General features: G+C 69.4%; 46 protein-coding genes (2 of these 46 cut by a window edge). 18 read left to right on the top strand and 28 right to left on the bottom strand.

Annotated elements, in window-relative coordinates; all coding sequences use genetic code 11:
• Positions 1 to 167, top strand: partial view of a serine/threonine-protein kinase gene (locus ACWIGI_RS12050; RefSeq protein WP_454202391.1) — the 3' end only. The gene continues 988 nt to the left of window position 1, outside the view; 167 of the gene's 1,155 nt are visible here — the last part of the coding sequence; its start codon lies beyond the left edge, outside the window; it ends in the stop codon at positions 165 to 167.
• Between the two features lie 6 nt (positions 168 to 173).
• Here ACWIGI_RS12050 and ACWIGI_RS12045 read toward each other — a convergent pair whose 3' ends face one another.
• From ACWIGI_RS12045 to ACWIGI_RS12035, 3 genes are all read right to left on the bottom strand, one after another.
• Positions 174 to 821: a response regulator gene (locus ACWIGI_RS12045; protein ID WP_454202390.1), complete on the bottom strand. Its 648-nt coding sequence runs from the start codon at positions 819 to 821 to the stop codon at positions 174 to 176.
• A 51-nt stretch (positions 822 to 872) separates the two neighbouring features.
• Positions 873 to 2,165 carry an ATP-binding protein gene (locus ACWIGI_RS12040; RefSeq protein ID WP_454202566.1) on the bottom strand — a complete coding sequence of 431 codons (1,293 nt, stop codon included), beginning with the start codon at positions 2,163 to 2,165 and terminating at the stop codon, positions 873 to 875.
• A 141-nt stretch (positions 2,166 to 2,306) separates the two neighbouring features.
• On the bottom strand, positions 2,307 to 3,059 hold the full coding sequence (locus ACWIGI_RS12035; protein ID WP_454202389.1) for a DJ-1/PfpI family protein: 753 nt from the start codon (positions 3,057 to 3,059) through the stop codon (positions 2,307 to 2,309).
• Positions 3,060 to 3,237: 178 nt separating this feature from the next.
• Here ACWIGI_RS12035 and ACWIGI_RS12030 point away from each other — a divergent pair, with 178 nt between their 5' ends.
• From ACWIGI_RS12030 to ACWIGI_RS12005, 6 genes are all read left to right on the top strand, one after another.
• Positions 3,238 to 4,242 carry a GlxA family transcriptional regulator gene (locus tag ACWIGI_RS12030; RefSeq protein WP_454202388.1) on the top strand — a complete coding sequence of 335 codons (1,005 nt, stop codon included), beginning with the start codon at positions 3,238 to 3,240 and terminating at the stop codon, positions 4,240 to 4,242.
• Positions 4,243 to 4,607: 365 nt separating this feature from the next.
• Positions 4,608 to 5,249 carry an MspA family porin gene (locus tag ACWIGI_RS12025; RefSeq protein WP_454202387.1) on the top strand — a complete coding sequence of 214 codons (642 nt, stop codon included), beginning with the start codon at positions 4,608 to 4,610 and terminating at the stop codon, positions 5,247 to 5,249.
• Between the two features lie 56 nt (positions 5,250 to 5,305).
• Entirely contained in the window at positions 5,306 to 9,232 is a 3,927-nt protein-coding gene (locus tag ACWIGI_RS12020) for a WD40 repeat domain-containing protein (RefSeq protein ID WP_454202386.1), read from the top strand.
• A 110-nt stretch (positions 9,233 to 9,342) separates the two neighbouring features.
• Positions 9,343 to 13,434 (top strand): nSTAND1 domain-containing NTPase, encoded by a 4,092-nt coding sequence (locus ACWIGI_RS12015; RefSeq protein WP_454202385.1) that lies wholly within the window; start codon positions 9,343 to 9,345, stop codon positions 13,432 to 13,434.
• 129 nt (positions 13,435 to 13,563) lie between these two features.
• Positions 13,564 to 15,408 carry a PspC domain-containing protein gene (locus tag ACWIGI_RS12010; RefSeq protein WP_454202384.1) on the top strand — a complete coding sequence of 615 codons (1,845 nt, stop codon included), beginning with the start codon at positions 13,564 to 13,566 and terminating at the stop codon, positions 15,406 to 15,408.
• Positions 15,401 to 15,604 (top strand): hypothetical protein, encoded by a 204-nt coding sequence (locus ACWIGI_RS12005; RefSeq protein WP_454202383.1) that lies wholly within the window; start codon positions 15,401 to 15,403, stop codon positions 15,602 to 15,604. The genes ACWIGI_RS12010 and ACWIGI_RS12005 overlap by 8 nt, the downstream gene beginning before the upstream one ends.
• A 66-nt stretch (positions 15,605 to 15,670) precedes the next feature.
• On the opposite strand, the gene guaA is transcribed toward ACWIGI_RS12005, so the two are convergent.
• The gene (gene guaA, locus ACWIGI_RS12000) at positions 15,671 to 17,230 is read right to left on the bottom strand and encodes a glutamine-hydrolyzing GMP synthase (RefSeq protein WP_454202382.1); all 1,560 of its coding nucleotides are present in this window, start codon (positions 17,228 to 17,230) and stop codon (positions 15,671 to 15,673) included.
• Between the two features lie 168 nt (positions 17,231 to 17,398).
• Here guaA and ACWIGI_RS11995 point away from each other — a divergent pair, with 168 nt between their 5' ends.
• Positions 17,399 to 18,238: an alpha/beta fold hydrolase gene (locus ACWIGI_RS11995; RefSeq protein WP_454202381.1), complete on the top strand. Its 840-nt coding sequence runs from the start codon at positions 17,399 to 17,401 to the stop codon at positions 18,236 to 18,238.
• Between the two features lie 166 nt (positions 18,239 to 18,404).
• Here ACWIGI_RS11995 and ACWIGI_RS11990 read toward each other — a convergent pair whose 3' ends face one another.
• Positions 18,405 to 19,538 carry a GuaB3 family IMP dehydrogenase-related protein gene (locus ACWIGI_RS11990; protein ID WP_454202380.1) on the bottom strand — a complete coding sequence of 378 codons (1,134 nt, stop codon included), beginning with the start codon at positions 19,536 to 19,538 and terminating at the stop codon, positions 18,405 to 18,407.
• Positions 19,539 to 19,773: 235 nt separating this feature from the next.
• Entirely contained in the window at positions 19,774 to 21,318 is a 1,545-nt protein-coding gene (guaB, locus tag ACWIGI_RS11985) for an IMP dehydrogenase (protein ID WP_454202379.1), read from the bottom strand.
• A gap of 385 nt (positions 21,319 to 21,703) precedes the next feature.
• On the opposite strand from guaB, the gene ACWIGI_RS11980 reads away from it, so the two are divergent.
• Positions 21,704 to 22,117 carry a DUF5319 domain-containing protein gene (locus ACWIGI_RS11980; RefSeq protein ID WP_029923780.1) on the top strand — a complete coding sequence of 138 codons (414 nt, stop codon included), beginning with the start codon at positions 21,704 to 21,706 and terminating at the stop codon, positions 22,115 to 22,117.
• 177 nt (positions 22,118 to 22,294) lie between these two features.
• Here ACWIGI_RS11980 and ACWIGI_RS11975 read toward each other — a convergent pair whose 3' ends face one another.
• The 3 genes from ACWIGI_RS11975 to ACWIGI_RS11965 form a co-directional block, all read right to left on the bottom strand.
• Positions 22,295 to 23,434 carry an anti-sigma-D factor RsdA gene (locus tag ACWIGI_RS11975; protein WP_454202378.1) on the bottom strand — a complete coding sequence of 380 codons (1,140 nt, stop codon included), beginning with the start codon at positions 23,432 to 23,434 and terminating at the stop codon, positions 22,295 to 22,297.
• Positions 23,427 to 24,008: a sigma-70 family RNA polymerase sigma factor gene (locus ACWIGI_RS11970; protein ID WP_354990162.1), complete on the bottom strand. Its 582-nt coding sequence runs from the start codon at positions 24,006 to 24,008 to the stop codon at positions 23,427 to 23,429. The genes ACWIGI_RS11975 and ACWIGI_RS11970 overlap by 8 nt, the downstream gene beginning before the upstream one ends.
• A gap of 156 nt (positions 24,009 to 24,164) precedes the next feature.
• Complete coding sequence (locus ACWIGI_RS11965; protein WP_454202377.1) at positions 24,165 to 25,112, bottom strand: hypothetical protein; 948 nt, start codon at positions 25,110 to 25,112, stop codon at positions 24,165 to 24,167.
• A gap of 609 nt (positions 25,113 to 25,721) precedes the next feature.
• Here ACWIGI_RS11965 and ACWIGI_RS11960 point away from each other — a divergent pair.
• The 3 genes from ACWIGI_RS11960 (at position 25,722) to ACWIGI_RS11950 (ending at position 27,349) form a co-directional block, all read left to right on the top strand.
• The gene (locus ACWIGI_RS11960; RefSeq protein ID WP_153805677.1) at positions 25,722 to 26,015 is read left to right on the top strand and encodes a WhiB family transcriptional regulator; all 294 of its coding nucleotides are present in this window, start codon (positions 25,722 to 25,724) and stop codon (positions 26,013 to 26,015) included.
• A gap of 457 nt (positions 26,016 to 26,472) precedes the next feature.
• Positions 26,473 to 27,036 (top strand): sigma-70 family RNA polymerase sigma factor, encoded by a 564-nt coding sequence (locus tag ACWIGI_RS11955; RefSeq protein ID WP_454202565.1) that lies wholly within the window; start codon positions 26,473 to 26,475, stop codon positions 27,034 to 27,036.
• A gap of 1 nt (position 27,037) precedes the next feature.
• The gene (locus tag ACWIGI_RS11950) at positions 27,038 to 27,349 is read left to right on the top strand and encodes an RskA family anti-sigma factor (protein ID WP_454202376.1); all 312 of its coding nucleotides are present in this window, start codon (positions 27,038 to 27,040) and stop codon (positions 27,347 to 27,349) included.
• Between the two features lie 368 nt (positions 27,350 to 27,717).
• On the opposite strand, the gene groL is transcribed toward ACWIGI_RS11950, so the two are convergent.
• Positions 27,718 to 29,325, bottom strand: coding sequence for a chaperonin GroEL (gene groL, locus ACWIGI_RS11945; protein WP_454202375.1), 1,608 nt, complete (start codon positions 29,323 to 29,325; stop codon positions 27,718 to 27,720).
• 208 nt (positions 29,326 to 29,533) lie between these two features.
• Complete coding sequence (gene groES / locus ACWIGI_RS11940; RefSeq protein WP_354990166.1) at positions 29,534 to 29,836, bottom strand: co-chaperone GroES; 303 nt, start codon at positions 29,834 to 29,836, stop codon at positions 29,534 to 29,536.
• Between the two features lie 616 nt (positions 29,837 to 30,452).
• Here groES and ACWIGI_RS11935 point away from each other — a divergent pair.
• Positions 30,453 to 31,919, top strand: coding sequence for an Hsp70 family protein (locus tag ACWIGI_RS11935; protein ID WP_454202374.1), 1,467 nt, complete (start codon positions 30,453 to 30,455; stop codon positions 31,917 to 31,919).
• Between the two features lie 539 nt (positions 31,920 to 32,458).
• Complete coding sequence (locus tag ACWIGI_RS11930; RefSeq protein WP_454202373.1) at positions 32,459 to 32,629, top strand: hypothetical protein; 171 nt, start codon at positions 32,459 to 32,461, stop codon at positions 32,627 to 32,629.
• Positions 32,630 to 32,653: 24 nt separating this feature from the next.
• On the opposite strand, the gene tsaD is transcribed toward ACWIGI_RS11930, so the two are convergent.
• The 6 genes from tsaD to ACWIGI_RS11900 all read right to left on the bottom strand — a co-directional run bounded on the left by tsaD (position 32,654) and on the right by ACWIGI_RS11900 (position 38,537).
• Positions 32,654 to 33,685 (bottom strand): tRNA (adenosine(37)-N6)-threonylcarbamoyltransferase complex transferase subunit TsaD, encoded by a 1,032-nt coding sequence (tsaD, locus tag ACWIGI_RS11925; RefSeq protein ID WP_454202372.1) that lies wholly within the window; start codon positions 33,683 to 33,685, stop codon positions 32,654 to 32,656.
• The gene (gene rimI, locus ACWIGI_RS11920) at positions 33,682 to 34,230 is read right to left on the bottom strand and encodes a ribosomal protein S18-alanine N-acetyltransferase (protein WP_454202371.1); all 549 of its coding nucleotides are present in this window, start codon (positions 34,228 to 34,230) and stop codon (positions 33,682 to 33,684) included. The genes tsaD and rimI overlap by 4 nt, the downstream gene beginning before the upstream one ends.
• On the bottom strand, positions 34,227 to 34,919 hold the full coding sequence (gene tsaB, locus ACWIGI_RS11915) for a tRNA (adenosine(37)-N6)-threonylcarbamoyltransferase complex dimerization subunit type 1 TsaB (RefSeq protein ID WP_454202370.1): 693 nt from the start codon (positions 34,917 to 34,919) through the stop codon (positions 34,227 to 34,229). The genes rimI and tsaB overlap by 4 nt, the downstream gene beginning before the upstream one ends.
• Before the next feature lie 449 nt (positions 34,920 to 35,368).
• A complete protein-coding gene (gene tsaE, locus ACWIGI_RS11910; protein WP_454202369.1) occupies positions 35,369 to 35,824 on the bottom strand; it encodes a tRNA (adenosine(37)-N6)-threonylcarbamoyltransferase complex ATPase subunit type 1 TsaE in 456 nt (151 codons plus the stop codon).
• Positions 35,821 to 36,957 carry an alanine racemase gene (gene alr, locus ACWIGI_RS11905; protein ID WP_454202368.1) on the bottom strand — a complete coding sequence of 379 codons (1,137 nt, stop codon included), beginning with the start codon at positions 36,955 to 36,957 and terminating at the stop codon, positions 35,821 to 35,823. Before alr ends, tsaE begins: the two co-directional genes overlap by 4 nt.
• Positions 36,958 to 37,091: 134 nt before the next feature.
• Positions 37,092 to 38,537, bottom strand: coding sequence for an NAD(P)H-hydrate dehydratase (locus ACWIGI_RS11900; RefSeq protein ID WP_454202367.1), 1,446 nt, complete (start codon positions 38,535 to 38,537; stop codon positions 37,092 to 37,094).
• A gap of 426 nt (positions 38,538 to 38,963) precedes the next feature.
• Here ACWIGI_RS11900 and ACWIGI_RS11895 point away from each other — a divergent pair, with 426 nt between their 5' ends.
• Positions 38,964 to 39,389, top strand: a complete 426-nt coding sequence (locus ACWIGI_RS11895) for a cupredoxin domain-containing protein (RefSeq protein ID WP_454202366.1) — start codon at positions 38,964 to 38,966, stop codon at positions 39,387 to 39,389.
• Positions 39,390 to 39,469: 80 nt separating this feature from the next.
• On the opposite strand, the gene glmS is transcribed toward ACWIGI_RS11895, so the two are convergent.
• A complete protein-coding gene (glmS, locus tag ACWIGI_RS11890) occupies positions 39,470 to 41,338 on the bottom strand; it encodes a glutamine--fructose-6-phosphate transaminase (isomerizing) (protein WP_454202365.1) in 1,869 nt (622 codons plus the stop codon).
• A gap of 101 nt (positions 41,339 to 41,439) precedes the next feature.
• Between glmS and ACWIGI_RS11885 the strand changes: the two genes are divergently transcribed.
• Positions 41,440 to 42,306 carry a dienelactone hydrolase family protein gene (locus ACWIGI_RS11885; RefSeq protein WP_454202364.1) on the top strand — a complete coding sequence of 289 codons (867 nt, stop codon included), beginning with the start codon at positions 41,440 to 41,442 and terminating at the stop codon, positions 42,304 to 42,306.
• Between the two features lie 419 nt (positions 42,307 to 42,725).
• Here ACWIGI_RS11885 and ACWIGI_RS11880 read toward each other — a convergent pair whose 3' ends face one another.
• The 4 genes from ACWIGI_RS11880 to ACWIGI_RS11865 form a co-directional block, all read right to left on the bottom strand.
• A complete protein-coding gene (locus ACWIGI_RS11880) occupies positions 42,726 to 44,762 on the bottom strand; it encodes a hypothetical protein (protein ID WP_454202363.1) in 2,037 nt (678 codons plus the stop codon).
• Positions 44,759 to 45,079: a hypothetical protein gene (locus ACWIGI_RS11875; RefSeq protein ID WP_454202362.1), complete on the bottom strand. Its 321-nt coding sequence runs from the start codon at positions 45,077 to 45,079 to the stop codon at positions 44,759 to 44,761. The genes ACWIGI_RS11880 and ACWIGI_RS11875 overlap by 4 nt, the downstream gene beginning before the upstream one ends.
• A 209-nt stretch (positions 45,080 to 45,288) precedes the next feature.
• Positions 45,289 to 45,600, bottom strand: coding sequence for a DUF6802 family protein (locus ACWIGI_RS11870; protein ID WP_454202361.1), 312 nt, complete (start codon positions 45,598 to 45,600; stop codon positions 45,289 to 45,291).
• Between the two features lie 101 nt (positions 45,601 to 45,701).
• Entirely contained in the window at positions 45,702 to 45,902 is a 201-nt protein-coding gene (locus tag ACWIGI_RS11865) for a PspC domain-containing protein (protein ID WP_454202360.1), read from the bottom strand.
• 116 nt (positions 45,903 to 46,018) lie between these two features.
• Between ACWIGI_RS11865 and ACWIGI_RS11860 the strand changes: the two genes are divergently transcribed.
• Complete coding sequence (locus ACWIGI_RS11860) at positions 46,019 to 47,662, top strand: ABC-F family ATP-binding cassette domain-containing protein (protein WP_454202359.1); 1,644 nt, start codon at positions 46,019 to 46,021, stop codon at positions 47,660 to 47,662.
• 206 nt (positions 47,663 to 47,868) lie between these two features.
• Here ACWIGI_RS11860 and glmM read toward each other — a convergent pair whose 3' ends face one another.
• From glmM to ACWIGI_RS11835, 5 genes are all read right to left on the bottom strand, one after another.
• A complete protein-coding gene (gene glmM, locus ACWIGI_RS11855) occupies positions 47,869 to 49,236 on the bottom strand; it encodes a phosphoglucosamine mutase (RefSeq protein ID WP_454202358.1) in 1,368 nt (455 codons plus the stop codon).
• A gap of 271 nt (positions 49,237 to 49,507) precedes the next feature.
• The gene (gene rpsI / locus ACWIGI_RS11850) at positions 49,508 to 50,020 is read right to left on the bottom strand and encodes a 30S ribosomal protein S9 (protein WP_454202357.1); all 513 of its coding nucleotides are present in this window, start codon (positions 50,018 to 50,020) and stop codon (positions 49,508 to 49,510) included.
• Positions 50,017 to 50,460, bottom strand: coding sequence for a 50S ribosomal protein L13 (gene rplM, locus ACWIGI_RS11845; protein WP_354990186.1), 444 nt, complete (start codon positions 50,458 to 50,460; stop codon positions 50,017 to 50,019). Before rplM ends, rpsI begins: the two co-directional genes overlap by 4 nt.
• Positions 50,461 to 50,773: 313 nt before the next feature.
• Positions 50,774 to 52,978 carry a hypothetical protein gene (locus ACWIGI_RS11840; RefSeq protein ID WP_454202356.1) on the bottom strand — a complete coding sequence of 735 codons (2,205 nt, stop codon included), beginning with the start codon at positions 52,976 to 52,978 and terminating at the stop codon, positions 50,774 to 50,776.
• 55 nt (positions 52,979 to 53,033) lie between these two features.
• Positions 53,034 to 55,634 carry an FHA domain-containing protein gene (locus ACWIGI_RS11835; RefSeq protein ID WP_454202355.1) on the bottom strand — a complete coding sequence of 867 codons (2,601 nt, stop codon included), beginning with the start codon at positions 55,632 to 55,634 and terminating at the stop codon, positions 53,034 to 53,036.
• 256 nt (positions 55,635 to 55,890) lie between these two features.
• Between ACWIGI_RS11835 and ACWIGI_RS11830 the strand changes: the two genes are divergently transcribed.
• The gene (locus tag ACWIGI_RS11830; protein ID WP_454202564.1) at positions 55,891 to 57,330 is read left to right on the top strand and encodes a metallopeptidase; all 1,440 of its coding nucleotides are present in this window, start codon (positions 55,891 to 55,893) and stop codon (positions 57,328 to 57,330) included.
• Positions 57,331 to 57,336: 6 nt separating this feature from the next.
• Here ACWIGI_RS11830 and ACWIGI_RS11825 read toward each other — a convergent pair whose 3' ends face one another.
• Positions 57,337 to 57,671, bottom strand: the 3' end of a protein-coding gene (locus ACWIGI_RS11825) for an FHA domain-containing protein (protein WP_454202354.1). 1,093 nt of this gene lie beyond the right edge of the window; 335 of the gene's 1,428 nt are visible here — the last part of the coding sequence; its start codon lies beyond the right edge, outside the window; its stop codon occupies positions 57,337 to 57,339.

Below are 57,671 nucleotides of genomic sequence, written 5' to 3'. Positions count from 1 at the left end.
TGCCGCGCCCGCAACGCCAGCAGGCGGCGGCGCCCGCCGCCGCTCCGCAGCAGCAGTCGACGGGGTTCGACCTGGCCAAGTTCGGCCCGAACGCGGGCCCGCTCGCGGTGGCGGTCGGCCTGCTGATCGGCCTGCTGATCATCATCGTGATCCTGGTGGCGCTGTAGTAGCGATCAATCGATGCGGCGGCGGTGTGCCCAGCGGGTCAGGGCATTCCGGTTGGACTGCTGGGTCTTTCGCAGCACGTTCGAGGCGTGGGTCTCCACCGTCTTCACCGAGATGAACAACGACTCGGCGATCTCGCGGTAGGTGTAGCCGCGCGCGAGCAGGCGCAGCACCTCGAGCTCGCGCGGGGTCAGCGAATCGAGCTCGGGATCCAGCGGGGGTTCGGGCACCGGGGACTTACCGGTGAACGAATCCAGGACGAACCCGGCCAGGCGCGGGCTGAACACCGCGTCCCCGCCCGCCACCCTTCGAATGCCGTCGGCCAACTCCGGCCCCGAAATCGTCTTGGTGACATAGCCGCGCGCGCCCGCGCGGATCACCGCGATCACATCCTCGGCCGCGTCGGAAACACTGAGCGCCAAGCACACCGGGCCCGCCTCGACCCCCTGCAGCACCGCGACGCCACCGCCGTCGGGCATGTGCACGTCGAGCAGCACCACATCGGGCGTGGTCGCCTTGATCCCGGTGATGGCCTCGGCCACCCCGCCGGCCTCGCCGACGACCTCCATATCGGATTCCCGGCTCAGCTCGGCCCGCACCCCGGACCGGAACACGGCGTGATCATCGACCAAGAAAACCCGGACACTCACCGACATCTCCTCTGTAATTTCTGCCTCCGCTGCGCCGCGGTTACATCCTTCACCAGATCATGCACTTCCAGCGGATCCATCATCATTTTCTCCGGCCGGACTCTCGGCCGGTTGCACCACCACGATCCGATCGTCCGCACCGTCCTTGCGCGGCATGATGATTCGCACCTCGGTCCCGCGCCCCGGCGCGGACACGATCTCCACATGCCCACCGCGCCTTTCGATCCGGGCGCGAATGGAGCGGGTCAGCCCGTGCCGATCGGACTCGACCGCGTCCACGTCGAACCCCCTACCGCGATCGCGCACGAACACGCTCACCTGGTGTGGTTCGGCCTCGGCGAACAGATCGATGGACGGCACCTCGGCGTGCTTGGCGGCATTCACCAGCGCTTCGCGCGCGGCGCCGAGCACGGCGGTGAAATTCTCCTTGGGCAGGCCGACACCGCTGTCGTCCACGTCCATGGACACATCGCCGACGGTCACCGGCGTGACCTTCACCCCGTGCTGATCCTCCACCTCGCCCGCGATGGTGCGCAGCGCCGCGGCCAGACTCGACTGCGCCGGGCCGGTGTCGTCGAACAGCCACTTGCGCAGTTCGCGTTCCTGACTGCGCGCCAGCCGCACCACCTCCTGCGGATCCCCGGCCTGCCGCTGGATCAGGGCCAGGGTCTGCAGTACCGAATCGTGCAGGTGCGAGGCGATCTCCTCGCGCTCCTCGTTGCGAATGCGCGCCGCGCGTTCATCATTGAGCGCCCGCACCATGCGCAGCCACAGCGGCACCGTGAGCAGTCCGGCCCCGATCAGGGTGACCGCCACCGCCAGCAACGCCGACCCCAGCGAACTCAGATCGATGCGGGCCAGCACCACCACGCCGAGCCCGACCACGATGAGCGTCGCACCGCCCACGATGCGCGCCCAGGTCACCACCGTCGGCGACGCGGGCAGGCCGATGACCGACCGCGGCCCCTCGGCGTCGAATTCGCGCCACACCAGCGCCGCGCCGATGGCCACCGCCAGAATCGGGCCGATCACCTGGGCGGCGGTGCCGTTGAGCACCCAGGCCATGGCCACCGCGAGCGAGAGGCCCAGCAGCGCGAGCCCGACGGCCTGCCGCCGCTCCGCGGGCGAGGGCGGCGTCTCGTCCTCGCCGCCCGGGGTGAAGATCCACAGCAGCCCGTAGACGACCACCCCGGCCCCGGCCAGCGCGGACAGCAGCACGAACGCCATCCGCACCTTGAACACGTCGACCCCGAGATGGTCGGCGAGCCCGCCCGCCACCCCGCCGATGACCCGCCCCCCGGACCGCCGCAGCAGCCGCGGCGCGTACACCCCCGGACGCGGCGGCTCCATCACCCCGCGGGCAGGGTCGAACAGAGGTGCGGACGGATACATGCTTCGATCCTGGCACGGCGCGCCGACGCCCGGCATCGGGAAACACCCCGATTCCATCCCTGAGGATGATCATCCGCGGGTCGGAGCGAGGTCACGGGCCTATACCCCCGCGGTGGCGCGCCCCCGCATCCCCTTGCCCGCGCGCACGCGCCGAAGAGTGTTGCGCCAGGCCACCTTCGTCGCGGCGACCGCCTCCGAGCCGATGTCCCGGGGCGCGAGCATGCGCTGGCCGACCGTGGCGACCCGCGCCTTGGTCTTGCCGGAAGCCTTGTCGAAGTGCCCGGAGTCGAAGGGCGGCTGCGGGTCGTACTCGATGGCGAGCTGAATCGCCTCGGCGGTCTCGCGGCCGTCGATCTCCGCGGCCAGCCACAGCGCGAAATCGATGCCCGCCGACACACCCGCGGCGGTGACGACCTTGCCCTCCCGCACGATCCGATCGCTGCCGCGCGGGGTGACGCCCAGGGTGCGCAGCATCGGCAGCACCGACCAGTGGCTGGTCGCGGACAGGCCGTCCAGCACCCCGGCGGCGGCCAGGATCACCGAGCCGCTGCACACCGAGGTGGTCCAGGTGCTGGTGGCGTGGACCTGCCGGAGCCAGGCCAGCAGCTTCTCGTCGGCGGCGGTGTTCATGGTGGCCGCGGCCGAGCCGCCGATCAGCACCACGTCGGGCGCGGGCGTCTCCTCGAACGAGTGCGTCGCGCCCAGCACCAGCACGCCGCTGTCGGTGACGATCGGACCGGGTTCGTGCCAGACGAACCGAATCTCGGTGTCGCTCAACGCACGCAGGATTTCGTACGGCCCGACCACATCCAGGGCGGTCATCCCCGGGTAGAGCACGATGGCGATCTGCACGGTGCTTCCTCACTCTCTCTCGCCGACGTCTCCATCGTGTGCCGACCGGGGAGTTGGCGTCCAGGACACGACCATTGCGAATCCGGCCATCGGCGCACCGGGAGCGGCTCGTCAATATGGCCGGATCTGCAATGTTCATGTCATTGACGCCACCGCGCGGCACAGGAACGATGAACCCGTGCCCGCCGAACCACGACTCGTCCAGTTGGCGGTGTTCGACGGCTTCCAGCTGCTCGACCTCGCCGGACCCGCCGACGTCTTCCACGCCGCCGCCCTGCTCGGCGGCGGCGAACCGCGCTACCGCGTCGAAGTGGTGTCCGCCGCGCCCGGTCCGGTGCGCGCGTTCAACGGCATCGACGTGCAGGCCGTCCGCGCGATCGGCGACGGCCCCGAACCGGTGGACACCCTGCTCGTCGCGGGCGGCCTGACCTTCGGCGAGGCCGGCCGGAACCAGGACCTGATCGAAGGCATCCGACAGGCCGCGCCCCGGGCCCGCCGAATCGGAGCCATCTGCACCGGCGCGTTCCTGCTCGCCGAAGCGGGCCTGCTGCGTGGGCGGACGGTGACCACCCACTGGTCGAGCAGCATCGGCCTGATCGAGCGCTACCCCGAGATCCGGGTCGACCCGGACCGGATCTATGTACGCGACGGCAAGATCTGGACCTCCGCCGGGGTGACCGCGGGCATCGACCTGGCCATCGCTCTGGTAGCCGAGGACTACGGCCCCGATCTCGCCCGCGAGGTCTCGCGCTGGCTGGTGGTCTATCTGCACCGCCCGGGCGGGCAGAGTCAGTTCAGCGCGCCGGTCGCCGCAGGACCGCCGCGCCTGCAACCGCTGCGCGCGCTGCAGGGCTGGATCGAGGAGAACCTGGCCGCGGATCTGTCCCTGGAAGCCCTTGCCCGACAGACCGATATGAGCACCCGTAACTTCTCCCGGGTCTTCGCCGCCGAGTTCGGCACCACACCCGCCCGCTACGTGGAGACGGCCCGGGTGACCGCGGCCCGGCGACTGCTGGAAACCAGCGACCAACCCCTCGACCGGGTCGCGCTCGCGGTCGGGCTGCGCCGGCCCGAGACCCTCTACCGCAGCTTCCAGCGCGTGCTCGGGGTGGCGCCGGGCGAGTACCGCGAACGCTTCGCCCGCCCGCGCCCGGCGACGGTCCCGGCGCTCGGCCCCGTCTGATCGCGGCTGCCGCACAGCGGGATTCGAGCCGCCGTACCGCGGGCCCGATCGCCGTCCGAGGGACCACATTCTGTCCGGTCCGGACAGCCGAACCACCCCGGTTATCCGGTCCCGTGCCCGGACCGGATAACCGACCCAACCCCTCCTGAACTGCGGTTTCCACTCTCCCGCAACGCTATCCGGCTCGTCCGGACACCTCCCCGCTCCCTACCTTGAGAACAGGACGAACGAGCTCGACGGGATCCACTCCCGGAGAGCCGAAGTCCCGCACCGGGTCCGGTCCGAAGGGGGGTCCGGACCCGGTGCGCAGCACCACACCGCGACCGTCAACTCGACGGCGCGACAGGTTCGGGGAGGAACCAGACATGATCATCAAAACCACTGCCGCCGCCGTCGCCGCGATCGGACTCGCCCTCGGGGGGCCGGAAGCCGCCATCGCCAACGCCGGCGCGATGGCCTCACACGAGAAGGTGCTCGAATCGCCCGGCGGGATGGTCACCACCGTCGGCCACATGAACACCGCCTTCCGGCCGGTGGCGCCGATGAACGGGATGCCGACCGATCGGGAGGTGTACCTGGACAACACCGCCTACGGCAGCATCGCGGGCGGCACCGGCAAGATCAGCACGGGATTCTTCGTCGGCTGCGCGGTCGACCTGGATGTGCAGTTCACGATCGGCGCGGACGTCGGCATCGATGTGACAGCTTCGGCGGGAGTGAGCGTCGGCTCGCTCGGGGTCACCCCTTCGGCCGGGGTCGACATCACCCCGAGCATCGGCGGGCAGTTCGGCTTCGACCTCGGCATCACCGCGGGCAAGATCCAGAAGATCGACACCGGCACGAAGGACCTGTTCGGTACCACCGGCTACATCGTCAACCGGGACTACCGGCTGGCGGTCACCGGCTGCGGCGGGCAGCTGACGATCAAGCCGTTCACCGTCATCGAGGCGAAATCACCCGCCACCGACGCGGCCGACTGGGTTATCGGCGATCCGATCATCCTGTGAGGCGGGTAAATTGGCGGCATGCTCGGGGGAACGCATCGACTACCGGATCGTCAGTGGTGACGGGGGAACCGGTCATCGAGGAACAGATCCGTTCCCCGCGAGCGCTTTTCGCTCGCCGATTCACCGAACTGTATGAAGCTGCGGGCAATCCGACGCTGCGCCGGGTCGCCGCCGCCGCGGAGACCCGGATGCGCGCCGCCGCGGGCGCCCGCCCCGGCGGCGCGGCCGCCCAGCGCATCAGCGATTGGAAAGCGGGCCGCAACGTCCCGGCCCGCTTCGAATCGCTGCTCCCGGTGGTGCTCACCCTCACCGATCTGGCCCGCAAGGCCGGCGTTCCACTCACCCGCGAACTCGCCGAACCCCGGGAATGGCAACGACTCTGGCAGTCCGCCACCACCTGGAACCCGGAAGCCGACACCGAGGCCGCGTGCCCGTACCCGGGCCTGACGTCCTACGGGCGCGACAACAGCGCCCTGTTCTTCGGCCGCACCCGCGCCACCGCCGAACTCGCGGACCTGGTGCGGACGGCCACCGGCCTCGTGGCCGTCGTCGGCGCCTCGGGTGCGGGCAAGTCCTCACTGCTGGCAGCCGGGCTCGCCCCGGCTCTAGGCGACTGGGCGACAACCATTTTCACCCCGGGCGGGCACCCGATGGAGCAGTTGGCGGATATCGCGCTGACGCCGCGCACCACCGGCCCGCGCCGGCTGCTGATCGTCGACCAGTTCGAGGAACTATTCACCACCTGCGCCGACGAGCACGAGCGCGAGGAGTTCCTGGCGCTCCTGCACGAGTGCTCCACCCGCACCGACGATCCCGTCGCCGTGGTGGTCGCCCTGCGCGCCGACTTCTACGCGCACTGCCTCAACCACCTGATCCTGCAGGACGCCCTGGAACACCGCAGCTACCTGCTGGGCCCCATGCGCCTGGACGAACTCTCCCAGGCGATCTCGGGCCCCGCCCGCGCGGTCGGCCTCGAACTCGAACCCGGCCTCGAAGAGCTGGTCATCACCGAACTCTGCGGCGCGGGCGACCATCACGGCCGCCGCACCTACGACCCCGGCGCCCTGCCGCTGCTGTCCCACGTCATGGCCGCGACGTGGCAGCATCGAGAAGGCAGGCGCCTCACCAGCTCCGGCTATCGCACCGCGGGCGGGGTGGTCGGCTCGGTCACCGAGACCGCCGAACAGGCCTGGAACGAGCTCTCCGACACCCAGCGGAACGCGGCACACGACATCCTGCTCGGCCTGGTCGCGGTAGGTCAGGACGCCCGCGACACCCGCCGCCCCGCCCAGCGCACCGACCTCCTACGCCGTGTAGCCGATACCGAAGCAGCAACCGCCGCACTGGAACTCCTGTCCCGCACCCGCCTGATCACCCTCGACGCCGAGGCCGTGACCCTGACCCACGAGATAGTCCTGACCGCCTGGCCCCGCCTGCGCGAATGGATCAACGAGGACCGCGTCGGCTACCTGGTTCGCCAGCGCCTGGAGACCGACGCCGCCGAATGGGCGGCGCAGGAACGAGATCCGTCGCTGCTGTATCGGGGGACGCGGCTGCAGAACGCGGTGGACAATGTGGATCCGCCCCCGGTCGGCCCACTGGCCCACGAGTTCCTCACCGCGGCGACAGCGGCCCGCACTCGCACCCGCCGCCGTTCCACCCGTACCAAGGTTGTCCTGGCACTCCTCGGCGTAGCGCTGCTGATCCTGGGGTTCGCGGCCTATACCCAGAACCGTCTGGTGGACCAGCAGCACAAGGACAAGAACTTCGCCGACGTCCTGGCCGAAGCCGACCGCTTACGCGCGGCCGACCCATCGATCGCCGCGCAGCTGGACCTCATCGCCTGGCGGCTCCGCCCGGGCGACGAGCGCGTTCGTTCCCGTCTGCTGCAAACCCAGAGTGCACCGCTGGCGACCGGAATAACCGCGCACAGAGAGGGTGTGAACGAGCTGGTACACCGCGCCGCCGATCGCGTGCTCGCCTCCCTGTCCTACGACGGCAGCCTCCGATTGTGGGACACCACCGATGGGCAGCACCCTCACGCACTGGGACAGCAGTTGGACGGCATCGGCAACGTGGCGTTCAGCTCGGATGGCAAGCTGATGGCCACCACCGGCTCGGCCGGGGCAACCACTACGGCGGTGACGCTGTGGGACGTCACAGTGCCCGCCACCCCCAGACCTGTCGGAGCGTTGCCGTCTGGTGCGGACGACATGGCGTTCGCGCGTGTCGCCTTCACACCGGACAGCCGCACTCTGGTGACCATGAGCCGGACGCATCTGACGCTGTGGAATATCGGCGACCCCGCTGCTCCCGTCATCGGTCCGACGCAAAGGCTGCACAACGAAGGATCTGTAAACGGAATCGGCGAACTCCGCATCGCACCGAACGGACGCACGCTGGCCATCACTCGATTCGAGGCAGGTCTCGACACCGTCCAGCTCTGGGATCTCGGCGGTTACACGAGCCTGACTCCGCGCACTCCGGCTGTCGGCGGACCACTGCGTTCGGTGCGTGCCCTCACCTTCAACTCCGACGGTACGATTCTCGCCTTCAGCAGCGGTGACGGGGCAATGCAGCCGATCGGCGGAGATACCGTACAGGTCCATCTGTGGGATGTCACCGACCCCGCACGAGCCCGCGAACTCACCAGTTTCGACTCCGGCGTGAGCGGTGTCAGCGCACTGGCTTTCGCACCCGGCGGTCAGGTGCTCGCGGTGAGCGGAACCCAGGGGGCGGGTCTGTGGAATGTGGCCGAGCCCGCCTATCCAGCCCGCCTCACGAGTCTGTTGTCCCAAAACCCCGTTCTCTGCCGATTCAGCAGCAGAACCTTGCCGTGCCAGGACGGTCCGATCGCGCTCGAATTCACACCCGACGGGCAAACGCTGCTGGCCGGTAGCAGTTCCGGCATCATCCGTGCCTGGTCCCTGCCACCCGCGATTCTGACCGGCCAGGCCGGGTGGGTGCGTCCACCGGTGTTCGACGCAACCCACGAGCGCCTGATCACCGGCTCGAGCGATGGCCGAATCGTGCTATGGGATATCGCGAATCCGCAGGCGCCGCGTCAGCTCGGCGAGTATCGCGCCGAACCCGGGTTCACCGCCACATACGTCTCCCCTGACGGCGCTACCTTGCTCATCACCGAAACCATGGGCAGTGCGCGCACGATGCTCGATGTCAGCGACCCCACACGGATCCGGCAGCTACCCGCATGGCAGCTTCCGGAAGTACGCAACATGGATATCTCGTTCAGCCGGGACTGGTCGAGGCTCGCAACCTTCGGCAAAGACAACATGATTCGGCTGTGGGATGTCACGAACCGCTCGGCACCGAAAACGATCGGCGTGCCCATTCCGTTGTCTTCCACCACCGCGCGAATGAGCTTCGGTCCCGACAACCGCACCCTGCTGGTCCGCGAATCGCCCAGGGAAGGTGGCGATATCGTCACGCTCTGGGATATCACCGACCCCGGAGCACCACACCGGATCGGTGAAATCATGCGGCAATCAGACTCCGGCATACTGCCCATTACGCTGACATCCGACCAATCCATCATGGTCGTCGCCGATGACAACGCAATGCAGAGCTGGGACATCTCCGATCCCTCCGAACCGGTCCGGCTCGGCGAACCATTCGGCAATCACACCCTCTCGGTTCGATCAGCTGCCTTCGATTCGGAGGCCCGCGCACTCCTTATCAGCACCGACGACGGCACGGTCGAGATATGGGACTTCGCCTCCCCCGCGCACCCGACACGCGCGGCCGTCCTCTCCGAAATCGGCCGACTCCATTGGAACGCCACCTTGCACCCGAACGGCACACTCATAGCCGCGGGCGGCGAAAACGGTGCCGTTCGCTTGTGGGACCTGAACGAACAGCACGCCATCGACCGCATCTGCTCGGTCACCGGCGGCATGTGGACACCCGAACTATGGAGTCGTCATCTGCCCAACGACCTCGCCTACAGCCCACCCTGCGAGTGATGACAGTCGCGCACAGGTCAGGATCCGCACGCGCGACACTCCTATGACGCTGCCCGGCAGCTAGATTGACTTCGTACCCGGAGGGGGTCGATCGAAGAGGGGGGCGGCACGTGGTGCTGAATGCTGCGACCACCGGGACGGAAACCCGTTCGCCGAGAGCAATTTTCGTGCAGCGGTTCAATGATCTGTATGCGGCGGCGGGCAATCCGACGCTGCGGCGGCTGGCCGCCAACGTCGAGACGCGCATGCGGGCCGCGCAGGGCAACCGGCCGATCGGGGCGGCGTCGGCGCAGCGGATCAGCGCGTGGAAGAAGGGCGAGAATGTCCCCGCCCGGTTCGAATCGCTGCTCCCGGTGGTGCTCACCCTCACCGAACTGGCACGCAAGGCCGGAAAGCCGCTACCGCGGGAGCTGGCGGACCCCCAACAGTGGCGTCAGGTCTGGGAGGCCGCCACCACTTGGACGCCCGAGGATGAGGGCGAATCTCCCTGCCCCTACCGGGGTTTGAAGGCCTTCGGCCGAGACGACCACGCGCTGTTCTTCGGCCGCACCCGCTCCACCACCGAACTCACCTCCCTGGTCCGCACGGCCACGGGCATAGTCGCCGTGGTCGGCGCCTCCGGAGCGGGAAAGTCCTCGCTGCTCGCCGCCGGCCTCGTGCCCGCCCTATCCGATTGGTGCACAACCACCCTCACTCCCGGGCCCCACCCGGTGTCCGCGCTGGCGACCGCCCTCGAACCGTTCCCGGCGCCGGACACCTCACCGGACCCGGCCGACCGCCCCGGCGCTCCCGAGGAACCAGCCGAGCCGGGCACACCACAGCCGAAGACCGCCGACGCGCTCGTACCGGTGAAAACCACTGCCCCGACCGCCGGCGGAGACCTAGCGCGCAGACTGCTGATAGTCGACCAGTTCGAAGAGCTCTTCACCACCTGCGCAAGCGAATCCGAGCGCGAGGAGTTCCTCGGGTCCCTGCACGAACTGGCCACGCGCACCGAGAACCCGTGCACTGTCGTAATCGCCCTGCGCGCGGACTTCTTCGCCCACTGCCTCAACTACCGCGTCCTGCAGGAATCCCTCGAACAGCGCAGCTACCTCCTCGGACCGATGCGCCTGGACGAACTCTCCCAGGCGATCTCCGGCCCCGCAGGCGCAGCCGGCCTGGAACTGGAACCCGGCCTCGAAGAACTGGTCATCACCGAACTTTGCGGCGTCGGCGACCACCACGACCGCCGCGACTACGACCCCGGCACCCTCCCCCTGCTCTCCCACGTCATGGCCGCGACCTGGCAATACCGCGAGGCACGCAAGTTGACCGTCGCGGGTTACCGCAAAGCGGGCGGCGTTGTCGGCTCGGTAGCCGCCACCGCCGACCAGGTCTGGCAGGAACTGGCCGAGTCCCAGCGATCCGCCGCGAAAGACATTCTGCTCGACCTGATCTCGGTCAGCCAGGACGGCCGCGATACCCGCCGGCCGGCGGAACGCTCCAAACTGCTGAGCCGCGCAGCGGATCCCGAAGAATCCGCTGCCGCCCTGGAACTCCTGTCCCGCTCCCGTCTGATCACCCTCGACGCCAACGCGGTGACCCTGACCCACGAGATCATCCTCACCGCCTGGCCCCGCCTGCGCGGCTGGATAGACGAAGACCGCGTGGGCTACCTGGTCCGACAACGTGTGGCGGCCGACGCCGCGGATTGGGCTGCCCAGGAACGTGATTCATCACTTCTGTATCGAGGCGTCCGCCTCCACAACGCCATCGACAACGCAGATCCACGAAGCTCCGGCCCCCTGACGACCGAATTCCTCGCCTACTCGACAGCCGCCCGAACCCGGACCCGCCGCCGTGCCTCCCGCACCAAAGCGATCCTCGCAACGCTCGGCGTCGCCCTACTGGTCCTGAGTTTCGCGGCCTACACCCAGTACCAGCTGGTCAGCAGACAGAACGCGGACAAGGATTTCGCCGACATACTCAACCAGGCCGACCTGGTACGGGGAGCGGATCCCGCGCTAGCGGCGCAGTTGGACCTGATCGCACACCGCACACGGCCCACGGAACAATCCGCGCGTTCACGACTACTGGAGACCCAGAACTCGCCTCTGGCAACGGTCACAACCGCGCATACCGAGGCTGTCCGGCAGATCGAGCACCGCTCCGATCGCGGAGTACTCGCGAGCCTGACCTATGGGGGCGAAGTGAAACTGTGGGACACGTCCGACCCACAAAACCCGAATCCCCTTGGCGACAAACTCGACGGCGTATTCGGCACCATGGCATTCAGCCCCGACGGCAAGCTGCTCGCGACCACCAGTGACGAGGAGGCTGCCAGAGCCACCGTCACCCTCTGGGACGTCTCCACCCCGGAGACCCCTCGCTCACTCAGTACCTTCTCGGGAATCGAGCCTGATCAAGGCACCGCGCACGTCGCCTTCACCCCCGATGGCCGCACCCTCGCGACCCGAACCGGGAAATGGCTGACATTGTGGAGCATCGCACGCCCCACAGCCCCATCAGCGGGGCCGTCGCAGCGGCTGGCGGAGCCCGGCGATCCGGCGTCGGCCACGTCGATCCGCATCAGTCCGAACGGACGGCTGTTGGCACTGGCCACCGGGGCATTCGAGAAGGAATCATCCATACAACTGTGGGACATCGCGGACACCGCCCGCCTCACCCTGCTGGCTCCGTCCGTGGGTGGTCCCGTCGATCCGGCCCCTCACTTCGAATTCAGCTCCGACAGTGGACTGCTGGCGGTTTCCGGTCGAGCCACGGTCGGCCCTGCAGCGAAAGAACCCACCGTTGATCTTTGGGACGTGACAGTGCCCGCACGCCCGCGACAGCACACAAGTCTGAAGCCGGACCTGGGCAGAATATTCGCACTGAGATTCGCGCCCGAAGGCCGGGTACTGGCGCTGGGTTCCGCCGAAGGAGCAATGCTCTGGAGCCTGACCGATCCGGAACATCCTACTCCGCTCACCAACACGATCTCCACCAGTCCTTCGGCATGCCATCGCGAGCGAGTGTGCGAAACAGGCACTACCGCACTTGATTTCGGTGTCTCCGGCCGAACCCTGGTCGCCGGCGGATCGAACGGCGATCTCCGCGTCTGGTCCTTGCCACCGGCCATCCTCGCCGGCCCGACAGGGTCGCTCTCCCTTCCGTCCTACAACGCAGCCGGTGGCCGGATGGCCATCGCCTCCAGCGACAGCGGCATATACCTCTGGGACCTCCGCGATCCCGGATCCCCCGCAATGATCAGCCATTACCGTATGTCCCCAGCCAATCGGAGTATCGCGCTCTCTCCCGACGGCAATGCGCTCCTGGTCCGAACCCTCTCGATAGGCCACAACCAGAGCCTGTTCTATCCGGTGGGCGCCACTCGCCCACTCCTGTTCGATGTCAGCGATACCAAGAACATTCGTCAGATCGCAGAGTGGCAACTGCCCAGCGCCCTGCCGCTCTCGCCACTGTCCGATCTGACCATCAGCGGGAATTGGCGACGCGTTGCCACACACACCGCAGATCGAAAAGTGCAGCTGTGGGATCTCACCGACCGCACCCGGCCCGCTCCAATCGGAGCCCCACTGCCGATTTCATCCAACAACGTCGGCCTATCCTTCGACACCGAAGGCAACCGGCTGTTAGCCAACGAACTGACAGCTGATGGCGAGTTCGTCGTAACCCTCTGGAACTTGACCGACCCGTCGCATCCCCAGCGAGTCGAATTGGCCCGCATAGTCGACGGTAGAAGCTACTGGGTTGTCGGCACACCGGACGATTCCACCCTGATTCTCGTCTCCGGCGGGTCGATTCAGAGCTTGGATATCAGCGATCCGACACGGCCCGTCCAGCTCAGCGAACCGCTCACCGTGCATCCACGAGCGATCGGATCCATCAACTTCACTCCGGACGCGAAGAACATGATCACCAACAGCGGCGACATCGTCCAGATCTGGGATTTCACGGACCCCGCGCACCCCGAACCACAGGAGAAGCTGACCGGCCCCGGCGCCTACTGGGGGGTGACCTTACATCCGGACGGTCATCGCCTGATCCTGACCGGGCAAGACGGCTTTGTCCGACTGTGGGACTTGGATATCCGGCGCAGCGTAGATCGCATCTGCGAGGTATCCGGCGGGATCTGGACCGAGGAGCTGTGGCGCCGCTACCTCCCCTCCCGCTTGCCCTACGAACCACCCTGCCCCTGACACGCCCGGCCGGCACCCCATCCTCACCACCCGATCTCCCGCCCACATCCGCCCCCACCCCCATTTCAGGTGCTCTTTCAGGGTCATCCCCGATGCGCCCGCCCCGCCCGCGCACCCACCATGGACCCCATGACGAGAACGAGCGACTGGTCCGAAAGCGCCGGGCGTACCGGCCTGGGGGACCAGCTTCACGACATGTGGCGGACCCGGCCGGTGCGGCTGCCGCAGCAGGGACACGTCGCGGGCGTCGCCGCCGGATTCGGGGTGCGATACAACATCGACCCGGTCGTGGTGCGGGTCGCGTTCGTGGTGTCGGCACTGTTCGGCGGAGCCGGCATCGTGCTGTACCTGCTGGCGTGGCTGCTGCTGAGCCAGCGGGGTGACCGCAACTCGGCGGCCGAGTCGCTCTTCGGGAAGGGGCAGAGCTCGCAGGGCTCGTCCAAGACCGTCGTGCTCATGGTGGCCCTGGGCATCGCCATCACCACCGTCGGACCGGTCGGGGTCGGACTCGGCGGCTCGGGCGCCATCAGCTTCGTGCTCATGCTCGCCGGGTGGTGGCTGCTGCATCAGCGGCAACCGGAACCGCCGACGGGGCTGCTGGAGTACCCCGGATCGGAACTGCTCGGCGGCTACCCGGGCACCAATTCCCCGTACTGGACCGGATATCCGGGCACCAACGGCCCGTTCGACACCTACGGTCCGTATACCAAACTGCCCGACAGCTACGAAGCGGACCCGAATCGCGTACAGCCCCTGGCGAATCCGGCAGCAGCGCCCGCCGCGCAGCAGACCGGCGCGGGCGCGAACCCGGCCGTCGCGCCCGAGGCCCGGAACTCGGAGACCGGCGCGGCTCCGGTCACCGGCTTCCCGCCCGCCGACGCCGGAGCCGAGCAGCCCACCGAAGTGCTGCGCAAGCCGGATGTCTCCGCGAGCCCGGAGTCCGCGCCCCACCGCGACACCGAGGTTCTCGCCGCGCACCCCGCTACCGCACAGGATGTTCCGGCCCCGGACGTCGATCCGGAGATCACCGCGGAGACCGTCGTCCTGCTCAAGCCCGGCACAGAGGACCCGAAACAGCTTGCGAATAAGGATGATTCGGAGAAGCCCGCGGTGAACAACGAGAGCGACGGCACAACCGACACCGGCGACAACGCGGATCCTTCGGACAACGGAACCGACACGACTCCCGACACTCCCCAACCCCCCGCCCTCCGGAAAACCCCGGCCCTGCACCCCATCCCGCCGGCCAACGACCGCCCCTACGCCCCGGCCGGACCGGCCCCCATCTCCCCCGACTTCGGCCCGACTCCGCCCGGCTGGGACCCGCTCGGCGTCGCCCCGCTGGCCTGGGACCTACCCGAACCCGCTCCCGCACACCGGCATCCGGTGCAGGCCCCGCCGCGCGCCCCGCGCTCGCGCCTCACCCCGGTGATCATCGGCCTCAGCCTGCTCGCCGCCGCGGCCGCGGGATCGGCGGCCGCCGCGGGCGTCGACTGGATGACCCCGGGCCGGGTCGGCGCGGCCGCGCTGGCGGTGCTGTCGCTCGGCCTCATCGTCGGCGCGTTCCTGCGCCGCGGCTTCGGCCTCATGGTGCTGCTCGCCCCGCTGGCCGGCTTCGTCATCCTGGCCTCGCTCATCGGCCCGATCCAGTTCGACCAGGGCGCGATGGGCGACCGTAGCTGGGCCGCCACCAGCGCCGTCGATCTCCAGCCGGAGTATCACGTCTCGATGGGCTCGGCGACCTTGGACCTGACCGGCCTGGCCCTCACCGAGGACCGCGCCACCACCGTCTCGGTGCGCATGGGCGACGCCCGCGTGCTGATCCCCGAGAACCTGCGCGTGCACACCACGTGCAACGTGCGCATGGGTGACACCGAGGGCTGCGTGGGCGGCATCTCCGGCCCGGCGACCGGACCGACATTGAACCTGACCATCGACGTACAGATGGGATCCGCGGAGGTGAAGCGTGGCTGACATCAAGAACCGACGCCCGTCGTTCTCACTGCTGGTGGCCGGTGTCCTCGGCCTGGCGGTCAGTATCTGGGCCTTCATCGGCCCCCACTCCTGGCCCATCTCGGGCGGACTGTCCCTCGGCTGGATCGTGGTGATCGTCGCCATCGTGGCCGGCGTGGTCCTGGTCCTGTCCCCGAAGAAGCGCGGCGACGAATAGACCCCGAAACTCGAAGGCCCGCGATCCGATCGGATCGCGGGCCTTCGGGGGTTCAACGCACCCTCGTCACTCCCACTCGATGGTGCCCGGCGGCTTGCTCGTCACGTCGAGCACGACGCGGTTCACATCCGGCACCTCGTTGGTGATGCGGGTCGAGATCCGCTCGAGCGCCTCGTACGGCAGGCGGGTCCAGTCCGCGGTCATGGCGTCCTCGGACGAGACCGGGCGCAGCACGATCGGGTGACCGTAGGTCCGCCCGTCGCCCTGCACGCCGACACTGCGCACATCGGCCAGCAGCACGACCGGGCACTGCCAGATCTGCTTGTCCAGACCGGCGGCGGTCAGCTCCTCGCGCGCGATCGCGTCGGCCTGACGCAGCAGCTCCAGCCGCTCGAACGTCACCTCGCCGATGATGCGAATCGCCAGACCCGGACCCGGGAAGGGCTGGCGGGCAACGATTTCCTCGGGCAGCCCGAGCTCGCGGCCGACCGCGCGCACCTCGTCCTTGAACAGCAGGCGCAGCGGCTCGACGAGCGAGAACTCCAGATCGTCGGGCAGCCCGCCGACATTGTGGTGGCTCTTGATGTTCGCGGTGCCGGTGCCGCCGCCGGACTCGACCACGTCCGGGTACAGCGTGCCCTGCACCAGGTACTCGACCTTGGTCTCGCCCTGCTCGCCGACGACCTCGCCGACCGCGTCCTCGAACGACCGGATGAACTCCCGGCCGATGATCTTGCGCTTCTCCTCGGGGTCGGTGACGCCCTTGAGCTCGCTCTGGAACTTCTCCACCGCGTCCACGGTCACCAGGCGCGCGCCGGTCGCGGCGACGAAATCGCGCTGCACCTGCTCCCGCTCCCCCGCGCGCAGCAGCCCGTGATCGACGAACACACAGGTCAGCCGATCGCCGATGGCACGCTGCACCAGCGCGGCCGCGACCGCGGAGTCCACGCCGCCGGACAGACCGCAGATGGCGTGCCCGTCCCCGACCTGCTCACGCACCTGCGCGATGAGCGCCTCGGCGATGTTCGACGCCGTCCACGCCGCCGGAATCCCGGCGATCTCGTGCAGGAACCGGCTCAGCACCTGCTGCCCGTGCGGCGAATGCAGCACCTCGGGGTGGTACTGCACACCCGCGAGCCTGCGCTCCAGATTCTCGAACGCCGCGACCGGCGCACCCGCGGAAGTACCGGTGACCTCGAACCCGGCCGGGGCATCGGTGACCGCGTCACCGTGGCTCATCCACACCGGCTGGCGCGCGGGCAGTCCGCCGTGCAGCACACCGCCGTCGATGCTCAGCTCGGTGCGGCCGTATTCGCGAGTGCCGGTGTGCGCCACGGTGCCGCCCAGCGCCTGCGCCATGGCCTGGAAGCCGTAGCAGATACCGAACACCGGAACGTCGAGGTCGAACAGCCGCGGATCGAGCTGCGGCGCGCCCTCGGCGTACACGCTCGACGGTCCGCCGGAGAGAATCACCGCCAGCGGCTTGCGCTCCGCGATCTCCTCGACGGTGGCCGTATGCGGGACCACCTCGGAGTAGACGCTGGCCTCGCGCACCCGGCGCGCGATCAGCTGCGCGTACTGCGCGCCGAAGTCGACAACAAGGACTGGTCGCTGCGTTTCTGCCACTTGAGCAGTCTACGGAGAGACATACACCACAGCGGTTCCGCCTCCCCTTGAACCAAGTGTCGCGTTCGCGTCAATCGTCTGTGTCCTACCTGGCACACCCGATTTGGCGGATGCTGCCGTGCGAGAAAGCATCGCCACTTGTCGGCGGTGCTGGCTATCCTCTACCTCGTGCCATTCGCCCGTGCGATCGATGCAGAGATCCACTACGAGGACAGCGGGGGCGGGGGTCCGGTACTGCTGCTGGGGCACGAATTCCTCATGGACCGAACGATGTTCGCGTCGCAGATCGCGGCGCTGACGCCGGAGTTCCGGCTGGTGTCCTGGGATGCCCGCGGCCACGGTCGAACTCGTGACGAAGGCCTGCCCTTCACCTACTGGACCTGCGCCCGCGACGCGCTCACCGTGCTGGATCACCTCGGCGTGGAAAGAGCCGTGGTGGGCGGTATTTCCCAGGGCGGCATCATCGCGCTGCGCACCGCGCTCCTCGCCCCCGAACGCGTGACGGCCCTGGTACTGCTGACCACCGAGGCGCACGAACCGCTGCCCGCCGAACTCGCCAATGCCCGTAGGTTCCTGGATAAATGGTACGACGAGGGGCCCCGCCCGGCTCTGGCCGAACACCTCGCCCGCTGGCTCATCGGCGACGACGACTGGTACCGCGCCGTCTGGGTCAAACGCTGGCTCACCCGCGACCCCAACGCCACCGAGGTCGCCGCGAGCGCCATGCTCGGCCGCGACGCCGTCCTGGACCGACTAGCCGAGATCGCCTGTCCCACACTGATCGTGCACCCCACGCACAGCGGCGTCCCGCTCGCCCACGCCCGCGAACTCGCCGCCCGCCTGCCCGACGCGCGCTACCTCGAGATCGAGGGCGCCCGCCAGACGGTCAACATGACCCATCCCGTGGCGGTCAACAACGCCATTCGCCAATTCCTGCGCGAGCCCGCGGTTTCCCGCGTCACGAGCCGACCCAGAACGGGTGAGATCCCCCTGCGCCGCGAACCCTGAACGGCGCCCGGGGCTTTCCGAACCGGTCCGGGCACCGCGATCCACCGGCGGACACGAGCGTCCCGGCGCCATCGGGTGTACCCCCATCACGAAACCCGTTGCCGCCATTGACGACATCGCCCCCGCTCCGCGGATCCGGAACGGGGGCGACGCGAGCGCGCGGAACCTACGCGCGAATGTTCAGTCCGACCTTCTGGAATTCCTTCAGATCGCTGTACCCGGTCTTGGCCATCGCACGACGCAGGCCGCCAACGAGATTCAGCGAACCGTACGGATCGTTGGAGGGCCCGTTGAGCACCTGCTCGAGCGGCACCTGCTCCTCGTCGATGGCGTACGGCAGCACCGCACCGCGCGGCACCGACGGATGCGCGGCCGCCGACGGCCAGTACAGGCCCTTACCCGGGGTCTCCTTCGCGACCGACAGCGGCACGCCCAGCATGACCGCGTCCGCGCCACACGCGATGGCCTTGGCGATATGCCCGGAGGTCAGCGTCTCGCCGTCGGCGATGACGTGCACGTACCGGCCACCGGTCTCGTCCAGGTAGTCCCGGCGCGCGGCAGCGGCGTCCGCGATGGCGGTCGCCATCGGAACCCGAATGCCCAGCACCTCATTGGTGGTCGTGGCGCCCTGCTGCGAGCCATAGCCCACGATCACGCCGGCCGCGCCGGTGCGCATCAGGTGCAGCGCGGTGCGGTGATCGCTCACGCCGCCCGCCACCACCGGCACATCCAGCTCGGAGATGAAGGTCTTGAGGTTCAGCGGCTCACCGTCGCCGACGTGCTCGGCGGAGATGATCGTGCCGTGCACGACCAGCAGATCGAGCCCGGCCTTCACCAGGCCCGGGGTCAGCGCCCGCGCGTTCTGCGGGCTGACCCGCACCGCGACCGTGACGCCGGCCGCGCGCACCTCGGCCACCGCGGTGGCCAGCAGCTCGGGCTGCATCGGCGCGGCGTGCAGTTCCTGCAGCAGCGCGATGGCGGCCTCGACGCCTTCCTTCTCCGCGACGTCGGACAGCTGCTGGATCTTGGCCTCGACATCGGCGTGGCGCGCCCACAGGCCCTCGCCGTTGATGACGCCGAGCCCACCGGCCTTACCCAGCTCGATAGCGAACTTCGGCGACACCAGCGCATCGGTGGGATGCGCCAGGAACGGGATCTCGAAGCGATAGGCATCGAGCTGCCACGCCACCGAGACCTGCTTGGACGAGCGGGTCCGGCGCGAGGGCACGATGTCCACATCATCCAGCTCGTAAGTGCGACGGGCAGTTCGCCCCATGCCGATCTCAACGAGGTCGCGCACGCCTGTGTGTCCTTTCTGTGGTGATTGCCTGCGCCGGACAGCGGTGCTCGCGACCTGGTGGTCGCGACCTACTCGCCCTCGGCTCGATCACTTCACGGTCCAGAACAAGACGGGCGGACCTTCGAGGTGGGGCAATCGGTTTCGGGTTGTGAAGTTGTCCGGTGACCGGCGCCCCAGCGCGCGGCCCGCCCGGTCCGGAGACCGAACGGGCCGCGCGACAACGGATGCGCCTGTCTCAGCCGCGAGTGGTGTAGTTCGGGGCCTCGACGGTCATCGTGATGTCGTGCGGGTGCGACTCCTTCAGACCCGCCGCCGTGATCTGCACGAACTGCGCGGACTGCAGACCCTCGATGTTCTGCGCGCCGGTGTAGCCCATGGCCGCGCGCACACCGCCCACCAGCTGGTGGATCACCTGGTCCAGCGGACCGCGGAACGGCACCCGGCCCTCGATGCCCTCGGGCACCAGCTTCTTCTCCGAGAGGACGTCGTCCTGGAAGTAGCGGTCCTTGGAGTAGGACTTGGCCTCGCCGCGCGACTGCATCGCACCCAGCGAACCCATGCCGCGGTAGCTCTTGAACTGCTTGCCGCCCACCAGGATCAGCTCACCCGGCGATTCGGCGGTGCCCGCCAGCAGCGAACCCAGCATCACGGTCGAGGCGCCCGCGGCGATCGCCTTGGCGATATCGCCGGAGTACTGCACGCCGCCGTCGGCGATGACCGGAACGCCCAGCGGCGCGCACGCCGCGTTGGCCTCGAGAATCGCGGTGATCTGCGGCGCGCCGACACCGGCGACGACGCGGGTGGTGCAGATGGAGCCGGGCCCGACGCCCACCTTCACCGCGTCCACGCCCGCCTCGACCAGCGCCAGGGCGCCCGCGCGGGTGGCGACGTTGCCGCCGATGATCTGCACCCGGTCGCCGACCTCGGCCTTGACCTTGGACACCATCTGCAGCACGCCGGCCTGGTGACCGTGCGCGGTGTCGACCACGAGCACGTCGACGCCGACGTCGGCCAGGGTCATGGCACGCGACCAGGCGTCCTCGCCCACACCGACCGCCGCGCCGACCAGCAGGCGGCCGTCGCGGTCCTTGGTGGCGTTCGGGTACTGCTCGGTCTTGACGAAGTCCTTGACGGTGATCAGACCGCGCAGCTTGCCGTTGCCGTCGACGATCGGCAGCTTCTCGATCTTGTGGCGCCGCAGCAGCCCCAGCGCTGCCTGGGCGGTGACGCCCTCCTGCGCGGTGATCAGCGGCGCCTTGGTCATGATGTCGGCGACCCGGCTGTTCTGATCGACCTCGAAGCGCATATCGCGATTGGTGATGATGCCCACCAGCTGGCCCGCCTCGTCCACCACCGGCAAACCGGAGATGCGGTAGCGCGCGCACATGGCGTCGACCTCGGCGAGGGTGTCGGTCGGGCGACAGGTCACCGGATCGGTCACCATGCCCGCCTCGGACCGCTTCACCGTCTCGGCCTGCGCGGCCTGATCGGCCACCGACAGATTGCGGTGCAGGACGCCCATGCCGCCCGCACGCGCCATGGCGATGGCCATGCGCGCCTCGGTGACGGTGTCCATGGCCGAACTCACCAGCGGCGTGCGCAGCGTGATCTCACGAGTCAGACGGCTGGACGTGTCGACCGAGCTGGGAATCAGATCCGAGGCGGCGGGCAACAGCAATACGTCGTCGAAGGTGAGGCCGAGCATGGCGATCTTGTTCGGATCGTCTCCACCCGTATGGGGGCGGCCGGCGTTTCGTTCGCCCGTTACGGGACTGCTCATCGGATCGACCCCTCCTGGAGCTCGGCACAGTCCCCCGAACCGAGATCGGCGCGGGCGACCGGATGAATGACAATGCCGGCGTTTGCTACCCGGCCTTTGGTCAACCATGGTATCCGCCCGCCGAATCGCGTTTGATTCGCCTCCGCTCCGCTTCGGCGGGTTCGGGTCCCCGTTTCCCGCTTCCGGCCTCCCGCTCTGCCCCGCTCCACGCCCCCGCACGGGCCGCTCCGGAACCGCGCGGACGCCGAACCGATCGCTCGAGGTGGCGCAGAACACTCGCATCGGACACGACTCTCCGCGCGACAGTGTCGAGTGACACAGCGAAGTAGGGGCAAATACCCAACAGCGCTGGCGCAGACCCCCTCTGTCTGCGTACCGTGGGACTGTGCGTGACCATCTACCACCTGGCTTGCCGCCGGATCCATTCGCCGGAGACCCCTCCGACCCGTCGGCCGCGCTCGATGCCATCGAGCCGGGGGAACCGCTGGATCCTCACGAGCGCCTAGCGGTCGAAGAGGATCTCGCCGACCTCGCGGTATATGAGGCACTACTGGCCCACCGCGGCATCCGCGGCTTGGTCGTCAGTTGCGAGGACTGCCGGCAGGATCATTACCACGACTGGGACATGTTGCGCGCCAACCTCCTCCAGCTACTGGTGGACGGCACTGTGCGCCCGCACGAACCCGCCTACGATCCCACTCCCGAGGCGTACGTCACCTGGGACTACTGCCGTGGCTATGCCGATGCCTCGATGAACGAGGCATTGCACGGCGACGGTTTCGACGGGTTCGACGTCTAGAACACCGACAGCGGGCCCGCGATCATCGATCGCGGGCCCGCTTCGTCGTGCCCGCACCCGCGGGACCCGACCCCGAAAAGACCTGTGCCCGGCCGGGAATCCCCGTACCGGGCACATGAAAAAAGCCGACCGAGGCCGGCTCTCTCATGATCACGTCACACCGTGCGGCCGATCATGTCACCGCACACCCGGCACCGAAGGCACATTGGGCAGGCCCCCACCGGCGCTCGGCAGCGTCTGCGGCGGCACCACCGGCGCCGGCACCGAAGGCTGCTCGGCCGAGGGCGCCGTCACCGGCCCGCCGGGCGGCAGGGTGCCGCCCGGTTCCGGCAGCGACGCCGGACTCGTGGTCCCGCCGGTGCCCGGAACAGTCGACGGCGGAGGCGAATCCACCGACGGCTGCGTGGGCACCGTGCTCGGACCGGGGGTCTCGGGCAGCGGGGTCACCGGGCCACCCGTGGGCGGAACGGTACCCGGCAAGGTATCGATGCCGCGCGGGTCATCCGTCGTGGTGTCGCCGCCACCGGGGGTATTCGGCAGGGTCGTGCCCAGCACCGTGTTGTCCGGGGTCGTGCTGACCGCCGGATTGGTGGTCGGCTTGACCGCGGTGGTGGTCGGCACCGGCGCGAGCGAGCTGGCGATCGTCGGCGCGATCTCCTGCAGCTGCGTGTACAGCTGCTGCCAGCGATCGAGCAGATCGTCCTTCTTACCCGAGTCGTTGACCTGGCCCGCGTTCGCCGACGCGCGCTCCATCACGGCCTTGGCTTCCTCGGGGCGATTCTGGCTGATGAGCAGCTGCGCCTCGGCCAGATCACTGTCCGCCCGCGCCACCACGGTGGTCTGGGCCTGCTCGCTGAACACGACCTCCTTGACCCGCCACAGCGGATCACCGGGCTCGGCGCTGTACGAGAAGGCGGTCAGACCGCCGAACACCAGCGCCAGCGCCGCCGCGGCGCCCAGCAGGGGACGCACGAGCCTTAGTCGCCCGCGTCCCGCCTGTGCGCCGATACGCGCGTCACGCGCGCCTATCTCCTGATTAACCGCCGCGACAATGGTGTCGAGATCCGGACCGGCCGGCATCGGCTCCTCGAGGATCTCCGCGCGCCAGTCCGCGAGCAACGCCGCGAGCTGGTACTCCTCCGAGGTTCCCGTCTGTACGGGACCGTCGCCGGAGATGGCATCGATCAGCGCGTCATCGCGGCGTACAGCCGCGATGTCCACCGGACCGGAATCACCGGACGTCTCGGCGTAGGGACCGCTGTTCTGCGATCCAAGCCGCTTGCCGTCGCCCCGACCGCGCTCGCCATCCCTAGCCATACATTTCACCTGCCCTCGCCACTTGAGTCTTGAGTTTCGCGAGTGCCCTGTGCTGGGCGACTCGTATAGCACCCGCCGTACTGCCCACGGCGACTGCTGTTTCTTCGGCTGACAAACCCATGACCAGGCGGAGGATCAGAATTTCTCGATGCTTCTCCGGAAGCGTCGCCAGCAGACTGTTCATCTGCCGGCTGGTTTCGGATTCGAGAGCTCGCTGCTCCGGCCCCTGGTCGGTGGATATGACATCCGGTACTTCGGCCATGGCGTCCGCCTTGTTACGGGCGGCGTTGCGATGAGCGTCAGCGACTTTGTGGGAAGCGATGCCATAGACGAAAGCCATGAACGGTCTGCCCTGATCCTGATAACGCGGCAGGGCTGTCATGACGGCCAGACAAACCTCCTGCGCGACGTCGTCCGCGGAGAGTTGACCTCGTTCGGCCGACCCGATGCGCGCACGGCAATACCGCACCACGAGGGGGCGGATGCTCTCCAGTACCTGGGCTAGAGCAGACCGGTCGCCCTGCGCTGCGGCAGCGACGACTGCTGGGTCCAACTCCTCACCCGCGTTGTTCATCGTCAGAGCTGTTCCTGGCGTTACGAGTGGCACCGTGGATGGCGCAGCGGTGCTTCCGCGGAGGGGCGGAACGGTCCAACAATAGCGGCAACCGCATCCGTGCCAGCTGTTACGGGGTCAGTCTCCGGGGCTTCTCAGGGTGGTCCCGGACCTCGTTCAGGGGCGATCGAGAAGGTCGGTGGCCGAACGCAATCGCCCTCCGCGAGCGGCCAGCAAACCGGCGCATTCGGCGGCTTCCGCGGCGCCGCCCGCCGCGGGGTCCACGCCCGAACGCAGCATGGCGCAGGCCCACCGCAGCGGCAGCAGCTCGAATTCGCGCGTCGCCGTGGCTACTTCGGCCGCCAGCCGCCTCGACCGTTCGAGGTCCCCGGACGCGGCGGAGGCGGCGGCGACCAATAGCCGGGACTTGACTCGGTGCCGCACGGAGGGGCCGGCCTCGGCCAGTTCGAGCGCGGCTTCGGCGTGTGCGAGCGCGGGATCGCCGGAACTGTCCGCGGCACCCGTCGGGCCTGGAACGAAACCGCTCGGTCCGGGCGTGGCGATCAGCCCGGAGCCGGGAGCGCACAGCGCCGTCTCGGCAGCCACCCAGTGCAGTCGGATGCGCTGACGCCAGTACGGATCGGCCGCACCGGCCGCACCGCCGAGGAAGTGGTGGCAACGATTCAGCAGCCGGGCCGCGAGCGCGGGCCGGGCGGTGCCGAGGGCATCGGCGGCGAGTCCGGTCAACGCATCGCAAATCGCCTGTGCGCGGGCCGAATCCGAATTCTCGGCAATCCGGACACTCCCGGCAGCGGGGGCGGCCGGCAGCACCAGGGCCGCGGCCCGCCCGTCCGCGACGGCGGCCCGGGCGTGCCAGCCGAGCTGGCGCAGCAGTGAGCCCTCGGTGCTGTGTACGAGCGAGCGCAGCACCGGATCCGCGGTGCCGCGCACGGCGCGGCGCAGCTCGGTTCTGGCCGCGGCGTAGTGCCCGACCCCACCGAGCGCGACCGCGCGCAGCCAACTTTCGGTGGCATCGCCGGCGGACGGCAATCCGGCAGCAGCGCGACCCGGGTCGGCGCCGAACGCGACAGCGGCCGGGAGCGAGTTCATTTCGAGCACAGGCACTGCCGCACTGTAACCAGTGCCGTCGGCCGGGCATGCCCCGACATAGCACAGAAGTCCAGCTACCTCGCAGCATTCGAAGGCGTCTTTGTGTTTCCACTCCGTAAATCTGCGCTCGCTATCGCCTAGCACGCACACAAGAAATTCGTACGCCGTTTCGCGCTATTAACCTGACGGCCTCGAGGTGGCCATCTCTACCGCACTCACGGCGAGCGGTGCAATGGCTGAGATCACGCTGATCACCACTCCCGCATAGCAGGCAATGATCCCATTCGCGCCCGAAAACCGGTCTCCACCAGTGCTTTCAACAAGTCGGATGGGCTATCAGAGAGCCCACACCCTGCTGGCCAACCGATCAGTATCACCACAGTCGGCCCTACTTGTAAATAGCAAAGATGTTAATTCTCTAATGCGCAGGTATTTGGATCAGCGTGGAACTGTCTATTGACTGGAATTCATTGTCCGACCTAACGTACGACATCGCCGCCGTCGGCGCCGTGTGAAATTGCGGCACCGGCGGAGCGTGATCGCCGGGAGCCGGCGATGCGGCTCACCGTTTGCCACCAGCACTGCTCGACAATGCCGACGAGCTCGCACCAAGAGGAGTTCACCATGCCGATGCCGACCCACCTCCCTGGTCCGAACGCCGATGTCTGGGATTGGCAGATGCGCGGGTCCTGCCGCGGACAGGACTCTTCGGTGTTCTTCCATCCGGATGGCGAGCGCGGCCGGGCACGTGCCCAGCGCGAGATGCGCGCCAAGGAAGTCTGCCGCGCCTGCCCCGTCCTGCTGCAGTGCCGTTCGCACGCCCTGAAGGTCAGCGAGCCCTATGGAATCTGGGGCGGGATGTCCGAGACCGAGCGCGAGATGCACGCGCGCCGCAACCGCCGCCGGGCGGTCGCCTGACACTCCGGGAAGATCGCCCGGGAGCACGCGTGTGACTCCTGTGTATCAGCGATACGAGCGGGGCGAGTGGCTGCGTTGTTGCTGACCACAGCCGGTGTGAGTTCAGAAAGTTTCCCATCCGCGCGGCACGGCGCGCCGAATGTCTAGCAAACAACCGGCCACTGCGGAGCGCAAAATCGGTTGCCGACGGCAGAGCTACGGCGTTTCTCCGGAGCTCCGGCGTGTCACGGCGTGTCTTCTTTTCTGACCGGTTTGGACAAGTCGGGACAAAACGGAAAACCGCTGTACGACAATCGTTTTGCCGATACCCCCACGCGAAAGGAGGTCATAGCGGCACGCTACCCTCGTGGCCGATGACACAGAACGGAGCGTTGTGACAGCGCGGCCGCCGGCCGCAGAGGGCGACTCGTTCCAGAGTTCGGGGAACGAGAAGGTGGAGACACCGACGGACTCTGCGATGACGGCGCGCGCAGCCGAAAGCCTCGAACTAGCCGCACTTCTCCAGCGCTGCGGGCAGTCCGACGAGCCGGCATTCGCCGAGCTCTACGACCGCACGAGCGCGCGAGTCTTCGGGCTGGTTCTACGGGTGCTACACGATCCGGGCTATGCGGAGGAGACCACCCAGGAGGTCTACCTCCAGATATGGCGCACCGCAGCCAATTTCGATCCGGCGAAGGGGTCCGCTGTCACCTGGCTCATGACCCTCGCCCACCGGCGCGCGGTCGATCGGGTACGTGCCGAACAAGCCCACGCCCTGCGCGAAGTCGCCTATGGCACCAGCACTCTCGGTAACGAGTTCGACGAAGTCACCGAAGAGGTCGGCCGGCGGCTCGAACAGCAGGCGGTCCTGCAGGGTCTGGCGACCCTCACCGAGACGCAGCGTGAGGCGATCTCACTCGCCTACTTCGGCGGACGCACATATGCGGAGGTAGCGGCATACCTCGGAGTAGGGTTACCTACCGTTAAGTCCCGTATACGGGACGGACTGACACGACTCAAGAAAAGTTTGGGAGTGACGTGAGATGAACGAAAGCCAGATCGATCTCGCGCACACTGTCGCGCTGGGATCGATCGGCGACGAAGATCAGCGCGCGGTGCGGGAACTATTGGATACCGACGATCCGGTACTGCGCGCGAGCTTCACCCAGGAAGTGCAGCACACCCGAGACGCCCTCGCCGCGTACGCGAGCACGGTGGCCACACCACCGCCGCCCGCCCTGCGCGACCGCGTTCTCGCCGCAGTAGCAGCAGACCAGGCGCCGGCCACAGAGTTCCATCACGACCGCTCCACGCTCCATTCCGGAAACGGGCGCAGCCCAGCCGTTCACGACTGAGCCGCTTTCGCGTATCCGCCGAACAGGGCATCCGCCCAGTCCCTTCTGTGTGACCGGGCTCCGGCCCCGTGCACTGGACGCGGGCGCCGCTCCCACCCACAGGGATCACTCGCGCGCACAACGGTTTCCAAGGCCCTTCGCTCCCCCTCGGCGTCAAGTGGCCCTGACCGCAATCCGCGACAGCCCGCACCCCGGGCCGAGTACGTCGGCGGCCCGACCACTCCCGCGGCGGGCCCGGCGGAGCCCGACGCCCGCTCCGGACAGATCGACCGTTAACCCGCCCCCGAACACGACGAAGCCCCCGGACAGATCTCCTGTCCGGGGGCTTCGTCGTTCAGCGACTCACCAGCGCCGAGCGGTCCTCACACTCAGTGCGAGTGGCCGTGGTGCGCGTCGGCCGGCTCCTCGGCCGGCTTCTCCACGATGGCGCTCTCGGTGGTGAGCACCATGCGCGCCACCGAGATGGCGTTCTCGACCGCGGAACGGGTCACCTTGACCGGGTCGATGACGCCGTCGGCGACCAGATCGCCGTAGGCCAGGGTGGCGGCGTTGAAGCCGTCCTTGCCCTCGGTGACCTTGGCGACCACGACCGCGCCGTCGACGCCCGCGTTGGTGGCGATCCAGTACAGCGGGGCCAGCAGCGCCTGGCGCACGACCTCGACGCCGACCGCCTCGTCACCCGAGAGCGAGTCCTTCAGCGCGCCCAGGGTCGCGGCGGCCTGCACCAGCGCGGTGCCGCCGCCGGGGACGATGCCCTCGGCGACCGCGGCCTTGGCGGAAGCGACCGCGTCCTCGACGCGGTACTTGCGCTCCTTGAGCTCGGTCTCGGTGGCAGCGCCGACCTTGATGACGGCGACGCCGCCGGCCAGCTTGGCCAGGCGCTCCTCGAGCTTCTCGCGGTCCCAGTCGGAGTCGGTGTTCTCGATCTCCTTGCGCAGCTGGGAAACCCGCGCGTTGATCTCCTCCTGGGTGCCGGCGCCCTCGACGATGGTGGTCTCGTCCTTGGTGACCACCACGCGACGGGCCTTGCCCAGCACGTCCAGGCCGGCCTCGCGCAGCGTGATGCCCAGGTCCGGGTTGATCACGGTGCCGCCGGTGACGATCGCCAGGTCGTCCAGGAACGCCTTGCGGCGGTCACCGAAGAACGGGGCCTTCACGGCAACGGCCTTGAGGGTCTTGCGGATCGCGTTGACCACCAGGGTGGACAGCGCCTCGCCCTCGATGTCCTCGGCGATGAGAACGACCGGCTTGCCGGACTCCGCGATCTTCTCCAGCAGCGGGAGCAGGTCGGGCAGCGAGCTGATCTTCTCGCGGTTCAGCAGGATCCAGGCGTCCTCGAGAACGGCCTGCTGCGTCTCCGGGTCGGTGACGAAGTACGGGGACTGGTAGCCCTTGTCGAACTGCACGCCCTCGGTGATGGCCAGCTCGGTCTGGGTCGAGGAGGACTCCTCGATGGTGACCACGCCGTCCTTGCCGACGGTGGTGAGCGCCTTGCCGACCAGCTCGCCGATCTCCTCGTCGCGCGAGGACACGGTGGCGACCTGGGCGATGGCCTTCTCGCCGTCGACCGGGGTGGCCGCGGCCTGCAGGGCGGCGGTGATCGCGTCGGCGGCCTTGCCCATGCCCTTGCCCAGGGTCATCGGGTTGGCGCCCGCGGCGATGTTCTTCAGGCCGCCCTTGATGAGCGCCTGCGCCAGGACGGTGGCGGTGGTGGTGCCGTCGCCCGCGACGTCGTTGGTCTTGGTGGCGACGCTCTTGACCAGCTGCGCGCCCAGGTTCTCGAACGGATCCTCGAGATCGATGTCGCGGGCGATGGTCACGCCGTCATTGGTGACGGTCGGGCCGCCGAAAGCCTTGGCCAGCACGACGTGCCGGCCGCGCGGGCCCAGGGTGACCTTCACGGCGTCGGCGAGCTTGTCGACGCCGCGCTCCATCGCGCGACGAGCCTTCTCGTCGAATTCGATCTGCTTTGGCATGTGTACCTGCTCCTGAAGTGAGTTGGGGTAGAACGCGAACCGCCCCGGGGCCGGAGCTGTGGACAGCGACGGCACCGGGGCGGAAATCTCGGTGGCCCGAACGGGGCGGTGGTGCCCCGTTCACCCTTTTCGGGTGTTTCGAATCGGCGCGCCCACCCACCCAATTTGGGGGGCGGGGCCGAATTCGCGGGTCCGAGTTCGGTCGTTCCTACTTGGTGACGACGGCCAGCAGGTCGCGCGCCGACAGGATCAGGTATTCGCCGCCGCCGTACTTGATCTCGGTGCCGCCGTACTTGCTGTAGATGACGACGTCGCCTTCCTTGACGTCCAGCGGGATGCGCTTCTCGCCTTCGTCGTCCCAGCGGCCGGGACCCACGGCGATGACGGTGCCCTCCTGGGGCTTCTCCTTCGCCGTGTCGGGGATGACCAGGCCGGAGGCGGTCGTCGTCTCGGCCTCGTTGGCCTGGACGAGGATCTTGTCCTCGAGCGGCTTGATGTTCACGCTCGCCACGTTGAGCCCTCCACTTTTCAGGGGTCTTCGCGCCCGGGGCGGTTCCCCGGACTCACGGTTTCGGTCTTTGGGTCTGACCCTGCGCACAAGCCCCGTCGTCGCGGGAGCCGGGACCACTGCCCAGTAGTCAGAAACTGGCGTCCGGGAGCACTGACCGGGAGCCAACTAGCACTCTATACACGTGAGTGCCAGCGCTCAAGGCAGGGTTATCCGCAGCTGAGACGGATAACCCCGACTCGCCGGAGCGAACGGCCGGAAAATCTGAGGGCTTCCAAAGAAAAACGAAAATCTGTAACGTTCGGATAACGGATTGTGACACCATTGACGACGGCCGCGCGGCAGGGCTGTCGACCCTCGATCACCCCCGTCACGCCGCCGCCGAACAGTTACACAGTTGCTTCATCCCACAGTTGCTGAACCCCACTGCGCGGGAGTTTCCGCACAGCGCTGAGACGAGAGCCTTACCGCAAGTGATCGCTGGCTGGTCCCGAAGCCCCATCGGACGGGGGCCCGGCCGGATCCGTAGCTCGGGATCACCCGTCATCCACGGGGCGGTCCCAGAGTCCGTTCGAGATGGTCGTCTACACCCGGACCATCCGCTCGAAGGGAGGTGAACATGCGAACATCCCTCGGCATCTCCGCGGGGAGCGAAGTGGTGTGCTCGGCCACGGTCACCACCGCACCCAACGGCGCCCAGAACTTCGACTACCGAATGGTCACCGCCGACACGGCACATTCGGACCTGGGTGACCTGGTCGCCTCCTCCATCGAGCTGATGACCACCCAGATTCCGCGCGAGACAGTGCATCCGGTCGGCGCGCATCCCGGACCGCTGTCGGCACAGCAGGATTCGGAGTCCGGCGCACCCGGCGACATCGCGGTGGCGTATCGAGACCGGGAACAGGCCCAGATCATCCGGTCAGCTATCGGCCGGCAACGTCGCGAGGTGCGACTGATCCCGGAAACCACGGCGGCCCTGGCCTTCCTGCGCCACACCGGTTTGCTGGACAGATACGAAACCGTCGCGGTGCTCGACATGGGCGCCTCCGGGTCCACCGTCACCGTGGCCGACCACGCCGACGACACCGTGCTCCGGTCCGAGCGCACCGCCGCCGTCAGCGGCAACGCGGTCGACGAACTGATCCTGCAGCACCTGATGGATTGCCACCTGGCGCGCCGCGGCACGCGGCCCAATCGCGGCATGCTGCTCAACCGCAGTCGCGCGGCCAAGGAGCACCTGTCCATCGCGCCCGCGGTCACCATCGACCACGTGGCCGGGCAGCCGCTCAAGCTCACCCGGGTGGATTTCGACGAGCTGGTCGCCGACCTACTACGCGAGCTCTCGGGCTTCGCCCGCGGGGTTTTTGCCCGCGCCCCGAAATTCCCGGAGGCGGTCGCGGTCATCGGCGGCGGCGCGAACACCCCCGCCGTGGTGGCCAATCTCGAACGGCAGCTCGATGTTCCGGTGTTCACCGTGCCCGAGCCGGAATCGGCCATCGCCAAAGGCGCGGCGCTCACCGCGGATTCGGCCACACCCACCGCCTTTCCGGTCATCAGCCGCGGCGCCGACGCGCCGATCGGCACCTTCACCAAGCTCGCGGGCACGCTCGCCGGCGCCATCGTGGTGGTCGGGCTGATCATCGGATACGGCGTGAAGGAGCTGGTCCCCGAACCGCAGGGCACCAACTACTCCCCCACCACCGGTGTGCAGCAGCCGGTTTCGTCCACCGTGCCGAGCACCGGCGCGGGCGTCGGCCCCGGCCTCAGCACCACCACGGTCCCGAACCGCGAGACCGCCCGCCGCACCACCCCGCCGCCGGTCACCACCACCGGCCCCGCGGGCGCCACCACCGCCGGCCCGAGCACCACGGTCACCACCATCCAGCAGCCGCCCCTGCGCCCGGATCCCGGTCTGCCGCAGATCCCGTTCCCCTCCGACCTGCCGCGCCTCCTCGGCCCCCTCCTGGGCACCACCCCGCCCAGCGAGTCCGCCGACCCGAGCGCCCCCGCCACCACGACCCCGCGCCGCGACTCCGGTTCCGGCGCCGGTTCGACCACGACGTCGGTCCGTCCCACCAACTGACCGATCTCCCCGCGCCCCCACCCCCGGTCGCGGCTCACCGTCGAAAGTCCTTCGGCCCCACGCGAGTGCCGCCGACTCTCCCGACGCCCCCTCCGGTCGAGCACCCTCGAACCCGCCCGCGCAGGCCGTCTCGCGTCCCCCACCACGCTCTTCATATCCAGCCCATCCCCCGCCACTCCCCACCCGTTACCCCCACACGCCGACCTCCCGCGCGCCAATCCCCGACTCGCCGAACCGAAGTCGCACACCCCGGACCAGGCCCTCTCACCCAGGTCCGTGTCGCCCCCGCCCGATACGGCACGCGGACAACACGATCCGCCGCGCTACCGCGGCACCCCGGCCGGCGATTCCCTACCGAACGAGCTCCCGACTCGGGCCACGTCTTCAGCTCAGCGACCGCACCCAACACGGCGACCTGCTGATCCACCACCCCCGAACCGGCCCACGGTTTCCGGGGCGGGGGAAGTTCCGGCTGGGGGCGCGCCGCATACGTCGTTAGCGTCGCGAGCGGGAATCTTCCCGAGGAGTGAGGTGGCTCTATGCGGATCAGGGACGTCGCGGCCGGGTGCGTGGCGGCGGTGGGATTGGCGTTGTCGGTGTTGTCGACCGCGCCGGCGGTCGAGGGGGCCGGGGAGCACGACGGCGGGATCGTCTGCGCTGTGCTGTCGGTCGCGCACATCGCGACGCCCGCGTGTGCGGACCGGGGGTAGCGGCGGACGGGCGCGGGTCCGGCGTCAGAGCTGGCTGGTGGAGACCGGCAGGCCCGGATCGGTGGCCACGGTCAGCTCGGAGGGCTGGGCGCCGCCCGCGATCACGTGCGCGCCGAGGGTGGCGATCATGACGCCGTTGTCGGTGCACAGGCGCGGCTTCGGGACGCGCAGCGTGAGACCGGCGGCGGCGCACCGTTCCTGGGCCATCGAGCGGATGCGGGAGTTCGCGGTCGCGCCGCCGCCGAGCACGATCGTGTCGACGCCGACGTCCTCGGCCGCGCGCACGGCCTTCATCGTCAGCACGTCCGCCACCGCCTCCTGGAAGGACGCGGCGATATCCGGGATCGGCACCTCGCGGCCCTCGCGCTGCGCGGCCTCGACGTAGCGCGCCACCGCGGTCTTGAGCCCGGAGAACGAGAAGTCGTACCGCGCGTCGCGCGGACCCGTCATGCCGCGCGGGAACGCGATGGCCGCCGGATCACCCTCGGCGGCAATGGCGTCGAGCACGGGTCCGCCCGGATAGCCGAGTCCGAGCAGCCGGGCCACCTTGTCGAACGCCTCACCGGCGGCGTCGTCGATGGTGCTGCCGAGTTCGACGATCGGCTGCCCGAGGTCGGTGACCTGCAGCAGGTGGGTGTGGCCGCCGGACACCAGCAGCGCGACCGCGGGCGGCATGGGCCCGTGTTCGAGGGTGTCCACCGCGACGTGCCCGCCGAGGTGGTTGAGCGCGTAGAACGGGATATCCCAGGCCGCCGCATAGGCTTTCGCCGCCGCGACCCCGACCAGCAGGGCGCCGGCGAGTCCGGGCCCGATGGTGACGGCCAGCGCGTCGGGCCGTTCGATATCGGCCGCCGCGAGCGCCCGGCGCATGGCCGGGACGATGGATTCCAGGTGGGCGCGGGAGGCGATCTCGGGCACCACGCCGCCGAAGCGCGCGTGCTGATCCACGCTGGAGGCGACCTCGTCGGCGAGCAGTTCGCAGGATCCGTCCGGCAGGTGCCGGACGATGCCGACCCCGGTCTCGTCGCAGGAGCTCTCGATACCCATGACGATCATGACGTGACCTCGGTGTCGTGCGGGAGCGCCTCGGCCGCGCCGGTCTTCTCCGCCGCGAAAGCCGCGGCGCCCTGCGGGAATCCGGCCAGGGCCGGGCGGCGCATGGTGTACGCGTCCGCGCCGCTGGGCTGGTAGTAGTTCTTGCGCAGGCCGATGATGTGGAAGCCGTGCTTCTCGTACAGCGCGATGGCGGGCGCGTTGTCGGTGCGCACCTCCAGGAACACCGGCCCGCCGCGCCGGCCGGCCTCGGCGAGCAGCGCGTGGAGCAGCTGGGTGCCGATGCCGCCGCGATGCACGCGCGGATCCACACCGATGGTGTGGATTTCGGCCTCGGGATGTTCGGGGGTGCCGAGCAGGGCGATGCCGGCGTACCCGACCATGCGGTTGTCGGCATCGCGGGCGGTGATGTAGCGGTTGTGCGGTCCGGCCAGTTCCGACAGGAACGACACCTCGTGCCAGGGATCGTCCTCGGGAAAGAGCACGGTCTCGAGCTGGGCGCAGCGCGCGGCGTCGCTCGGCCGCATCGGTCCGATGCGGATGGTCATCGGCCCACCTGCGCGTAGCTCTTCTCGACCGCGTCGGGCCGGCGCAGGTACAGCGGCACGAGCGGTTCGGGCGTGACGCCGGCGAGCAGATCGGCGGCGGCGCAGCGCACCAGCCCGGCCGGGGACGGGGTCTCCACCGGCAGCACCGGGAGATCGAAGTAGTCCACGTGCGAGGCCGACCCCGCGATGACGGTCGCGGTGCCCGGATCCAGGTCGGCGGGCTTGCTCACCTCCGGCCCTTCGATGCGGCCGGTGGTGTCGTAGCGCGCCCAGTACACCTCGCGGCGGCGGGCGTCGGTGACGACCAGCAGTTCGACGGGTTCCGTGCGATCGCGCAGATAGCTTTCGGTGTCGGCGGCGATGGCGTCGAGGCTGCACACCCCGAACACCGGCACGCCCAGCGCGTCACCGAACGCGGCCGCGGTGGCCATGCCGACCCGCAGCCCGGTGAACGGCCCCGGGCCCACGCCCGCGACGACCGCCGCGATATCGGCTCTGGGCCGCCCGGATTCGGCCAGGCAGGCCAGGATCTGCGGGGTCAGCACCTCGTTGTGCGCGCGTGCGTCCACGGTCACCCTGGAGGCGATCGTGGTGATTCGAGGTGCGGAAGCCTCGCCGTCCGCCGGTTCCAGTTCCACCAGTCCCGCCGTAACGGCAGGAGTCGAGGTGTCGACAGCCAATACAAGCATGATTGCCCCCACGATACTGGGTTGTCTGCCTCCGCTCCGCTCCGGCGGGTTCGCGGCCCCTGAAGTCTCGTTCTTCCCTCCCTCCGCACAGCGCCCTCTTGCCCTCCGCTGCGCTCCGGGCGGTCCGCGGCCCCCGAAGTCTCGTTCTTCCCTCCCTCCGCTCCTCCGCTTCGCTCCCCCGCTCCACTCAGTCCAGAACGAGACGGGCCGCGAACTGCCAGGTGGGACTACCCGACACGGAATGCGGGGGCTCGCTTCGCTTCGACGCGGATACCTGGATCGAGCGGGCGTCTTTCAGGAGCGAGTCCGTGCGGCGCTGTCAGGTTGGGGCGGAACTGCCGGCCTCGTAAAGGGGTCTGCTCTCAGCATGGGGTCTGCTTTCAGCGCGAATGGTTCTGTGAGAGGAGCGTCGGTGCGGCGTGACCCTGATCGCAGACGAGGGTCGGGGGTCAGTTCGATGACACCCATTCCCAGTCGGCGGTGCGGGTGTCGGAGTCGGGTTCGCGGCGGAGCAGGACGCGGAGGTGGCGGTCGGCCAGGTGCTCGACCACGCCGAGGCCCCACTCGACCACCACGACGGCGTCGTTGAGGTCGGTGTCGAGGTCGAGGGCGTCGAGCTCGTCGAGGTCGCCGCCGAGGCGGTAGGCGTCCACGTGGACCAGGGCTATCGAGCCGGGGTCGGCGGCGGCGCGGTGCTGGCGGGCGATGATGAAAGTCGGTGAGCTGACCCGGCCTTGGACGCCGAGGCCGGCGGCGATGCCGCGGGTGAGGGCGGTTTTGCCCGCGCCGAGCGGGCCGTCGAGGATCACCAGGTCACCGGCTTGCAGCTGGGTGGCGAGCTCGCGGCCGAGGGCTTCGGTGTCCTCCACGGTGGGGAGTTCGCGGTGGCCGCCGCGCGCGCTCACCGGTCACCGCCGAGGTGCCGGCGCACGACGCGTCCGCGCGGGGCGCACACCACCTCGTAGTGAATGGTGCCGAGGATGTCGGCCCACTCCTGCGCGTGCGGCTCCCCGGCGTCGCCGCCGAACAGCACCGCGGTGTCCCCCTCGCGGACCCCGGAGGCGTTGTCGCCCAGGTCCACCAGCAGCTGATCCATGCAGACGCGCCCGACATTGGGCCGCCGCGCGCCGCCGACCCACACCTCGAATTTGCCGCCGAGGGTGCGGGGCACGCCGTCGGCGTATCCGGCGGGAATGAGCGCGACGGTCGTCTCGCGTTCGGCGATCCACTCGTGCCCGTAGGACACGCCTTCCCCGGCGGCGACGTGCTTGACGAGGGCGACGCGGGCTCGGAAGGTCATGGCCGGGCGCAGCCCGAAGTCCGAGATCTCCGGAATGGGCGAGAGTCCGTACACCGCGATGCCGGGCCGAACCATGTCGAACGCCAGGTCCGGGCGGGTCAGGGTCGCGGCGGAATTGGCCAGGTGCACCAGTTCCGGTTCCAGGCCGTGTTCCTTGGCGATGGCGATGTAGTCGAGGAATCGATCCCGCTGCATGTCGATGGTCGGGTGATGCGGCTGATCGGCGTGCGCGAGATGGGAGAACACGGCGCGGAACCGCACAGTGCCCGCGGCGACCAGTTCCCGCAGCAGCTCGAGCACCGCCACGTATTCGGTGGGCGAGACGCCGTTGCGGTTCAGTCCGGTGTCGACCTTGAGCGAGACGATCGCGGTCCTGCCGACCTCGCGCGCGGCGGCGGCGACGGCCCGCAGGTGCGCGACCGACGGCGTCGCGATCTCGATGTCGGCGGCGACCGCGCTCACGAAATCGGCGTCGGAGTTGTTGAGCCAGCACAGAATCGGCGCGGTGATCCCGGCCGCCCGCAGTTGCAGCGCCTCCCCCACGGTGGTCACCCCGAGCTCGCGCGCCCCGGCCGCCAGCGCGGCCCGCGCCACCTCCGCCGCCCCGTGGTTGTATCCGTCCGCCTTCACCACGACCATGACGGCCGCGTCCCCCGCGTGCTCGGCCAGAATTCGCACATTGTGGGCAATGGCGCTCAGATCGACGAGGGTCTCCACCTGCGGGTCGGGCTTGTTCACACCCGAGATCCTGCCATCCCGGCCCCCGCGACACCGATCACACCCGGCCGGGGAGGCGGGCCGATCTCGCGCGCGGCCTGCCGGCCGAGCGGAACTCCGCGCCCGGCGCGCGGTGCGATTCGCCGCGGCCCGGCTCAGGCGGCGAGTTCGCGCAGGGTGGCGATGGCCGCGCGAATGTGCGCGAGCAGCGGGGAAGCCGAGACCGGCGCACCCGCGCCGGATGTGTCGTGCGCGGCGAGGTTGGCGGCCAGCGCGTGGACGCGGGCGCCCGCCGCGGCGGCCCAGGCGGGTTCGCGCCCGGCGGCCAGCAGGGCGGCGATGACCCCGGACAGGACATCGCCCGACCCGGCGGTCGCGGCCCAGGACCCGCCCGCCTCGTTGACCAGCACCGGCTGTCCGGGCGCGGCGACGAGCGTGGCCCGGCCTTTGAGAAGGACTGTGACCCGCCAGGATTCGGCGAGCTCACGGACCGCCGCCACCCGGTCGGGCCCGGGTTCGGCGCCGGTCAGGCGGGCGAACTCCCCGGCATGCGGGGTCAGCACCGTCGGCGCGGTGCGGCCGGCGAGCAGGGCGGGGTTCGCGGCCAGCAGGGTGAGACCGTCGGCGTCCACCACCACCGGAAGGTCGGTGGCCAGGATCTCGGCGAGCCGTTCCCCGGCCGCGGCGTCGGTGCCCGCGCCGGGGCCGAACACCCAGGACTGGACCCGGCCGGTCGCTGAAACGGAGGGCGCGGCAATGACTTCCGGGAGGTGCGCCAGCACGGACTCGGCCCCGGTTCCCGCGTAGCGGACCATGCCCGAGGTCGCGGCGACCGCGCCGCCGGTGCACAGTACGGCCGCGCCCGGATAGGTGGCGCTGCCCGCGCAGACGCCCGTCACGCCCTGGGTGTACTTGTCGTCCGCCGCTCCGGGGACCGGCCAGTGCGCGCCGATCGACACCGGTTCGAGCGCCGCGAGATTCGGCTCGGGCAGCCGTAATCCGATGGGCACCAGATCGATTCGGCCGCAGTACGGGGCCGCCAGCGCGTGCACCGGCTTGTACGCACCGAACGCGACGGTCACCGCGGCCCGCACGGCGGGACCGTCGACGGCACCCGTGTCCGGGTCGACACCACTCGGCAGATCTGTGGCGATGATCGGAACATCCACTTCGGCAACAAGTTTCGCGGCGTCCGGCCGCAGCGAGCCACGCCCGGAGATTCCCACGATCCCGTCCACGACCAGGTCGGGGGCGCCCAGATCCGCGCGTATTCGCCCGCCCGCGCGCCGTAACGCGGCCAATCCCGCCGCATGCGCACGCTCGGGCGCGAGCAGCACGGCAGCCACCGCGACCCCGCGCCGCCGCAGGAACGATCCCGCCCAGAGCGCGTCGCCGCCGTTGTCCCCGGAGCCGACCAGCAGCGTCACCGATCGCCCCGCCACGCCCCCGGTGAGCTCGCGCAGTTCCCGCACGACGACCTCCGCCAACCCGAAAGCCGCACGGCGCATGGGCATTCCGTCCGGGACCCGGCCGAACAGCTCGGCTTCCGCCGCACGGATCTCCGCGGCGGTGAAGTATCCGCGCCGGTCGCTCGAGGTCATGCGTCGCCTCCCGCGAGAGCAGGTTCGCGGGGCTCGCGCCCCGCCTGTGCAGAACGTGAGCAGACTACGCCCCGACGGTGCGGTAAGTCGGTTCACACCCCGCCGAGGGTCGGGCGCTTCGGGATCTGCCCGGGGCAGGGCTCCCGACGAGCAGGCTCCCGGCCGCGCAGGGTCGAGCACAATCCCGAACCGCGTCGACCGGGACGTTCGCGGGTCGGTACCTGCTCGCCCAGGCCGCCCGGACCGAACCCGATCCGCCGGGGGTGTTCGGCTGCGATCCGCGCGGGCTCCCCGGCCGGGCCGACTCGCGATCGAGCAGGATCCCGCGGCCGCGCCCTCGGCCGCGCGGGCCCCGTCGAGCGGGCCGCCCGGGCAGAGCGGAGGTCGAGGCCGAGCGGTGACCCGCGACGGTTTACTCTGGCCCGCATGTCGATCCGCCGCTTCTCTCCCGTGCGTGCCCTGTTCCTGGTGACCGTGCTGAGCGGGGCGTTGGCGCTGGGCGGCTGCGGTTCGGACAAGTCCGATTCCCCGACCACCTCCACCCCGGCGACCTCGACCTCTGGAGCGGCGGACACGTCCGGCCCCCGCCCGGCCGCCAGCGTGACGGTGACGGTCGACGACATGAAGTTCTCCCCCGCCAACCTCACCGTGAAGGCCGGCGACACCGTGCTGTGGAAGTTCGCCGACAAGGCCCCGCACGCGGTGCAGGGCATCGGCGACGTGGCGCTCGGCATCAACAGCCCGATCATCCGCACCGGCGAGTGGAGCTACACCTTCACCAGCCCGGGCACCTACCGCTACCTGTGCCCGCTGCACCCGGACATGAAGGGCACCGTCACCGTCGAGGCGTAGGTCCGTACCCCGCACGGTCCCCAGCTGGGCGGCGCCCGCCCGTGCCGCCGGACAGCTCCGGCGGCACGCGATCCGCCGAGCTATTCGACGGTGACGGACTTCGCGAGATTGCGGGGCTTGTCCACGTCGTAGCCGCGGGCCATGGCGACCTCGGCGGCGAAGATCTGGAGCGGAACCGTCGCCAGCAGGGGCTGGTAGAGCGTTGGGGCGGCGGGGATTTCGATGAGATCGTCGGCGAACGGGCGCACCGTGTCGTCGCCTTCCTCGGCGATGACGATGGTGCGGGCACCGCGCGCCTGGATCTCGCGGATGTTGCTCAGCAGCTTGGAGTGCAGGATCGCACGGCCCTTGGGCGAGGGCATGACCACGATGACCGGCAGGCCCTCTTCGATGAGTGCGATGGGGCCGTGCTTGAGCTCGCCCGCGGCGAACCCCTCGGCGTGCATGTACGCCAGTTCCTTGAGTTTGAGCGCGCCCTCGAGCGCCACCGGGTAGCCGACGTGCCTGCCGAGGAACAGCACCGTGGGCACGTGGGCGAGCTGCCGGGCGATGGCACGCACCTGCTCGCCCGATTCCAGCACGCGGGAAACGAGTTTCGGCATGGCCTCGAGTTCGGCGAACTCCCGCGCGACCTCGTCCGGGTACTTCACGCCGCGCGCCTGCGCGAGGGCCAGGCCGACCAGATAGTTGGCGGTGATCTGGGCGAGGAACGCCTTGGTGGAGGCCACGCCGATCTCGGGTCCGGTGCGGGTGTAGAGCACAGCGTCGGCCTCGCGCGGGATCTGCGCGCCGTTGGTGTTGCAGATGGCCAGTACGCGCGCCTTCTGCTCCTTGGCGTGCCGGACGGCCTCGAGCGTGTCGGCGGTTTCACCGGACTGGGAGATGGCCACCACGAGCGTGGAACGATCCAGAACCGGGTCGCGGTAACGGAATTCGCTGGCGAGCTCGACTTCCACGGGCAGCCGGGTCCAGTGCTCGATGGCGTATTTGGCGAGCAGCCCGGCGTGATACGAGCTGCCGCAGGCGACGACGAAGACCTTGTCGACCTCGCGCAGTTCCTGATCGTGCAGGCGCTGCTCGTCGAGGACGATCTTGCCGTCGGCGAAGTGCCCGATCAGCGTGTCGGCCACGCCCGCGGGCTGCTCCTCGATCTCCTTGAGCATGAAGTACTCGTGGCCACCCTTCTCGGCGGCGGCCAGATCCCAGTCGATGGTGAAGGGCCGGATGCGCACACCCTCGGTCGAGCCGTGGAAGTCGGTGACGGCGTAGGTGTTCGCGGTGATGACCACGGCCTGGTCCTGGCCGAGTTCGACGGCTTCGCGGGTGTGCTCGATGAAGGCGGTGACGTCGGAGGCGATGAACATCTCGCCCTGGCCCACGCCGACGACCAGCGGGGTGGAGCGGCGGGCGGCGACGATGGTGTCCGGATGGTCGGCGTGTGTGAAGACCAGGGTGAACGCGCCTTCGAGGCGGCGCACGACCCCGAGCGCGGAGGCGACGAAGTCACCGGCGGTCTCGCCCTTGGCGTAGGCGCGCGCGACCAGGTGGACCGCGACCTCGGTGTCGGTGTCGCTGCCGAGCTCGACCCCGGCCTCCTCGAGCTCGCGGCGCAGGGGCGCGAAGTTCTCGATGATGCCGTTGTGCACCACGGCGACCCGCCCGGTGTGGTCGCGGTGCGGATGGGCGTTGCGGTCGGTGGGCGCACCGTGGGTGGCCCAGCGGGTGTGGCCCATTCCGGTGGAGCCCGCGAAACGCTCGACACCGGACTCGCCGAGTTCGGCTTCCAGATTGGCGAGGCGGCCCGCTTTTCGTTCGATGGCGAGCCCGCCCGCGCCGTCGGCGATGGCCACGCCCGCGGAGTCGTAGCCGCGATACTCCATGCGGCGCAACGCGTCCACCACCACGGCCAGGGCGTCCCTATACCCCACGTACCCCACGATTCCGCACATGGGTCACCAGCCTACCGAGGTGTGCGGGGCGGGCGAATCCGGATGTGCAGCGGACCGGGCGAAACGCCCCAAGGAAGCGGCGATCCTATAAGTTCAACCTCGTGTCGGCGTCTGTGAAATCGCTCCTGAGCACTTTGACCGCCCGCGGCCCCCATCAGGTGCTGCGGGGAAACCTCGGCATCGCCGGGCAGCCCGGCGTGGTGTACACGCCCGCGAAGGGCCTGAATCTGCCCGCCGTGGCCTTCGGTCACGGGTGGCTGACGGGCGCCTCGAACTACCGTCGCCTCCTGGAGCATCTGGCGTCGTGGGGGTTCGTGGCGGCCGCGCCCGATACCGAGCGCGGCCCGATTCCGTCGCACCTGAATCTGGCGACCGATCTGATCACCACCCTGGACATCTGCACCGGGGTCCGCCTGGGCAACGGCGACATCAGCGTGCACCCCGATCGCCTGGCTCTGGCCGGGCACGGCATGGGCGCGGGCGCGGCGGTGATCGCCGCCTCCCAGCGCGAGGTGGCCGCGGTGGCCGCCCTGTACCCCTCGCCCACCGCCCCCTCCGGTGAGGCCCTGGCCCCCGGCATCGACGCCCCCGCCCTGATCCTGGCCGGCGCCGACGACCTCGACGCGGTGAACTCCAACGCCCTGCCCCTGGCCGCCGCCTGGGCGGGCCCGGCGATCCTGCGCACGGTCGAAAAGGCAACCCACAACGGCATAGTCGAAGGCCGCCGCGCCCTCTCGGCGCTCGGCGCGGGCAAACACGAGCCCAAGACCGAGCGCCTGACCCGCGCTCTGCTGACCGGCTACCTGAACTACACCCTCCTCGGCGACAAGAAGTACAAGCCGTTCGCGGACCCCGAGGCTCTGGTACCCCACACGACCTGGGTGGACCCCCACGCCCCCGAGGAGGAGCCCGCCCCGGAGGCGCAGAAGCTCCCTCTCCTGCAGTTGGTTCAGGCACTGCGCAAGTAGGGCCGGTTGGCGGCCGGCGACTCGCAGCGTGAGTGAAGATCAGCGAGCGGTGGCAGAGACAGACTACGAACTGCCCAACCCGACAGGCGCAGAGCGTGTTTCGGCAGAGCAGGAGCTCGCGGCATGGTGGGCGCGGAACTGGGGACGTCGGGTCGGGCTCGGATCGTAACCCCACGCGACAGTTGCATTCGGCAGCCTTGCCGGCGGGGTGGATTAGTCGATCCCGGCCGGACCGTCCGACAGATCCTGGACATGACACCGCGGTCAGCGTCTTTCCGAGTCAGGACAACCACCGCAGGGTTCACCCCAATCATTACTGCGTCCTTCCCCCAGTAGGCCACGCAACCGCCGCCGAGTCGCCCAGCCAGACCCACCGGAAACCCCTACCCAAACATCTCCATTCCGGTAGGAGACGCCGCCTAAGGCTGGACCGTGTCGGGGATATCTGTTCCTACGTCCGGGATTTCGGACCCTAGGGGACCTTCTCCGGGCCGTTCGGGAGGCTGCGGAGGTGCAGGGTCGGTGGGTGGGGACGCGGCGGGCGGCGGCAGGCCGTCCGGACCGAGTGGGCGCACATCCAGGTTGGGCTGGGGCGGGGAATCGGGTGGGTCGTTCGGGGCGGCGGCCTTCGGGGGCAATGGGGCCGCTTCGCAACCTGGCTGGGGTGCGGAGACCTCGGGTACCGGGTTCGGGTCAGGGGCGGGCTCGTTCAGCGGCAAGGGCATCGGCTCACAGGTGGATTGGTTGCCGGGCGGTGTGGGCGGGGGTTCGGGTGGGGCCTTGCCGTCGAGTTGGGGTGCTTGGTCTATCCCGGGCGGGCAGGGGCGTTGGGCCGGGTCGCCGTCGCGAGCGATCGGCGGGGCGGCGGGAGACTCCGCGCCGGGGGCGATCGGGGGCGGTGGCGCCGGGTGGGCGGGATCGGCTGTTGCACCTGGCTTTTCGGGCTGGAGCGGTGGGTTTTCGCAGGAATCAGGTGAGTTGCCGGAGCCGTCGGGTGGGTGATTGCCGGCTGCCGGGGGCTGGGAATCAGCGGGGTCGGATGGAGCTTCCGGGAGTGACGGGTTGGGTGCGCCCTTCGACGGCTCGGCGGGGTCGGGAGTGACATCGGCGGGGGTTAGCGGATTGGGATCCGGATTCGCGGATTCCGGGGTGGATTCGCCAGGAGTCGGCAGGAGATCCGTGAGGGCGGAGAGCGTTTCGGGGATCAGGGTGGTGAAGAGGGAATCGGCGAAGCCGGTGAGGGTCGTCAGGAAGGCGGTGGCAGCTTCGGCGAGTGGCTCGGCGGGCGAGGACCGGTCGGGCTCGGTGGCGGATCCCGGGGGCGATTGAGGGGAATCGGCTTCGGTGTCGCGGTGGGTTGTGGACGGAGTGGTGCGGGTCGAGGGGTGATCACAGGTGGTAGGGGCAGTGGATGGGACACATTGCGGCTGTCCCGGATTCGGCTTGCCGGAGTCGGGGCAGGTGGTTGCCGGAGCCGTGGACGGACCGCCGGGTGATCGGTCGCAGTCGTTCGGGAGGCCGGCGGCGGAGCCCGGATCCTGTCCGGCATAAGCGGCTGGGATCGACTGCTCGTCCGGGTTCGTATTCAGTGCGGAGCCGGAACCTGAACGCGGGTCGATGGATTCGGGTGATGTCGGCTGTCCACCAGCGTTCGGCGCACCATCGGGAGTACAACAGCCGTCGGTCGGCACGTCCCGAGCGGTGCCCGCGGGAACCGGCGCGTGTCCGAGTCGCTCCGAATCGGTGAGGCCCGAAGGCTGTTCGATTTCGAGGCCGCCCGGCTGGGGATAAGGCAGGTCGGCAATCCTGTCGAGCGCGGATATCACCGTGGCGTACTGGGATTCGAAGGCTTGATCCGCCGTTCGACAGGCTCGGGTGAAGGCATCGAGGTTGTGCTCCACCTCCGATTTGAAGGTGGTGGCGAGCCAGGGATCATCCGCGTCCAGCGTCGCGATCTCGTCGGGCGTTCTACCCGCGACAGCCACTCGCGGCGCTCCGTCCGGCGCGGATTCCAGAAGTGCGAGCGCCACCTCCGCCTTGGCCGCTGCAGCCTGGCGCAGCGGGGTGAGTAGATCGCCGAGGGCGGTGGCGGCGGACTGCGCCGCGTCGAGATCCTCTCGGGCACGGCGCAATTGGGCGACCAGTATGGATTGAGCGGCAGCGCCCGTCCCACCCTGCCAGTCCGCGGGCAGCTGGTGCGCCAACTCCCACTGCACGGACCACTGTGTCTCCGCCGCCGCCAGCGCCACGACCAGCCGGCTTCGAGCATCGTCGAGCCCGGCCAGATCGGCACCGCGTTGCTCGTCGTAGGCCGCCCGCAGGGTGGACGAGGCGCTGTTCGGCAGCGGCGTGAACGCCTCGTCGTAGCGCGGCATCACGAGCTCCCAGTACCGCAGTCCGGCGGTGCCGTAATCCAATATCTCGTCGATCGACTTTCCGGCGGGATCGAAGGTCATGGCCGCACCGCACCCGCTGCCGCCACTCGCTCCCGATCCACCCGCGCGTATTCGCCGGCGGCGTGGTCGAATACGTCTGCGGTGGCCACCGCGGCGCTGCTCCACCGGTGCAGGAAGGCCGCGATGCGGGTGAATCCCGCGTGGATGGCCGCCGCCTGGACGGCGTAGTCACGCCCCGCGTCGGAGTTCCGCGTGCCGAAGTCGTTCTCGGCCACCGCCCGAGAGTGCCGCGCGAGCACATCCGCACAGTCCCGCAGGACGGTGATCCCGGCCCGCACCGCATCCAGATCCACGTGCAGCGCACCGGATCCGGGCATGTTCGTTCCCCCCACTGATCCCCCTGAGTTTCCGACACGAGTGCGGCAACCGGCCCACCGCCGCGATCTCTCACCAGACAGCAGCCGACCGGTTCACAGTCCTGCCCCGGCCGACCGGTCCATCGTCCGGCAATAACCACCGAGGCCGTTCGGATCAGCCTCGGCGGCAACTCGATTCAGCCGGACGCGAATCCCCGCCCAGCCGCATCTCACCCCCCGAGGCGCCCGGCGTCGGTGCGCACCCATTCGGTGGACCCGTCCGGATGATGGTGAAATTCCCAGGCCGCGTACGCCCCGCCGCTGTCCACGACGGTGACGTGATCGACATACCCGTCGTGATCCATATCGGTCCAGACGTGCATGGCGCGGTCGCTGTTGGTGGTCACGGTGTCCAGCAGGCCGTCCCCGTCGATGTCCTGGGTCGGATGCTGTAGCTCCACGGCGCCGAGCGCGCCCAATTCGGAATGCGAGTCGAGATTCGGCAGATCCAAACCCCCGGACAGATCACCCGATGTGACCATGCGAACTCCTCCACTGTGACGTGGATCTCATCCTGTCACCCGCGAGCCCTCCCCGCATTGCCTTCATACCAAATGTGGATAACTCGCCACCTGTGGATGAATCAACGCTTCGGAATAACCAGCCACAGCACGAGGTACAGGATGAATTGCGGTCCCGGCAGCAGGCAGGACAGCACGAAGAGCAGTCGGACGATGCCGGGGCTCCAGCCGAAGTACTCGGCGAGGCCGCCGCACACGCCGGCGATCCACTTGTCCCGGCTCGAACGGGTGAGACGCTTCTGGGTGGTGATCGGTGTTGTCATACCTCCACTCTCCGGTTCCGGACCACCCCGCGCATCGGTCCCGCACCCGATTCCGACCCTGAACTTCGGCGGGGCCGAAGTCAGGGTGAAACCCTGAGCACGGCAGAATCTCGCAGGTGAGCACCACTCTGCATGCGCGCGGCCTAGCCGCCGGACACGGCGAGCGCACCCTGTTCGCCGACCTCGATCTCGTGCTGGCGCCCGGGGATGTGATCGGCCTGGTCGGGGTGAACGGCGCGGGCAAGTCCACCCTGTTGCGCATGCTCGCGCAGGGCGATGCCCCCGAGGGCGAGATCACCCTCAGCCCGCCCGATGCCACGGTCGGCTACCTCACCCAGGAACCCGAACGCGTCGAGGGCGAATCGGTGCTGGAGTTCCTGCGCCGCCGCACCGAGGTCGCCGCCGCGCAGCTGGCGATGGACGCCGCCGCCGAACGCCTGGCCGAGGGCGGCGAGGACGAGTTCTCCCCCGCGCTCGAACGCTGGCTGGCTCTCGGCGGCGCGGATCTGGAACAGCGCGCCGAGGAGATCGCCGCCGAACTGGGGCTCACCGACAGTCTCCCGCACGGCCTGGACACCCCCATGACCGTGCTCTCCGGCGGCCAGGCCGCCCGCGCCGGTCTGGCCTCGGTGCTGCTGTCCCGCTTCGACATTCTGCTGCTGGACGAGCCCACCAATGATCTGGATCTGAACGGCCTGGCCCGCCTGGAGCAGTTCGTGACCGGCGTCCGCGAGCCCCTCATGGTCATCAGCCACGATCGAGAGTTCCTGGCGCGCACCGTGAATCGCATCGTCGAACTGGATCTGGCGCAGCAGCAGGTAGGCCAGTACGACGGCGGTTACGAGTCGTATCTGGAGGAGCGCGAGATCGCCCGCCGTCACGTGCGCGAGGCGTACGACGAATACGCCGACACCAAGGCCGGACTCGAAGCCCGCGCCGGCATGCAGCGCAATTGGATGGAGCACGGCGTCCGCAATGCCCGCCGCAAGAGCAAACAGGATTCGGACAAGCTGGGCCGCAAGGCGCGCGCGGAAGCCACCGAGAAGCAGGCGTCCAAGGTGAAGCAGACGATGCGGCGCATCGAACGCCTCGAAGCGGTGGAGGAGCCGCGCAAGGAGTGGGAGTTGCGCATGTCCATCGCCGCCGCGCCGCGCAGCGGTTCGGTGGTGGCGACGCTGAACGGCGCGAGTGTCACCCGCGGCGATTTCACGCTCGGCCCGGTGACGGTGCAGGTGGACTACGGCGATCGCATCGTGCTCACCGGAGCCAACGGTGCCGGCAAGTCGACCCTGCTCGCGCTGCTGCTGGGTAAGACCGCCCCCGACAGCGGCACGGCCGCACTGGGTTCGGGCGTCGCGATCGGCGAGGTGGATCAGGCCCGCGGCCTCTTCCGCGGAAACGACACGCTCGCGGACACTTTCAGCGCTCTGATCCCCGACTGGCCCGAGGCCGAGGTTCGCACCCTGCTGGCCAAGTTCGGCCTGCGCGGCCCACATGTGCTGCGCCCCAACGACACCCTGTCCCCCGGCGAGCGCACCCGCGCCGCCCTGGCTCTGCTCCAGGCGCGCGGCGTCAACCTGTTGGTCCTGGACGAGCCCACCAACCACCTGGATCTGGCCGCCATCGAGCAGCTCGAACAGGCCGTCGAATCCTTCACCGGCACAGTCCTGCTGGTGACCCACGACCGCCGCATGCTCGACAACGTCCGCGCCACCCGCCGCTGGCACCTGGACGCGGGCCGGCTCACCGAGGGGCAGTGATCCGGCCCGGCACCACCGGCCCGCCACCGACGCGCGACCCACACCTGGCACGCCCACCTCGGCGCGGTAACACCTGACGCAGCACTCCCGGCTCGGGCATGGGAACGCCTGACCCAACACGCCCCGGCCCAGCTCAGCACAGCCCCACATATCGAAAAGGCCCGCTGCCCAACATGGCAGCGGGCCTCGACGTGATCGAGCTCGGATCAGACCGCGGCGACCAGCTTCGCCAGATCGCCGGCCAGCCGGTTGGCGTGCTCGGGATCGGTCGCCTCGACCATCACCCGCACCAGCTGCTCGGTTCCACTGGGCCGCAGCAGGATTCGCCCGGTGTCCCCCAGCTGACGTTCACCCTCCGCGACCGCCTCCAGCACCTCGGGCGCGACGGCGACGGCGGCCTTGTCCGAGACCGGAACGTTCACCAGCACCTGCGGCACGGTGGTCACCACTGACGCGAGATCGGCCAGGGCGCGGCCGGTTTCGGCCATGCGTGCCATGAGCTTGAGCCCGGTCAGCACCCCGTCCCCGGTGGTGCCGAACGCGGGCAGCACGACGTGCCCGGACTGCTCGCCGCCCAGGGTGTACCCACTGCGACGCAGTTCCTCGAGCACGTAGCGGTCGCCGACCGCGGTGGTGCGCACGACGATTCCGGCTTCGCGCATGGCGATGTGCAATCCGAGATTGCTCATCACGGTGGCCACCAGCGTGTCCTGTGCCAGTTCACCCGCATCGCGCATGGCCAGGGCGATGATCGCCATGATCGCGTCGCCGTCCACCACCGCGCCGGTGGCGTCCACGGCCAGGCAGCGGTCGGCGTCGCCGTCCAGGGCCAGGCCGAGGTCCGCGCCGTGCTCGCGCACCGCGGCCTGGATCTTGTCCAGATGCGTGGAGCCGCACGCGTCGTTGATATTGAGCCCGTCGGGCTCGGCGTTGATGGCGATGACCGTCGCACCCGCTTCGCGCAGGGCGGCCGGTCCGACCTCGGACGCCGCACCGTGCGCGCAGTCCACCACCACGGTGAGCCCGCCCAGATCGCGGCCGGTGGCCTCGACCAGGTGCTCCACGTAGCGTTCGTGCGTGCCCTCGAGGCTGTAGGCGGGCTGCCCCTCCTCGAGCTGTCCCGGCTTGCCGAGCACCCGCCCGATGCCCGCGCCGGTGGGCCGGGCGAAGCCGCCGTCGGCCATGAGCGCCTCGATGCGGTCCTCGATGGCGTCGTCGAGTTTGTGGCCGCCCGCCGCGAAGATCTTGATGCCGTTGTCCGGCATGGGATTGTGCGAGGCGGAGATCATGACGCCGAGGCAGGCGTCGTACACCCCGGTCAGATACGCGACGGCGGGGGTCGGCAGCACGCCGACCGAGAGCACGTCCACGCCCGCCGAGGTGAGCCCGGCGATGACCGCCGCCTCCAGCATCTCGCCGCTCGCGCGGGGATCGCGCCCGACCACTGCCAGCGCGCGCTTCTTACCCCTGCTCAGAACCTGTGCCGCCGCGGCCGAGACCCGCAGCGCCAGTTCCGGACTCAACGAGTCGTTGGCGAGCCCGCGGACACCGTCGGTGCCGAACAAACGTCCCATACCTCACCCCTGATCGGTGGAAAACAGAAAAGCAGGCACCCGAACCCACCCGCCGAACGGGATACCCGACACGAAACGTATCGGATAACACCGGACCGCGGGGGTAGCAGCGATTTGGAAAACCGTTGCCGGGAGCCTGCTCTCGGGATCATTCCCGGGCGCGTGGGCGCGATGCGGTCGCACCGCATCGCAGCCACGCGAAACGCCGCCCGAACCGTACCGTGCCCAGCCTCCGCAGAGACCGGGCACGGTATTGCCGTACGGCGTGATATCAGCGCTTCGAGTACTGAGGCGCCTTACGGGCCTTCTTGAGGCCGTACTTCTTACGCTCGGTGGCACGCGGGTCACGGGTCAGGAAGCCGGCACGCTTGAGGGCGGGACGATCCTCCGGGGTGACCTCGATCAGCGCACGCGCGATCGCCAGGCGCAGCGCGCCGGCCTGACCGGACGGGCCGCCGCCGACGAGGCGGGCGTAGATGTCGAACGACTCGGTGCGCTCGACGGTCACCAGCGGCGACTTGACCAGCTGCTGGTGCACCTTGTTCGGGAAGTAGTTCTCGATGGTGCGGCCGTTGAGCACGAAGTTGCCGGTACCCGGCACCATGCGCACGCGAACCACGGCCTCCTTGCGACGGCCGACGGTCTGCACCGGACGGTCGATCACGATGGGGGCGAAGGTCTCCTCGGCGGAGTACTCGGCCTCGTAGCCGTCACCCTCCTCGACGACCTCGACGGTGGTGTCTTCGACAACGTAGTCGTCGGCGAATTCCTCAGGAGCGGTCACTGGGCCACCTGCTTGATCTCGAACGGGATGGGCTGCTGAGCGGCGTGCGGGTGCGTCGGGCCTGCGTAGACCTTGAGCTTGCCGCCGATGGCGTTACCCAGCTTGTTCTTGGGGATCATGCCCTTGACGGCCTTCTCGACCAGACGGTCGGGACGGCTGGCCAGGACCTGGCCCACCGAGCGCGAGGTGAGACCACCCGGGTACCCGGAGTGGGTGTGGATGAACTTGTTCTCACGCTTGTTGCCGGAGATGGCAACCTTGTCGGCGTTGATGATGATGACGAAATCGCCACCGTCGACGTTCGGCGCGTAGGTCGGCTTGTTCTTGCCGCGCAGCAGGCCAGCGGCCTGCACGGCAAGACGGCCGAGCACTACGTCAGTGGCGTCGATGACGTACCACTTACGGGTCACGTCACCCGCCTTGGGGCTGTACGTAGGCACAGTCGTTCCCTGTCTGTCGTATGTGGTGCCAGCCAGGCGTGTGGTCGAGCGATCCCGGCGGCTGGTGGAGACCCGGGACTCGTGCGACGGCCAGGAGTAACCCCGGCTGTACCGCACGCCAACGGTGAACAGTACCTTATGGCCCTCCGCTGCGCTCCGGGCGGGTCCGTGGCCCCCGAAGTCTCGTTCTTCCCTCCCTCCGCTCCTCCGCTTCGCTCCCCCGCTCCACTCAGTCCAGAACGAGACGGGCCACGGACAGCAAGGTGTTCCTCCCACCCGCCGCCCTGCGGTGGATTGATCGCGGTAGCGACCGCTAGATGTGCAGCGGCGGGCCCGGGTCCTTGCCCCGGACCGGGCCCGGGATCGTGTAGCGCAGGGTGTCGACGCCCTGGGTCAGGCACTGCGGGCGCTCGGGGACCTCGACGCCGGTGACGCCCGGCGTCGGCGGCACGGCGAACGGGGTGAGCGCGCAGGCGTCGTTCATCAGCCGGGTCAGGTCCCACGCGTGGCCGGGAGCGAGCGGTGCGTCCCAGGAGGCCACGAGTTGCGGTGGCGCGGAATCGGAATAGCCGCCCAGGACCGTGAGGGCCGCGGCGCCGACGATGATGGGCGTACCGAACAGGTTGCCCTTCATCTTCTTCCACAGCTTGCCCTTGCGCGGCGCGCGGTCCCCCGCGGCGCCGGACTCCGAATCCGACTGCCCGGCAACATCCTCCGACGACTGCGGATTCTGACGCGACCCACTGGACGGCATCGACCCACCGTACATCGACCCGGCCTGACCAGGAGCGTTTCCGGAACTCCCAGCAAAACTCCCGCGTCCGCCGGCATCGGGGTGATAGCCGCCCTGTTCGGCGCCGGACTGCCCGCCCTGCGGGCCGTATCCCGCGCCGCCCTGGCCGTATCCGCCCTGCTGGGGGTACCCGCCACCGGATTGGCCGTAGCCGCCCTGGCCGCCGTACGCGCCGGACCCCGGCGCACCCTGCTGCGGGCCCGAATATCCCGGCGTACCACCGGCATACCCCGGCTGCTGGCCCTGAGCGCCGTAGCCCGGATAGCCCTGGCCGCCCGGTTGCCCGCCCTGCTGGGCGGGACCGAACGCACCGGGCGTTCCGGGCTGCTGCGGATCGCGTCCCATGACGGAGGTCATCTGATCGTCGGCGGGCGTGCCCGGCGGCCGCGTGAAGCGCCCGCCGACCCCCGCCAGCCCGGGCGGCAGGCCACCGCGCGAGGCGATGGGTGTCTGCGCGAGTTCCTCGGGGGTGATGCGGTGCGTCTCCTCGACGCCGGAGGCATCGCCCTGCGCCGGTCCCTGCTCGACCGGACCGGCGGCCGCGGGCTGCCTGCCGATCGGCCCGGACGGCGGACCCGCGGGTGCGGGCCGGCCGTGCCGCGGCTGCCCACCGGAGCGGGCCGCCTGCCCGGGTCCACCCTCACCGGCCGGGCCGTGTGTGCCCTGCGCGGGCGCGGCGGGCCGGCCGGGGGCGTCCTGGGCCGCGGGAGCCTGGGCGGCGGCGGAGGCCTGGGCAGCGGGAGCCGCCGAGCCCGACGGTTGCGGTGCGGGAGCCACCGGGGGCTGTCCCGCCGGAGTCACGGGGGGCTGCGCCGGCGGCGCGACCGGAGCCCGATCCGCGGCCGTGCCCGAGTCCCCTAGCCCGGCACCGGATTCCGCCAGCCCCTCGGCCAGCTCGGTGTCGTTCACCAGCAGATGCGTCGCGCCGAGCACCAGCGCGTGCATCGGATGATCGGCCACCTGGAACCGGTGGCCGAGATGGTTCTGGAACGCCAGCCGGATGGCGTCGTTGAAGCACACGTTGCCCGCGAGCAGCACGGTCGAGGTGTCGGCCCCCACCGCCCGCGCGGCCGCCATGACCTCGATGACCACGTTGTCCGCGGCGCGGGCCTGGTGCAGCGCCTCGGGGGTGATGCGCACGCTCACCGATTCGGTGGGCTGCTCGTCGTCCCCGTCCACCGCCACGACCAGGCATTCCCGCCCGTCGGAGTAGACGCCGGTCGCCCCGACCGCGGGACCCCGCCCGGGTGCGCGCACCAGACCGAGCGCGCGGACATAGCCGGACATGGCCACCGATTCGGGCAGCGGTTCGGCGACGACGCCGAGCTGCTCGACCAGGCGCATGAACTCCTCGACCTTGGCGTCGGGCCATTCGTCGGGGAACGGCACCGCGATCACGTCGGCCGGGCCGCCGAGATGTTTGACGATCTCGGCCAGCGGATTGTGCAGGCGCGCCCGGAAGACCAGGTCCGCGGGCCAGGTCGCCCCGGCCACCACGATCTGCGGATGGCCCAGGATGTCGCGGACGTCGGAGATGGCGATGCCGACGTCCGGGCGGCGGTCGACCCCGGCGGTGTGCAGGCGGCCGGAGGCGTCCGCCAGCAGATAGGCGGGCGGGGTGTAGGTGCCCTCGACCTGGATCGGGCGGATCGCCGCGCTGCCGCCGCCGGCGGCCACCGAGACCACGTCCCAGCCGAGATGCACTGCCCCTACTCGAGCTGTCACAGCCATCAGTGTGCCTGCTCGCGCAGCGAAGCGCGCGGCTGCCCGCTCGCAGTGCTCACGCCGCCGTCTTCTTCAAACGCAGGCGAGACCAGGTGAGCAGGGAGAACACGATGGTGAGCACCACCAGCATGGCCACGTCGAGGTACCAGATACCCGGTTCGTGCTTCCACAGCGCGTCGGGCTGCGCACTGGCGAACAGGTCGCGGATGTTGATGGTGGAGGCGCCCGAGGCGTAGCCCCAGCGGGCCGGGAAGAGCCACGAAACCTGTTCCAGCACAACGCGCCCCGTCACCGGGATCATGCCGCCGGCCATGACCAGCTGGCACATGATGGTGACGACCAGCAGCGGCATCACCTGTTCGTTGGACTTGGCGAGGGTGGACAGCAGCAGACCGACCACCACGCAGGTGACCGCGGTCAGCGCGATGTCCACGTACAGCTCGGCGCTGCCCGCCGAGATGACCACACCCGGTCCGGGCCGCTTCTTGCCCGCCAGCACGATGCCCATCATGACCGCGGCCTGCAGCAGCGCCGCGAGGCTGAACACCACGACCTTGGACATCAGGTACGCGCCCGAGCCCAGTCCGACCGCGCGCTCGCGGTAGTAGATGGCGCGTTCGCCCACCAGATCGCGGACGGTCAGCGTCGAGCCCATGAAGCACGCGCCGAGGATGAGCACCACCAGGAGCTGTTGCGCTTCACTGCCGCCGGTGTTGACGAACGACCCGTCCGGCATCTGGGTGAAGCCACCCTTCTGGAAGCCGTTCTTGCCCGGCACCACCAGGGACAGCCCGCCCAGGACGAACGGAAGTATCAGCAGGAAGGCGAGATACCCGCGGTCGGCGAAGATGAGTCGTATCTGCCTGCGCGACAGCGTCGAGAACTGTTTGAAGGAACTCGATTTCGGCGGCTTGGCGCGCTGGCCCTGCTGTACCGCGGGCGGCGGGGGCGCGAAGGCTTGGCGGGAACGGTAATTGGCGAAGGCGCGATCGGGATCCTCGGCCACGCGGGCGAAGATCTCGGCCCAGTCGCTGGTGCCGAGGAAATCGCGCACGCTGCCGGGATGCCCGGCGAACGCGGTCTTGCCGCCGGGCGCCAGCAGCAGCACCTGATCGCACATGTCCAGGCAGGCCACCGAATGCGTGACCACGATGACGGTGCGCCCGGCGTCGGCCAGCTCGCGCAGCATGGTCATGACCTGGCGGTCCAGCGCCGGGTCCAGGCCCGAGGTGGGCTCGTCCAGGATCAGCAGCGAGGGGCCGGTGAGCAATTCCATGGCGACCGAGGCGCGCTTGCGCTGGCCGCCGGAGAGCCGATCGACGCGGGTGTCCGCGTGCTGGGTCAGCGAAAGCTCGTCCAGCACACCGTCGATGACGCGCTTGCGGTCGGCCTTGGTCGTGTCGGGGGGCAGTCGCAACTGGGCGGCGAAGCCCAGCGCCTGCTTGACCGTGAGCTGACGGTGCAGCACGTCATCCTGCGGCACCATGCCGATGCGCGAGCGCAGCGCTTCGTACTCGGCGTGCAGGCCGCGCCCTTCGAAGGTGACCACGCCGGCCGAGGGCTGGGTGTTGCCCGCGATGAGTTTGGACAGCGTCGACTTGCCCGCGCCCGAGGGGCCGATGAGCGCGGTCAGGGTGCCGCGCCCGGCCTGCAGGTTCACGTCGACCAGCAACTGCTTGTTGCCCTCGACGGTGAAGCTGACCCCGTGCACGTGCAGGCCCTGCTCGGCGACCGGCCGCTGCCGGTGGACGAGCGTGCCCTCCTGGACGACGAAGTCGATGTTGCCGATGGTGACGATGTCGCGTTCGCGCAGCGCGGTGCGCTGTTCGCGGCGGCCGTTGACGAAGGTGCCGTTGGCCGAACCCAGATCCTCGATGGCCAGATTGCCGCGATCGGAGACCAGGCGGGCGTGCCGGCGCGAGGCCAGCGGATCGTTGACGACGATCTCGTTGTCGCTGGTACGACCGATGTGCAAGCCGTTGGCGGGAATTCGATCGGCCCGCGCGGCCGGGCCGGTTCCGGCGCGGGCGCGCACCGGCGGGGTCGCGGAGATGGTCGCCTTGGCCGTCATGTTGATGTTGGCCGGGGCGTCCGGGTGCAAAGGCAGCGGCGCGGAGGGCATTCCGGCCGAGGGCATCGGGTTGCCCGCTGTCGGCGGCCGCTGCACGGGCTGCTGTGCCGAGTGCGGCGGGCGCTGCACCGGCTGCTGCGGATGCGCGGGTGTGGGCGGCCGGTGCTGTGCGGGCGGACGGTACTGCGGCTGTTGCGGCGGCCGCTGCTGCGGCTGGCCGTGCGAGGGCGTCGGCGGGCGCTGCGGCGCCGGCGGCCGGTACTGCGGCTGCGCGCCCTGCGGCACCAGGTGCAGCAGCGGTCCGGTGATCGCGTCGCCGAGCCGCACCTGCACGGGCCGGTCGATGGTCAGCGGCTGGCCGATCCGGCGCGCGTCGACGAAAACACCATTGGTACTGCCGTTGTCGGCGAGCACCCACCCGTTCCCCCGCCAGGACAGTGTGGCGTGTACTCGCGAAACCAGCGGGCTGTCCACGAACAGTGTGACCTCGGGCGCCCGCCCCATGGTGATCTGCTGACTTGCGTCGAAGACCCGATCGGTTCCTTCATGACGCACGGTGATCTGCTGCGCCCCCGGTGAAGACATGGCCCGGATACTACCGGCTACCTCGTCCGGAGCCAGATGAGTCTCGAGGCGGTCGAGGGCGGATCACGGTTTGCCTCACGCGCGGCGGCGCCGGCGTCGAATCACCGCCGGTCCGATGACCGATCGGGCGGCTGGCCCGGGCCGCGGGCCGGGCGGCGGATAATATGCGGTGGGCTCGAATCGCCCTACCGCGCGTGCGCGGGCGTTCGGCCGGTGGGGCGGAACAGGGCAGGACCGTGAGGGAGTGGACGTGGGGATGCGCCGGGCGACGGTGACGCTGATCCTGCTCACCTGTATCGCGGTGGTACTCGGCGGGTGTACCCGCAATGTTCCCGGCCGGGCGGTCTCGATCTACGACGATCCGTTCAAGGTCGCGGGACTGCCCACCACCAGCGGTCCCAGCGGTCCGCGCGGCGGGGTGCCCGACAATCCGCTCCGCGCGGTGAACACCGACGACGGCGATATCGACCGGCTCGTCATGAACGCGATCGAGGACCTCGAGTCCTACTGGAGCAGCGAGTTCAGCAAGGACTTCGAGGGCGATTTCGTCCGGGTCACCAACCTGGTGTCCTGGAGCGCGAAAGCCCCACGCTCGCAACAGGTCCAGTTCTGCGAGGAGAGCACGTACCGGCTGGTCAACGCCGCCTACTGCAGCCTCGACCACACCATCGGCTGGGATCGCACCGTGCTGCTGCCCGCGGTGCAGGAGACCTTCGGGAAGATGTCGGTGGTCACCGTGATCGCCCACGAATACGGGCACGCCATCCAGAGCATCGCCAAGATCGTGAGCCGCAAGACCCCGACCATCGTGAAGGAGCAGCAGGCGGACTGCTTCGCGGGCGCGTTCATTCGCCATGTGGCCGAGGGCAAGTCGAAGCATTTCACCATCAACACCTCCGACGGGCTCAACGCCGTGCTGGCCGCGACCGTCGCCATTCGCGATGACAATCCCGAGGATCCCGAGAGCGTGCACGGTTCGGCGTTCGAGCGGGTGACCGCGGTGCAGGTCGGTTTCACCGATGGGCCCAAGGCATGCAAGGCGATCGACACCGACGAGATCGAGCGCAGGCGCGGCAATCTGCCGCAGACCTTCGGCAACGACTCCTCCATGGGCGAATCCGAGGTGGACCGTGGCAATCTCGACGAGCTGACCAAGGCGATGGCCGCGATCATGCCGATCGACGAGGCGCCCGAGTACACCTACGACGGCGCGACCCTGAAGTGCCGCAACGGCAAGGACACGGTGCCGGTGACCTACTGCCCGGCCACCAACACCATCGGCACCGATCTCTCCGCGCTGCGCGATCGCGGGCAGGCCAATACCGATGAGCAGGACGGTCTTCCGGTCAAGGTGACCGGTGATTTCACCGCGTACGTCGTGTTCATCTCGCGGTACGCGCTGGCGGTGCAGCAGAACGAGGGCCAGAAACTCAAGGGCGCCAAGACCGCACTGCGCGCGGCCTGCCTGGCCGGGGTGATCACCGGAAAACTGGCCGATCCCAACAGATCCAAGAGTGACGGGGACATCAGCTTGTCGCCGGGTGACCTCGACGAGGCGGTGTCCGGGCTGCTCACCGACGGTCTCGCCGCCAGTGACACCGACGGCAACACCGTCCCCAGCGGCTTCTCCCGGGTGGACGCCTTCCGCGCCGGCGTCCTGGGCACCCAGAACACCTGCACGTCCCGCTACAGCTAGCCGGGCTCAGCCGAAGGGCGGGGGCGCGACCGGTTCCAGACGCAGCATGCGATTGCCCAGCATGATCTCCGCGCCGGGGATCAGCGTCATGGGCTGGCCGGGCTGCAGCCGCACCCAGTCCCGGTACCCCGGCAGGCGCACCCGCGTGCCGTTGGTCGAGCCCCGATCCAGCACCGTGACATCCCAGTTCACCAGCCGGATCTCCGCGTGCGCGCGGGACATGCCGCCGGAATTGTCGTCGATCTTCAAGGGCACCAGGCCGCCGCGGGCGGCGTCGGAGAACTCCGGATCGCGCCCGGCGACGGCGTCGGCCGCCAGCATGTAGGTCATGCCGTCGTCGA

The sequence above is a fragment of the Nocardia sp. NPDC055321 genome, from assembly GCF_053645575.1.
This window is presented reverse-complemented; position numbering and strand designations above follow the sequence as displayed.

Excerpts from the sequence above, each read along its gene's own strand:
- ACWIGI_RS12045 (WP_454202390.1), bottom strand. The coding sequence starts at position 821 with ATGTCGGTGAGTGTCCGGGTTTTCTTGGTCGATGATCACGCCGTGTTC.
- ACWIGI_RS12040 (WP_454202566.1), bottom strand. The coding sequence starts at position 2,165 with ATGGAGCCGCCGCGTCCGGGGGTGTACGCGCCGCGGCTGCTGCGGCGG.
- ACWIGI_RS12025 (WP_454202387.1), top strand. The coding sequence starts at position 4,608 with ATGATCATCAAAACCACTGCCGCCGCCGTCGCCGCGATCGGACTCGCC.
- ACWIGI_RS12010 (WP_454202384.1), top strand. The coding sequence starts at position 13,564 with ATGACGAGAACGAGCGACTGGTCCGAAAGCGCCGGGCGTACCGGCCTG.
- guaB (WP_454202379.1), bottom strand. The coding sequence starts at position 21,318 with ATGAGCAGTCCCGTAACGGGCGAACGAAACGCCGGCCGCCCCCATACG.
- ACWIGI_RS11975 (WP_454202378.1), bottom strand. The coding sequence starts at position 23,434 with ATGGCTAGGGATGGCGAGCGCGGTCGGGGCGACGGCAAGCGGCTTGGA.
- ACWIGI_RS11970 (WP_354990162.1), bottom strand. The coding sequence starts at position 24,008 with ATGAACAACGCGGGTGAGGAGTTGGACCCAGCAGTCGTCGCTGCCGCA.
- ACWIGI_RS11960 (WP_153805677.1), top strand. The coding sequence starts at position 25,722 with ATGCCGATGCCGACCCACCTCCCTGGTCCGAACGCCGATGTCTGGGAT.
- ACWIGI_RS11955 (WP_454202565.1), top strand. The coding sequence starts at position 26,473 with ATGACGGCGCGCGCAGCCGAAAGCCTCGAACTAGCCGCACTTCTCCAG.
- ACWIGI_RS11950 (WP_454202376.1), top strand. The coding sequence starts at position 27,038 with ATGAACGAAAGCCAGATCGATCTCGCGCACACTGTCGCGCTGGGATCG.
- groL (WP_454202375.1), bottom strand. The coding sequence starts at position 29,325 with ATGCCAAAGCAGATCGAATTCGACGAGAAGGCTCGTCGCGCGATGGAG.
- ACWIGI_RS11935 (WP_454202374.1), top strand. The coding sequence starts at position 30,453 with ATGCGAACATCCCTCGGCATCTCCGCGGGGAGCGAAGTGGTGTGCTCG.
- ACWIGI_RS11930 (WP_454202373.1), top strand. The coding sequence starts at position 32,459 with ATGCGGATCAGGGACGTCGCGGCCGGGTGCGTGGCGGCGGTGGGATTG.
- tsaD (WP_454202372.1), bottom strand. The coding sequence starts at position 33,685 with ATGATCGTCATGGGTATCGAGAGCTCCTGCGACGAGACCGGGGTCGGC.
- rimI (WP_454202371.1), bottom strand. The coding sequence starts at position 34,230 with ATGACCATCCGCATCGGACCGATGCGGCCGAGCGACGCCGCGCGCTGC.
- tsaB (WP_454202370.1), bottom strand. The coding sequence starts at position 34,919 with ATGCTTGTATTGGCTGTCGACACCTCGACTCCTGCCGTTACGGCGGGA.
- ACWIGI_RS11900 (WP_454202367.1), bottom strand. The coding sequence starts at position 38,537 with ATGACCTCGAGCGACCGGCGCGGATACTTCACCGCCGCGGAGATCCGT.
- ACWIGI_RS11895 (WP_454202366.1), top strand. The coding sequence starts at position 38,964 with ATGTCGATCCGCCGCTTCTCTCCCGTGCGTGCCCTGTTCCTGGTGACC.
- glmS (WP_454202365.1), bottom strand. The coding sequence starts at position 41,338 with ATGTGCGGAATCGTGGGGTACGTGGGGTATAGGGACGCCCTGGCCGTG.
- ACWIGI_RS11880 (WP_454202363.1), bottom strand. The coding sequence starts at position 44,762 with ATGACCTTCGATCCCGCCGGAAAGTCGATCGACGAGATATTGGATTAC.
- ACWIGI_RS11875 (WP_454202362.1), bottom strand. The coding sequence starts at position 45,079 with ATGCCCGGATCCGGTGCGCTGCACGTGGATCTGGATGCGGTGCGGGCC.
- ACWIGI_RS11870 (WP_454202361.1), bottom strand. The coding sequence starts at position 45,600 with ATGGTCACATCGGGTGATCTGTCCGGGGGTTTGGATCTGCCGAATCTC.
- ACWIGI_RS11865 (WP_454202360.1), bottom strand. The coding sequence starts at position 45,902 with ATGACAACACCGATCACCACCCAGAAGCGTCTCACCCGTTCGAGCCGG.
- glmM (WP_454202358.1), bottom strand. The coding sequence starts at position 49,236 with ATGGGACGTTTGTTCGGCACCGACGGTGTCCGCGGGCTCGCCAACGAC.
- ACWIGI_RS11835 (WP_454202355.1), bottom strand. The coding sequence starts at position 55,634 with ATGTCTTCACCGGGGGCGCAGCAGATCACCGTGCGTCATGAAGGAACC.
- ACWIGI_RS11830 (WP_454202564.1), top strand. The coding sequence starts at position 55,891 with ATGCGCCGGGCGACGGTGACGCTGATCCTGCTCACCTGTATCGCGGTG.